Raw genomic sequence first — 57478 nt, forward strand, 5'->3', positions numbered from 1 at the left:
TCGTGGCGGGCTTTGCGGAAAGCGGGGCCGCATCGCTCTGCTCTCCGAAGCCGAGCCCCGTCGCGGCCGGGAGGCCTTGCGCGTAAGTAAAGGAGGAGGCCGTAGCCGCAGGCGCAGGCCGGGGGACATGGAGCGCAAGGCCTCCCGGCCGCGGCGGGGCCCATCAGGTCACGACGAGGTAAATCGAAGGAGCAGCCCCGGACCTTGGAGATGAGCCATAAAAAAAACCCGGCCGCTTTCGCGACCGGGTTTCCAGAAAACGACGCTGCCGGAGAGGTGACAGCAGATCGTTTGATCAGCTCTTGCGGGTGGCCTTGGCAGCCTTGGAGGCAACGTCCTTGGCCTGCTCGGTGGCGGATTCGATCTGACCCTTGGCGATCTGGCCGATGGCCTCGTTGGTCTTCAGCGTGCTGGCGAGGGCTTCCTGGCCGGCGTTGATGCTGCGCTCAACGTTCTCGCGGGCAACCTGCACGCCCTTCGGCCACAGGTTCTTGTAGCCGTCGTTGTCGCGGGCCTCGGCGGCCTGGCCGAAGAAGGCAAACGCCGCGTTGACGCTTTCTTCCAGGGTGCTCATCTGCAGCGCGAACACCTTCTCGGCATTCTGCAGGGCCAGCTGATTGACCTGGGCTGCGGTGTCGGCGAACTGGCGCGTGGCGGCGGCGAACTGTTCGTTGTACTGGTTGTACTGGTTGTACTGGTTCATGGCGGAACTCCTGCATTGGGCTTGAAGGGCCGGCAGGCTTTTGCCGGTTTGTGCGGTGCACCATAACCCAGCTTTTGCTGCGATGCAACATTTGCGATTTGGGTGTATTAAGGCCCGCGGTAGCGGCAGCCGGCGCTGCAGGTTTCGTGCACCACCACTTCGTCCAGCTCCGGCACCACCGGCTTCAGCCGGTCCCAGATCCACATCGCCAGGCGCTCGCTGGTGGGATTGTCCAGGCCCTCGATGTCATTGAGGTAGTTGTGGTCCAGCTGCTCGTACAGCGGCCGGAAGGCGGCCTTGAGATCCGCGAAATCCATGATCCAGCCGGTGTGTTCGCCAGGCTCGCCGGTCACATGCAGTTCGATCCGGAACGAATGCCCATGCAGGCGCGCGCACTTGTGGCCCTCGGGCACATTCGGCAGCCGGTGCGCGGCTTCAACGGTGAACACCTTGTAGATATGCATGGACATGGCGAATGTGGGAGCGCGAAGGGGGGGCAACAGGATACCGCGGCGGCTCAAGCGGTAAGGTTGCAGTTCCTTCCGGCCGTGGCTTTCCGTGAGCACCTATTCCCTCGACGCCGTCTTCCGTCCACGCTCGATTGCGCTGGTGGGCGCCAGCCCGCGGGAGCGTTCGCTGGGGCGGCTGGTGCTGCGCCAGCTGCTCGACGGCGGCTTCGCCGGACAGGTGGGCGTGGTCAATTCCCGCTATGCGCAGATCGAGGGCGTACGCACGGTCAAGCGCATGCCCGAACTGGGCTTCCAACCCGATCTGGTGCTGATCGCCGTACCGCCCAGGGCGGTGGCGAAGGTGGCCGCGGCGGCGGCTGACTGCGGTGCCCGCGCCGTGGTGGTGCTGACCCGCGGCATGGGGTCGGGGCCGGAGTCGTACAACGCCGCGCTGGAAGCGGTGGCGCGCCCGCGCGGACTGCGCATCGTGGGGCCCAACTGCCTGGGCGTGGTGGCGCCGCATTCAAAACTTTTCGCGAGCTTTGCCGCGCAGCGTCCAGAGCCGGGCGATCTGGCCCTGGTGTCGCAGTCCGGTGCCGTTGCCGCAGCCGTGCTGGAGTGGGCGCACACCCGTTCGATCGGGTTCTCGGCGGCGATCTCGCTCGGCGACGCCATCGATGTCGATTTCGCCGACATGCTCGACTGGTTCGCCACCGACTACCGGACCCGCGCGATCCTGCTCTACATCGAGCACGTGCGCGATGCGCGCAAGTTCATGTCCGCCGCCCGTGCGGCGGCCCGTGCCAAGCCGGTGGTGGTGGTCAAATCCGGCCGCCATGCGCCGCCGGCCGGCGTGGCGCAGACCCATGCCGCGGCGCTTGCCCTGCCCGATCACGTGTATGACAGTGCCTTCCGCCGCGCGGGCCTGCTGCGGGTGCACGCGCTGGATGAACTGTTTGCCGCGGCCGAAACGCTCTCGCACCTGGTGAGCCTGCCGGGCGACCGGATGGCGGTGCTGACCAACGGCATGGGCACCGGCATGCTTGCCCTGGACCGGCTGGTGGACGCGGGTGGCCGTCCGGCGCAGCTGTCAGGACAGACGGTGGAAACTCTCGACCAGCAGCTGCAGCGCGGCTGGTCGCGAACCAATCCGGTCGACGTACTGGGCGATGCGGACGGCGAGCGCTATGCGCAGGCTCTGGAGGCGTTGCTGCATGACGATGGCGCCGATGCGGTGCTCGCCATCCACGTGCCCACGGCGCTGTCGCCCCCGCAGGAGGCCGCGCAGGCTGTGGTCGACACGCTGCGCGCGCACCCGGCCAAGGCGCGGCGCAAGCCGACGCTGGCAGTGTGGATGGATGGCGATGACGAGGCCGAGCGCATCCTCGGCGGGGCGGGCGTGCCGACCTACGCCACCGAGGCCGAGGCGGTGCGCGGGTTCATGTATCTGGCCCGGCACCGCCAGGCGCAGATCGCGCTGCGGGAAACCCCGCCCAGCCTGCCCGACGACTTCAGTGTTGACCTGGCTGCCGCCCGGGCGGTGATGCAGCAGGTGCTGGAGGCGGGTCGGACCCTGCTGGATCCGCTGGAAGTGGCCACGCTGCTCGCGGCCTATGACATCCCGTATGCGCCCAGCGTGGTGGCCGCGGATCCCGAGGCGGCGGGGCAGGCTGCCGAAGCGCTGCTTGCGGCCGGTTCGGCGGTGGCGGTGAAGGTGCTCTCGGCGGATATTCCGCACAAGTCCGATGTGGACGGCGTGCGTCTGAACCTGGTCAGCGTGGAAGGCGTGCGCAAAGCCGCCGCGGAGATTCTGCAGCGGGCCGCTGAGCTGCGACCGGAGGCCCACCTTGAAGGCGTCAGCGTGCAGCCGATGATCCTGCGGCCCAAGGCGCGTGAGCTGATTGCCGGCATTGCCGACGATCCGGTGTTTGGCCCGGTGGTGGTGTTCGGGCGCGGCGGGGTGGCGGTGGAGCTGATCGACGACAAGACCCTGGCCTTGCCGCCGCTGGACCTGCGCCTGGCCCACGAGATGATCGGCCGCACCCGGGTATCGCGCACCCTCAAGGGCTACCGTGACGTGCCGGCGGCGGACGAGCGCGCGGTGGCGCTGGTGCTGGTCAAGCTGGCGCAGCTGGCGGCGGACCTGCCGGAAGTGCTGGAAGTGGACATCAATCCGCTACTGGCCGATCGCAGCGGGGTGATCGCGGTGGATGCGCGGGTAACCGTGGCGCCCTCGCGCCGGCTGCATCGCGGTCGCGGCCATCCGCGCTTCGCGATCCTGCCGTATCCGCGCGAATGGGAGCGCACGATCACCCTGGCCAACGGCAAGCAGGCGTTCGTGCGGCCGGTGCGGCCGGAGGACGAGGCGCTGTTCCGGGCGTTCTTCGACAAGGTGACGGCGGATGACCTGCGCCTGCGGTTTTTCCAGGCGGTGAAGGATTTCAGTCACGAGTTCATCGCCCGATTGACCCAGCTGGATTACGCCCGGCAGATGGCGCTGGCGGCGATCGATCCGGAGACGGGTGAGATGCTGGGGGCGGTGCGGCTGGTGTCGGACGCCAATTACGATCGCGGCGAGTACGGGATCATGGTGCGTTCGGATCTGAAGGGGGCGGGGCTGGGCTGGCAGTTGATGCAGGTGATGATCGAGCTGGCGGAGTGGCTGGGGCTGAAGATGATCGAGGGGCAGGTGCTGCGGGAGAACACGACGATGCTGTCGATGTGCCGCAACCTCGGTTTCAACGTCGCCCCCGACCCGGACGACATGACGGTCATGCTGGTCAGCCTGCCGGTGGAAGGATCCCCGTCGCCAAGTCCATCACGTTCCGTGTAAAGGCTTTTCCGGTAGGAGCGCGCCATGCGCGCGAAGCCGCGTGACCCATGCAATCCCGGCAATCGCCGCAACGGTCCCCATGGATGGGTTTACGGCGTGCCCCGCACTGGCCTGGCCCGGCCGGCCGCCCGCCGGTACAAAAACAATCGTTGTCACGCGGCTTCGCGCGCATGGCGCGCTCCTACTGGGGTTTTGTCGTCAGGGGTCCTGGTGGCCGCCGGCTACGGGCAGGCGCCAGCCGCGGCGCAGGGCCAGCCAGCGCAGGGTGAAGCACAGGGTTGCGCCTGCAATGGCGACCGGGGCGTGGGGCAGGTCGAGTTCGTGGCCCATCACCATCACCACCGAGGCGAGCAGGGCGGCGAGGGCGTAGAGCTCGTAGCGCAGGACGGTGGGCACCTGGGCGACGAGTACGTCGCGGACGATGCCGCCGCCGATGCCGGAGAGGATTCCCATCATGACTGCGCCCACGGGGCCGACGCCGGCGTGGAGGGCCTTGTCCGAGCCGATCACAGCGAACAAGGCCAGGCCGATGGCATCGGTGAGCTGGACCGGGTTGCGCAGCTGTTCCACCCGTTCGTGGCGGAAGAAGGTGAGCAGGCCGGCGGCGAGGGAGATGGCCAGGTAGCGCCAGTCGGCGACGGCGACGGGGGTGACGCCGAGGACGATGTCGCGGGTCATGCCGCCGGCGGTGGCGGCGGCAAAGGCGAGCACCAGTACGCCGAACAGGTCGAGGCGGTGGCGTACGGCGACCAGGCCGCCGCTGATGGCGAAGGCGAAGGTGCCGATGAAGTCGAGCAGGGTGACGAAAGCGAGAGTCATTGCTCCAGTAGACCCCGCCTGCGTTCAGGATGGAAGCCGAGGGAGGGGAGGACAAATCCGGCCGATTGGAGTACAAATGTACTCTATGAGCAAATCCCTGAGTCCCCGTCGTGCCGCCATCCTCTCGTTCATCCGTGACCGGGTGGCCAACCATGGCCAGCCGCCCACGCTGGCCGAGATTGCCCAGGCCAGCGGATTGGCCTCGCGCGGGGCGGCGCGCAAGCATGTGCTGGCGCTGGCCGAGGTGGGGCTGGTGGAGTTTGCGCCGGGCCAGGCGCGCGGGGTGAGACCGGCGGGGATGCGGGCGCGGGCGGATCTGCTGCGGGTGCCGGTGCTGGGCCGGGTGGCGGCGGGTGCGCCGATCGGGGCCGATGCCGGGCTGGTGGATACGCTGAGCCTGGATGCGCGGCTGTTCTCCTCCGTGCCCGATTACCTGCTGCGGGTGCAGGGCGATTCGATGATCGACGACGGCATCCTGGATGGCGATCTGGTGGGAGTGAAGCGCAGCCCCGATGCGCACGATGGGCAGACGGTGGTGGCGCGGCTGGATGGGGAGTTGACCATCAAGCGGCTGTCGCGCGGGGCCGATGCGCTGCGGCTGCTGCCGCGCAATCCCGCCTATGCGCCCATTGTGATCGAGCCCGGCCAGGACTTCGCCGTTGAAGGCGTGTTCTGCGGCCTGGTGCGGCGGGGCTGATATGGGCGCGGTGATCGCCATTGATGCGCTGGTCGAACAGCGCCGGATCTGGAAGGGACGGCCGCCTCCGCGCCCGGCCGAAGGCCAGCCCACGGGCCATGCGGCGCTGGATGCGGTATTGCCCGCGGGCGGCTGGCCCGAGGGGGCGTTGAGCGAGATCCTGGTGCCGGCTGACGGGGTGGGCGAGCTGCGGCTGCTGTGGCCGGTGCTGGCGCGGTTGAGCCGGACGGGGGAGCGGGTGGTGCTTGTGGCGCCGCCGTACGTGCCCTTTGCCCCGGCCTGGCAGGCGGCGGGCGTGGACCTGCGCCGGGTGGAGGTGGTGCAGGCTGCCACGGAGCGTGATGCGCTGTGGGCCACCGAGCAGTGCCTGCGTTCGGGCAGCTGCGGTGCGGTTCTGTGCTGGCCGCTGAAGGCCGACGACCGTGCCCTGCGCCGGCTGCAGGTGGCAGCCGAAGCCGGGCGCACCCTGGGCCTGGCGACCCGGCCGCTGGTCGCGGCGCGCAATCCTTCCCCGGCGGCGCTGCGGATCGCGATCGACGCGCACCCGGCGCAGCTGCGGGTGCTCAAGTGCCGCGGCGGGCTGGCGCCGCCGCAGCCTATTCCGTTCGGGGATGCTTCCTTCGGGGATGCTCCATTCGGCGATGCTTCATCCAATGGCGCGCCTGCCCGCACCGGGGCCGCGATCCACCGGATCGGACGCAAGGGCTGAGCCATGCGCTGGGTCTGCATCCTGCTGCCGCGGCTGGCGCTGGACGGCGCGCTGCGACGCTGTCCGGATCCGGGCGCCCCGCTGGCGCTGGTGTCCGGTGCGCGCCAGCGGCGGGTATTGCATGCGGTCAATCCTGCCGCACGGGCGCTGGGCCTGCGCCGGGGCATGGCGCTGACCGCGGCCCAGGCGCTGGCCCACGGTCTGGCCACCCTTGATCACGATCCCGATGAAGAGGCGCGCTGGCACCGCTTCCTGGCTGCGTGGGCCTACCGCTTCAGCTCCCAGGTCAGCACCCGCTGGCCGCATGCGCTGGTGGTGGAAATCCAGGGCAGCCTGGGGCTGTTTGGCCCTTGGCCACGGTTTGAGGCACGGCTGCGGGAAGAGCTGACCCAGCTCGGTTTCGCCCACCGGATCGTGGCCGCTCCTAATCCGGTCGCGGCGCGGGTCCTGGCCAATGCCCACGATGGACTGGCCATCGAGACCGGGACGCCGCTGCGGCGCGTGCTGGGCCAGCTCCCGGTCGAGCGCGCCGGCTTTGCGCCCGAGGCGGGGGCCGCGTTCGCGCGCATGGGCCTGCGCAGCCTGCGCGAAGTGATGGCGCTGCCGCGCAATGCCATCGCCCGACGGTTTCCGGCCCGGGTGCTGCAGCATCTGGATGAGCTGACGGGCGAACGTGAGGTGGTGCTGGACTGGTACCGGCCGCCGGACCGTTTCGACATGCGCATCGAACTGGGCCATGAAGTGATTTCCTCGCAGGCGCTGCTGTTTCCGCTGCGACGGCTGACCTCTGATCTGGCTGCCTACCTGGCCGGGCGTGATGGCGGAGTACAGCGCTTCAACCTGCTGCTTGAGCACGATGGGCGGGCCGATACCAAGGTGCCGGTAGGCCTGCTGGCGCCGGAACGTGAGGAGGCGATGCTGTTTGAACTGGCGCGCGGGCGGCTGGAGCAGGCAGCAGTGCCGGCGCCGGTGCGCGCGGTGGCGCTGGTGGCCGACGAGCTGCCCGCATTCGTGCCTGCACATCGCGAACTGTTCGATGAGCGTTCGCAGCAGGCGATGGCCTGGGAGCAGCTGCGCGAACGGCTGCGCGCGCGTCTGGGCGAAACCTCGGTGCACGGGCTGCGTGTGCATGCCGATCATCGTCCGGAAAAAGCCTGGACTCCGGAAGCGGGGGAGGTCACCGCCGCCGCCGCCACCACCACCGCCGTACAGGCATCGCGGCCGGGGTGGCTGTTGCCGCATCCCGTGCCTCTGCGCGGGCCGCCGCCGCAGGAGCTGGGTGCGTGCGAGCGCATCGAGACAGGCTGGTGGGACGGCGGTGACGTGCGCCGTGACTACCGCATTGCCCACCTGTCCACCGGGCAGAAGGCCTGGGTGTTCCAGCCGGTGCGCGGCGAGGGCGGCGGCTGGTGGCTGCACGGGTGGTTCGCATGAGTGCCGGTTACGCCGAACTGCACTGTCTGTCCAACTTCAGCTTCCAGCGCGGGGCCTCCAGCGCGGCGGAGCTGTTCGAGCGTGCGAAATGCCATGGCTATCAGGCCTTGGCAATCACCGACGAGTGCACGCTGGCCGGCATCGTCCGCGCCTGGCAGGCGGCGAAGAAAGCCGGGCTGCCGCTGGTGGTGGGCAGCGAAATGCGGGTGGAAGGCGGCCCGAAGCTGGTGTTGCTGGTCGAGGATCTGGCCGGCTATCAGGCGCTGTGCCGGATCATCACCACCGCGCGCAGACGCGCGCCAAAGGGCGAATACCGGCTGCTGCGCGAGGATCTTGATGCCGGCGTCGATGGGCTGCTGGCGCTGTGGGTCCCGGAGATGGAAGCGCTGGTGGGAGACAAGGCAGCTGACACCGCCTGCGGGGACCACACGAACTGGCTGAAGCAGCTGTTTCCCCAACGGCTGTGGATCGCGGTGGAGCTGCACCGCGGGCCGGGCGATGGCGTACAGCTGTCCGGGTTGCAGGCGCTGGGCGAGCGCCACGAAGTTCCGCTGGCGGCCGCCGGCGACGTTCACATGCACGCACGCGGGCGGCGCGCGCTGCAGGACGTGATGGCTGCGGTCCGCCATCGCGTCACCGTGGCCGAAGCCGGCTGGCGCCTGTTTCCCAATGGCGAACGCCACCTGCGGCCGCTGCCGGCATTGGCGGAGCTGTATCCGCCGGGGCTGCTCGAAGAAAGCGTGCGCATCGCGCGCCGCTGCCGCTTTGACCTGGGGCAGCTGCGCTATCAGTACCCGCACGAACTGGTCCCCGAGGGCCACACTGCCGCCTCCTGGTTGCGCTGCCTGACGGAAGAAGGGCTGCGCTGGCGCTGGCCGGGCGGCGTTTCCGACAAAGCGCTGGCGCTGGTGGAAAAGGAGCTGGGACTGATCACCGAGCTCGGTTACGAAAGCTACTTCCTCACCGTGCATGACATCGTGCGCTTCGCCCGCAGCCGCGACATCCTGTGCCAGGGGCGCGGCTCGGCGGCCAACTCGGTGGTCTGTTACGCGCTGGGCATCACCGCGATCGACCCGGACCGGATCGGCATGCTGTTCGAGCGCTTCATCTCGCGCGAGCGCGACGAGCCGCCGGACATCGACGTCGACTTCGAGCACGAACGGCGCGAAGAAGTGATCCAGTACGTGTTCCAGCGCTATGGTCGCCACCGCGCGGCGCTCACCGCGGTGGCCAGCAGCTACCGCGGCGCGGGTGCGGTGCGTGATGTGGCCAGGGTGCTGGGCATGCCTGCGGACCAGGTCGACGCGCTGGTGGGCTGCATCGGCCACTGGAGCGATGCCTTGCCCGCGCCGGAGCGACTGCGCGAGCACGGCTTCGATCCCGACAGCCCGCTGCTGCATCGGATCCTGGTGCTGGCTGGCGAGCTGATCGGCTTCCCCCGGCACCTGTCCCAGCATCCGGGCGGCTTCGTGATCAGCGAGCAGCCGCTGCACTCGCTGGTGCCTGTGGAAAACGCCGCCATGGACGGGCGTACCGTGGTGCAGTGGGACAAGGACGACCTGGATGCGCTGGGCCTGCTCAAGGTCGACATCCTGGCGCTGGGCATGCTCACCGCGCTGCGTCGCTGCTTCGACCTGGTGAAAGAGCACCACGGCCCCGCATGGAACCTTGCGAGCATCCCCGGCAGTGACGCCGACACCTGGGAGATGATCGGCCGGGCCGACACGATCGGCACCTTCCAGATCGAATCGCGCGCGCAGATGGCGATGCTGCCGCGGTTGCGACCGAAGGAGTTCTACGATCTGGTGATCCAGGTGGCGATCGTGCGGCCGGGGCCGATCCAGGGCGACATGGTTCATCCCTACCTGCGCCGGCGCAGCGGCGAGGAGCCGGTGACCTATCCCTCGCCCGAGCTGGAAAAGGTATTCAAGCGCACCCTCGGCGTGCCGTTGTTCCAGGAACAGGTGATGGAGCTGGCGGTGGTGGCCGCCGGCTACTCGCCGGGTCAGGCCGACGACCTGCGACGCTCCATGGCCGCCTGGAAGCGCCACGGCGGGCTGGAACACCACCGCGAAAAACTCACCGCGGGCATGCTCGAGCGCGGTTACAGCATGGAGTTCGCCGACCGCATCTTCGAACAGATCAAGGGCTTTGGCAGCTACGGCTTTCCAGAATCCCACGCGGCCAGCTTCGCCCTGCTGACCTGGGCCAGCTGCTGGCTCAAGCAGAAGTATCCGGTGGCCTTCGCCTGCGCGCTGGTCAACAGCCAGCCGATGGGTTTCTACAGTGCCGACCAGATCCTGCAGGACCTGCGCCGGCACGGCGGGCAGGTGCGGCCGGTGGATGTGCGCTGGAGCTGCTGGGATTGCACGCTGGAGGCGGATGGCAAGGCAGGGTTTGCCCTGCGCATGGGATTAAGGATGGTGCGCGGGTTTCGGGAAGAGGACGCGCGCAGGATCGAACAGGCGCGCGATGTGCAGTCATTTGGCGGAGTGGATGACCTGTGCGAACGCACCATGCTGGCAGCGCGTGCGCGCGAACTGCTGGCCGATGCCGGCGCCCTGCGCGGCCTGGCCGGGCACCGCCATCGCGCGCGCTGGGCGGTGGCCGGGGTGGAAGAGCGTCGCCCGCTGCTGGATGCGGCCACGCAGCCGCGCGAGCAGCAGGTGGCGCTGCCGCTGCCCACCGCCGGCCAGGACCTGTTTGCCGACTACGCCACCGTCGGCACCACCCTCGGCCGGCATCCGCTCGCACTGCTGCGTGCCCAGCTTCGTGCCCGCCGCTGCCGCAGTTCGCGTGAGCTGGCGAACATTCCCCATGGGCGCAACATCCGCGCTGCCGGCATTGTGGTGGGGCGCCAGCGCCCGCAGACCGCGAGCGGGGTCACCTTCGTCACCCTGGAAGACGAGCACGGCATGATCAACGTGGTGGTCTGGCGGCAGCTGGCCGAGCGCCAGCGCCGCCCGTTCCTGGAGGCCCGGCTGCTGATGGTGGAAGGGAAGCTGGAGGCCGAAAACGGCGTGCGGCACCTGGTGGCCCATCGCCTGCACGACCTCACCGCCATGCTGGGAAATCTCGATGTACGCAGCCGCGACTTCCACTGACTCCTACAGAAAGGGAATATCACCGGGGTTTCACCGGGGGTGGATCGCCTGTCCGGCCGCCGCCATCATGCCCATGGTGTCCTTGAGCGCCGACGGTGAGCTGCCCAGACGCTCCAGGCATCCCTCCAGCATCTTCTGCTGGCCACGCGTTTCTTCCAGATGCTGCTCGATGCGTGCCTTCATCTGCGGGTAGTTGTCGATACGCGAAGCCTGGGCCTTGAGCATCCGCTCGGCCTGCTGTTCCATGGCGTGGGCGTCGCGCAGCCAGTCGAGCAGGTTTTCCCGTGGATCAGTCATCATCGTTTCTCCGTGGGGTTGTGGAGCCCTGATGTTTGCGGATACGACGTGATTTCCACGCGATACGTCGGCAAGCGGGACTACGCGACAGGTGCTCCCGGCAATCCGCGGGAGGGCGGGCTGGCCACGCTGTTGGCGCGACCCTCCGCTTGCAGCCAATATGCCGCTTCTCCAACTGGCCATGGGAAACTGATGCGCGCGCCGAAAAAATGGACCATCGCGGTGGTTGCAGTGTTGGTGGTGGGGCTGGTTGCCTGGGGCATCGCGGCGCTGCGCGGGCCGGTGCTGCCCGGCTACGAAGTGCAGGCGGGGCCGATGGTCCAGAACGTGGTGGCCACCGGGCGGGTGGCTTCGCCTTCGCGCGTCCAGGTGGGCGCCGAGATTGCAGGCCTGGTGCTTGAGCGCAGGGTGATGGACGGCGACCGGGTGACCCCCGGCGATGTGCTGGTGATCCTGCGCGCCCGTGACCTTGAAGCGCGCCGCGATGAGGCGCGTGCCGCACTGGACGCGCTGCGCGAGGCGGACCGGCCCGACGCCGAAGCGCGTCTGCGCCAGGCCAGCGCCGACCTGGCCCAGGCCGAGCGCGCCCATGCGCGCCGGCGCGAGCTGGCCGAACGACAGCTGGTGGCCCGGGAGAGCGTGGAGCAGGCTGCCCAGGCGGAGGTGGCCGCCCGCGCTGGCGCCGAGCAGGCGCGCCTTGCCCTGCAAGCACTATCCGGAGGTGCCCGCGAAGCACAGTTGCGCGAACGCCTGCAGGCGACCGAGGCCGAGCTTTCGCGGGCGGAAATCCGCGCCACTGCCTCCGGCGTGGTGCTGACCAGGGCGGTGGAGCCGGGCGACACCGTGGTGCCGGGTGACGTGCTGCTGGAGATCGCGGTGGACGCACCGGGTGAAATCCTGCTGCCGCTGGATGAGAAAAACCTGTCGATGCTGGCCGTGGGACAGTCCGCCATCTGTATCGCCGACGCGTTCCCCGGCCGTCCGTTCCGCGCCACCGTGCATCACGTTGCGCCCGGCATCGATCCGGCACGCGGCACGGTGGACGTGCGACTGCGCCTGGATCCGGCTGCCGATTTCGTCCGCCAGGACATGACGGTCACCGCCACCATCCTCACCGGCAGCCGCGACCAGGCGCTGGCCGTTCCCAACGACGCGCTGATCGATGCCGACGCCGGCAGCGACCAGGCATCGGTGCTGGTGCTGCGCGGTGGCCGCCTGCAGCGCACGCCGGTGCGGCTGGGCCTGCGTGGTCTTGCCCTGAGCGAGGTGGTGGAAGGTCTGCAGGAAGGTGATCGCGTTGTTGCAGCCAGCGCCATCGACCGGGCGGCACTGCCGCAGGATGGCAGCCGCGCCCGGATCAGCATCGAGCCCCTGCCGGATCCGGGCAGCAGCGCCACCCGCGGTGAACTGCCGGTCCGGCTCGACTGAGCCATGTGGATCGAAACCACCATCGCCATGCGTTTCCTGCGCCAGGGCCGGGCGCAGACGCTGTTGATCCTGTTCGGCATCGCGGTGGGCGTGGCGGTGATCGTGTTCGTGACCGCGCTGATCGCTGGCCTGCAGGACAACATCATCGAGCGCACCCTGGGCACCCAGTCGCACGTGCGGGTGGAAGCGCCGCGTGAGGTGAACCGGGTTGCCCCGGCCGCTGCCGGAACCCTGCAGTTGGTGCTGGAGGATCCGCGCCCGCAGGCGTTGCGACCCATCAACAATTGGCTGCAGGTGGTGGGCGTACTGGATCGCCTGCCGGGGGTAATCGCCGTGTCCCCGATCGTGTCGGGGCCTGCGTTCGGGCGCCGCGGCGAAGCGGTGGAGTCCGTGGCCCTGGTCGGTGTTGATCTCGACCGCTATCTGCAGGTGATCCCGCTGCATGAAAGCATGGTGGAAGGGCGGCTGGATGTCGGTTCGGGCAATGCAGTGATCGGCAGCAAGCTGGCCGAGGATCTGGGCCTGCGGGTGGGTGGCAAGCTGCGGCTCCAGGCGGGCGACGGTGGCGATGTGGTGGTCAACGTGGCCGGCATCTTCGAGCTGGGCGTGCGTGAGCTGGATGCCCGTTATGTGTACGTGGACCTGAAGCAGGCGCAGTCGCTGCTCGGCCTGCCGGGCGGCGTGACCGTGATCGACATGACCGTAGAAGACCTCTTTGCCGCCGACCGCATGGCAGGCCGGGTGGATGGGCTGACCGGGCTGCAAGCCGAGAGCTGGATGGAAACCAACGCCCAGCTGATGAACGCGCTGCGCTCGCAAAGTATGTCCACGAACATGATCAGCTTCTTCGTGGCGATCTCGGTCGCGCTGGGCATTGCCAGCGTGTTGGCGGTGAGCGTGGCCCAGCGCACCCGAGAGATCGGCATCCTGCGTGCCATGGGCACCCGCCGGCGGCAGATGCTGCGCGTGTTCCTGGTGCAGGGCGCGGTGCTGGGCATGGCGGGTTCGGCCATCGGCGCGCTGTCCGGCTTCGGCCTGGTGTGGGCGTTCAACAATCTTGGCCCGGGCCTGTTCGACGTGCCGTTGCCACCCACCCTGGTGCCGGCGGCGATGGCGCTGGCCACCATCGCCGGGGTCGGCGCGGCCATGGTGCCGGCGTCACGTGCCTCACGGCTTGATCCGGTGGAGGCGATCCGTGGCTGACGCCGCCGAAGTGCTGCGGCTGGAGGGGCTGCGCAAGTCCTACAACATCGGCCGGCCGAACGAAGTCGAAGTGCTGCATGGCATCGACATGCGCCTGGACAGCGCCGACTTCTCCGCCCTGGTCGGCCCGTCGGGGTCCGGCAAGAGCACCCTGCTTAACCTGATCGGCCTGCTCGACAGTCCCACGGACGGCGAGCTTTACCTGCAGGGCCAGCCCACCCGCCAGATGGACGACGAGGCGCGCACTGCCCTGCGCGGTCGGCATATCGGCTTCGTGTTCCAGTTCCATCACCTGATCGGCGCATTCACCGCGCTGGAAAACGTGCTGATGCCGTGGATGGTGGCCAACGGCCGCCCTGACCGCGAAGTGACCGATATCGCCCGCGGCCTGCTGGCGGACGTGGGGCTGGAAAAGTACGTCGACCGCAAGCCCGACCAGCTGTCCGGCGGCCAGCAGCAGCGGGTGGCCATCGCCCGCGCCCTGGTCACCCGTCCCTCGCTGCTGCTGGCCGACGAGCCTACCGGCAACCTGGACACCAAGACCGCGGCCGACGTGTTCGCGCTGCTGCGCCGATTCAACGAACAGTTCGGCTGCGCGGTGCTGGTGGTCACCCACGATCCGCGCCTGTCGGAACAGTGCGACCGCACGCTCACCCTGGTCGACGGGCATATCGTTTCCGACGAGACCCGCGACCAGTAGGCGCGACCTGCGTCGCAAATCCCGCAGTGCACAATGCGCATCGTGTCAAGTAGTGCCACAGTGGGTCCCGCACAGGTCGGGGAGCAGTCGAATGAACGCGACAAGCCTTGAGTCGATCCTTCGCTGGACAGGGAAGGTTGTACTGCTGCTGATGGTGATGGCGGCCGTGTACGCCGGTTACACGGCGATTTCCTACTGGCCCGAGATCCGCGTCTGAGGAAGGACCCATGAACAAGCGGCAATCCCGAATGTTCGCCATCGTGGGCACGGCCCTGGCCGCCATCGCCTTCGTTGGCCTGACCATCCACAGCCACATGCGCTTTGGCGATCTCACCAATGCGGAGAACATCACTCCCGAGGTGACCCACGGCAAGGATGTCTGGCACAAGTACAACTGCATCAATTGCCACACCCTGTTTGGTGAAGGCGCCTACTACGCCCCCGACCTGACCAAGATCACCCAGCACCGCGGCGAGGCCTACCTCACGGCCTATATGCGCGATCCCTCGCAGTTCTACGACGAGCAGCGCCATCGCCGGCTCATGCCCACCCAGGACCTGAGCGAGAAGGAGATCCACGACCTCATCAAGTTCCTCGACTGGGTGGCCAACGTCGACAACCAGGGGTGGCCGCCGCGGCCGATCCTGGTGGCTGGTGGCAGCGTCAACGTGGCCACGCAGGGTGAAGGCGTGGGCGCGGCTATCGCCCAGGAGGTCCGGCCGGTGAGCGCGGACAGCGATCCGCGCGCGATCGGCGAGCACCTGTTCCGCTCCACGGTCCCGGTGTGCACCGCCTGTCATTCGCTGCAGCCGGGCGTGCAGCTGGCCGGCCCGTCGATGGCCCACATCGCGCGGACCGCCGAGCAGACCCTCGCCTCCGCCGAATACACCGGCAGTGCGACCGACGTTGAGGGTTATCTGCGCGAAGCGATCGTCAATCCGAGCGCCCACCTGGTGCCGGGGGCGATGTTCTCCGCGGAGGGAACCTCCTTCATGCCCAACACTTATCCGGACACGCTGACCGATGAGCAGATCGACCAGCTGGTGGCATTCCTTGCAACGTTGAACTGAGACAGCCGGCGCCCAGCGCCTGCACGGGGAGATTTCCATGCGTTACAGGTCCCAATCCGTTGCCTACTGGTACTTCGCCGTGGCCATGGTGCTGTTCGGGCTGCAGATCGTGTTCGGCCTGCTGTCTGCAACCAAGTACCTGGGGCCGGACCCGCTGCTCTACATCCTCCCGTTCGACGTCACCAAGACCATCCACACCAACCTGCTGATCGTGTGGGTGCTCACCGGTTTCATGGGCGCCACCTACTGGCTGGTGCCGGATGAATCGCGCACCGAGCTGTACAGCGTGAAGCTCGCCTACTGGCAGCTTGGCCTGTGGACGCTGATGGGCGTGACCGCGGTGATCGGCTACCTGTTCCGCTACGGCACTGGCAACAAGCTGCTCGAGCAGCCGCTGCCGCACAAGATCGTGATCGTCATCTGCATGGTGATGTTCCTCTACAACATCGGCATGACGATCAAGAAGGCGCGGCGGCTGACCACGACGGAAGGGGTGCTGCTGCTGGGCCTGGGGCTTTCGGCGGTGCTCTATATCCCGGCGCTGCTGTACTACGAAAACTACACCGTCTCGATTTTCTACCGCTGGTGGACCATCCACCTGTGGGTCGAGGGCGTGTGGATGATGATCATGGCCGGCTTCCTGGCCTACCTGCTGATCCGCCTGTCGGGCATTGATCGCGAGGTGATGGAGAAGTGGCTGTACGTGATCGTGGGCCTGGTGTTCATTGCCGGCATCCTCGGCACGGCGCACCACTACTACTGGGTGGGCGTGCCGCACATCTGGCTGCCGGTCGGCGGCTTCTTCAGCGCGCTGGAGCCGCTGGCGCTGGCGGCCATGGCGATCTACGCCTACGCGGCGATGCGACGAGGCGGGGTGAAGCACCCGAACACGCTGGCCCTGCACTGGACCATCGGCAGTGCGATCTTCGCCCTGTTCGGTGCCGGTCTGCTGGGCCTGGCCCACACTTGGCCCGCGGTCAACAAGTGGACCCATGGCACGCTGATCACCGCGATGCATGCCCACTCCGCGTTCTACGGCGCCTACGCGATGATCATCATGGCAATGATCACCTACGCCCTGCCGGGCCTGACCAACCGGCCCCAGGACAAGTACTCTCCGCTGGGCTACTGGGCGTTCTGGCTGCAGGTGTCGGGTATGTTCGGAATGACCCTGTCGTTCGGCACCGCGGGCATCGCCCAGGTGTATCTGGAGCGGATCATGGGGATGGGCTATCTGGATGCGCAGCTCAAGATCCAGGTGCACTTCCTGATGCTGATCCTGACCGCGACGATCTTCGCGACCGGCGTTGGCATGTTCATCTTCGACTTCTTCCGGTACCGGCCGCAGTTCGTGGTGATCGACGATGCGATTGAAGACCGGCCCGTTGTGCCAGGGGATCGATAACTGGTGGATGAGCGCCTGAGGCCGGCCGCGGCCGAGCCGTACTACCTGCCCTCGGGCAACGAGGTCGAGATCGTCGAACAGTGTCACGCCGGTGGCCTGGCGGTGATGCTCAAGGGGCCGACCGGCTGCGGCAAGACCCGGTTCGTGGAGCACATGGCGTGGCGACTCGGGCGGCCGCTGATCACCGTCTCGTGCCATGACGACCTGACCGCCAGCGACCTGATTGGCCGGTTCCTGATTCGTCACGACGAGACCGTGTGGCAGGACGGGCCGCTGACGCGGGCCGTGCGCGAGGGCGCGATCTGCTATCTGGATGAAGTGGTGGAAGCGCGCCAGGACACCATCGTGGTCCTGCACCCGCTGACCGACTACCGCCGCATCCTGCCGATCGACCGGACCGGCGAAACCCTGGAGGCCGCGCCGGGCTTCCAGCTGATCATTTCCTACAACCCCGGCTACCAGCGCATGCTCAAGGACCTCAAGCCGAGTACGCGCCAGCGCTTCGTCGCCATCGGCCTGGATTTCCCGGACGCACCGGCCGAAGCGGCGATCGTCGCGGCAGAAAGCGGCGTGGACAGCGGCACCGCGGTGGCACTGGTTGAACTGGCAGGCCGCGTGCGCTCACTGCGCGACCGCGGCCTGGCCGAAGTGCCCAGCACCCGGCTGCTGATTGCCGCCGGCCGACTGGTGGCCAGCGGCATCGGCATTCGTGAGGCATGCAACGCCGCGGTGATCTCACCGCTGAGCGATGACCCGACCCTGCTCGGCGCAATGCGGGAACTGGTCGACGCGATGTTTCCGTAGGCGGGTGCCGACGTGTCCGAGCCCGAAGACCTTGTCATTGACGTGGCGCGCCACGCCACGGTCTTCATGCGCGACACCTGGCGCCGGCACTACCCGCACGATCCCGACGAACCCGTAGCGCTCGCATCGCTGGTCCGGCGCCTGGACCTGCTGCTCTCTGCCGCCTGCGGCGACAGTCTGCCGATGCGGGTGGCATTGCCGCCGGCCCGGCCGACGATGCTGCACCGGCTGTTCCACCCGGCCAACTATCCGCGCCACCGGCAGCCGATCCCGGCGGCCAGCGCCGATACCATCTGGCTTCCTGCGCACCTGGGCACCTGCGACGCGGGCGAGGCATCCGAGCTGTACCGCGCGATGGCACTGCAGCAGGCTTTCCGCACGCGGCGCGGAAGCGCGCCGGCCATCCTGGCCCAGCCCCGGCCGCTGCTTCGCGATACTGCGCTGGTGCTGGAGGCACAGGCCGTGGAGGAGGAGGTGGCGCACCGCTTCCCGGGCCTGCTGCCCGCGCTGCGGCGGCTGCGCCGGCTGGCGTTGCAGGCGCGCCCGGCGCTGGACCAGCTGGCCCCTGCAAGGCAGCCGCTGGAGCGACTGGTATGCGGCATCCTGGGCGGCGATCTTCAGCGCCACACTGACCTGCCGGGTCCGGTGGAGGACTCGATCGCCAGCGCCCGCGAGCTGCTGCAGGAATGGAACATCGATCTGGTTGAATGCCGCCGCCTGGGGCCGATGCCGCTGTATCGCGACTGGTGGACGGGGGAACTGCGCGCGACCACCGTTGCCAGGGATCAAGTGCTGGAAGGCCGAGCGGCCGAGCCCGGGGAGGCGCCCGAGGAAGTGCGCAGCGCACGGATGGAGCGGCGTCCCGAGCAGCGCGAAGCACTTGAAGACGAGGACAAGCCCGGCGACCCCGGTGTGTGGATGATCCAGCAGGATGCCCCGCACGAAGTGGCCGAGGATCCGTTTGGCCTGCAGCGCCCGGTCGACCGCGATGATGAAACCGGCGCCGAAGAGTACGGCGACATGCTCTCCGAACTGGCCTCCACGCGGATGGTGGCTGCGCCCGACCCGCCGCGCGAAGTGCTGCTGTCCGACGACCCGCCCGACAGTCGCGCCATCATGGAGTTCAAGGATCAGGAAGAGGGGGAAACCCGCTTTCGCTATCCGGAGTGGAACCACGCGGACGGGTCCTACATCGAAGACGCCACCACGGTGCGGATGCTGTCGTCGCCGGCCGGTGACCCCCGTTGGGTCGATGCCACCCTGGCCCGCCACAGCGCGCATCTGGACGGCATCCGCCGCCAGTTCGAAGCCCTGCGGCCCGAGCGCGTGCGCCTTCGTCGGCAGACGGAGGGCGAGGACATCGATATCGATGCCTGCGTCGAGGGCCGTGCAGACCTGCGCGCCGGCGGCTTCCTGCGTGAAGGCCTGTACGAAGCGCGTCGCCCCGGCCGGCGCAGCATCGCGATCTCGCTGCTGGTCGATGCCAGCGGCTCAACCGACGGCTTCATCGGCGACGGCCGCCGGGTGATCGACGTCGAGCGCGAGGCGCTGCTGCTGGTCTGCGTGGCCCTGCAGGGGCTGGGCGAACCGTTTTCGGTCAATGCCTTCTCCGGCGAAGGCCCGCACGGGGTGTCGATGCGCATGCTCAAGGCGTTCGACGAACCCTATGGGCCGGAGGTTGCGCTGCGCATCGCCGGCCTGGAGCCGGAGCATTACACCCGCGCAGGCACCGCCATCCGCCACGCCAGCGCAATGCTGATGCGCCAGCCCGCCGAACACCGCCTGCTGCTCATGCTGTCGGACGGAAAGCCCAACGATGCCGACCGCTATGACGGCCGCTTCGGCGTCGAGGACATGCGCCAATCGGTGACCGAAGCGCGCCTGCAGGGCATCTTCCCGTTCTGCCTGACGGTGGACCTGCAGGCGCCGGCCTACCTGCCCAAGGTGTTCGGCCCGGACAACTACGCGGTGCTGTCGGCGCCCGAGCGGTTGCCGATGGTGCTGTTGGACTGGACGCGGAGGTTGTTGGCGCGGTGATGGGTGGTGAGTTCTACGATCCGTCCGCTAAATGCAACTACCACGGCCAAGGTAGATAACACGGCCGTGGTTTATACCTTGGCCGTGGTAGGAGCGGTTCCATGAGTAGCGCCTCGCGGCCCCATGAAAGTGTAGTGGCCGGCCCACTGATCGCCTTGATGGAGGCCGACGGCTGGGCGGTCGATATTGAGCCTGCAATAGAGCAGTTCCACCCCGATCTGGTTGCCCGCAAAGGGATGTTGCGGTACGCCGTGGGACTGAAATCTGTGGCTGAGGGGCGCCCGGATCGCGTGCTCGCACTGCTGGCGCAGGCCATCCTCCAGGCGAGCCGCTATGCCGCCGAGTTCAACATGCGTCCGCTGGCGGTAGTGGTGGTGGCGGGGCGCGCCTCCAACTCGCTGATGAAAAAGGTGGAACAGTTCCAGCGCGACTACGCACCGGATGCGTCCGTGGGCCTGGTCTCGGAGGCTGGTGAGCGGCGGGGAACTATCCCGCGCGGCGGTCTCAGGGGCTGCGATCACGTCGATCCCACAGCTGGTAGGTGAAGAGGTCTAGGCAGCCTAGTCCCTCAGGCCTCTCCTTGGAGTCGCCGGTGTGCAACTTCGAGACGGGCACATGTGTCGGGGTCATTTCGGCCGCCGGGAGTCCGGAGAGCCTGCATGACTCAGGCGCGGGACCGCCGGCACGAACTGGGCACGACCCATTTTTGGCCGATTGGAGGCTCATGGGTCAATGTTTCGTCGGCGGGTGACCCGAGCCGGTTCGTGCCCGCTGTTTGGGCACAAAAAAGCCCGCGTCAATGGCGGGCCTTTTCATCTAACACGTTGTTTTTAATGGAAGTCCTGGTGGCTATGGGTGGACTCGAACCACCGACCCCAGCATTATGAGTGCTGTGCTCTAACCGGCTGAGCTACATAGCCAGAATTCCAAAATTGTACGCCTTGACCCCGACATTATGAGTGCTGTGCTCTAACCGGCTGAGCTACATAGCCATCGGGCCTGCGCGCAGCGGCGCGGCGAACCCTCAATTTTCCATGCTTCTGGTGTCGGCGTCAATCCTTGCAGGTGCCGCTTGTCGACGGGCGCGGGGCGTGGCAGAGTCGATGACAGTATATTTTCGGAGTCCGTGTCGTGATTGATCCGGACGGCTACCGGCCCAACGTCGGCATTGTTTTGATGCATGCCGACGGCCGGGTGTTCTGGGCCCGACGCGTGCGTCGTGACGGTTGGCAGTTCCCGCAGGGCGGGATGAACACCGACGAGACGCCGCTGGAGGCGATGTACCGCGAGCTGCGCGAGGAAACCGGGCTGCTCCCCGACCATGTGGCCGTGCTTGGCGCAACGCCGGGCTGGCTGCGCTATCGGCTCCCGCAGCGGGCCATCCGCCGCAACGACAAGCTGGTGTGCATCGGCCAGAAGCAGGTGTGGTTCCTGTTGAAGTTCACCGGTCAGGAGGCCGACCTGCGCCTGGACCTGACCGACAAGCCGGAGTTCGACCACTGGCGCTGGGTGGATTTCTGGTACCCGATGGAAAACGTGGTGACCTTCAAGCGCGGGGTGTACGCCGGTGCGCTGCGCCACCTGGCGCCCTTTGCGCGGCAGGTGGCGGGGAGCGCGGCCGTCCCTCCGCGGAAGTTCGATCCGCCGCGTCGCCATGGGCTGCGCCGCAAGCGCCCGCAGCAGGACAGGGCGCCGGTGGGTGAGCGTGCGCGTGGCCGCAAGCCCGGCACGAACTGAGAACCGTTTGCGGTCGTAATTGACAATCATTCTCGACTGGGTTCCAATGGAGGCCGTTTCCCGGATCGGTCTTTGCACTGTGTATGTTTGCCTTTGCCACGGGGTGACTGACAGCGAAATCCGCGATGCGGCCACGGCCGGTTGCGAGGAGATGTCGGAACTGACGATGCGCACCGGATGCGGTTCGAGCTGCGGCTCCTGCATCGAAACCGCCAGCGGACTGCTGAATGAAGTTCACGGCCGCGGTGCACAGGACGCCCTTGAGGCAGCGCCACTCGCGCTGCCGATCATCGCTGAAGCCGCCTGAGCGGCAATCAGGCCAGGTCCGCTTGCGGGCCTAAATGATCACGATTCGCGTTCCGCCATGGGATTCGCCGTGGCGGTACAGTGGTGCCTGAAACCGCTGGCGGAGGTGCCCCCATGAAAGGCGACAAGAAGGTCATCGAGTTCCTCAATAAGGCGCTCTACAACGAACTGACCGCGATCAATCAATACTTCCTGCACGCCAAGATGCTCAAGCATTGGGGTCTGCTGCGCTGGGCGAAGCACGAGTACGAAGAGTCGATCGACGAGATGAAGCACGCCGACAAGCTGGCCGAGCGCATCCTGTTCCTGGAGGGGCTGCCCAACTTCCAGGCCCTGGGCAAGCTGAAGATCGGCGAGGGTCCGCGTGAGATCCTCGACTGCGACCTGGCCCTTGAGCTGGAAGGCATCCCGCTGCTGCGCGATGCCATCGCCTACTGCGAGGAAGTGAACGATTACGTCAGTCGCGAGCTGTTTGTCGACATCCTCGAGGATGAGGAGGAGCACGTGGACTGGCTCGAAACCCAGCTTGACCTGATTGAGCGGGTCGGCATGGAGAACTATCTGCAGGGGCAGATGGAAGACTGATTCGGGTCAGGTGACGGCGTCGCTGCGCGAACGCAGCTGGCGCCGGGCCCTGCCGAACTCGTTGACGACCACCGCCACGGCCACCGCCGGGCGCTCCAGCTTGCCTTCCCGTGCGCCCTGTTCAATCCGTCTGGCCGCAGCGGAAAGCAGCATGGCGCCCAGGTTGGCGCTGGACGATTTGAGCGAATGGGCGGCGTCACGCAGGGCGGTGTAGTCCGGCTTGGCGGCGGCAATCTCCAGCCGCGCCAACAGCTTGGGGGTGTCTTCCAGGAACAGGTCGATCAGGTGCTCGACCTCGTCTCCGAGCATGTTGCGCAGTTCATCCAGTACTTCTTCATCGATCACCGGTGGCGCCGGCGGCCTGGTGGGTGAGGCGGGGCTCGCAGTCGCCGCGAGGGGTTCCAGTTCCAGGGCAACGGGGCTGGCTGGTTCGGGGTGATCAAAGCGCGGCTTCGTGTCGGCTTCGACCTCCGTGTTGTCTGCGGCAGGTTCCTGGGCGTCCGCCTCCGCCTCTGCCTCGTCGACAGGAGCCGTATCCGGGTTCCACCAGTGATAGATGCAGCGCTCCAGCTCGCTGCGGGTGACCGGCTTGGGCAGATAGTCGTCCATGCCGGCGTCCAGGCATTTCTGCCGATCGCCGGCCATGGCGTTGGCGGTCATGGCGATGATCGGCAGGCGGCGCCCCGAGCCGGCCTCGCTCTCGCGCCATTGGCGGCTGGCGGTGTAGCCGTCCATCACCGGCATCTGGCAGTCCATCAGCACCAGGTCGTAGCGCGATGCGGACATGCGCATCAGGGCGGCCTCGCCGTTGCCGGCGGTGTCGCAGGTGATGCCGAGCATGCTCAGCAGGCGCTGGCCGACCATCAGGTTGACCGGGTTGTCTTCCACCAGCAGCACGCGCGGGGTGCGCGCGGGGCGGGTGACGGGCTCGGTTACCGTCACCTCCGCCGGGGCGGGTGCAGGAGGGGGCTCCACCGGCTCCTCGTAGTCCGCGTCCACGTCCACCGCCATCAGCGGCCGGTCTTCCGGCTCGCCCACCAGGGCGGCGCGCAGGTCCGCGTCGGGTGCCTGGCGGCTGAGCACGGTGGCGCTGCGGCGCAGCTCTTCGGGCACCTCATCGTCTCCATACAGGCAGACCAGCTGTAGATCGCCGTAGATGGCCTGGCGGCCGAGGTTGCGGTGCAGGGCCAGGGCCGTGTGGCGCATGCCGGCAAGATCGGCCAGCACGATCGAATAGGCCCACGGTGCGCCCTGGCTTGCTGCGGTACGCAGGCGGTTGAGTGCCTCCTGGGTCGTCTCCACCGCGCTGATTCGCAGGCCCCAGTTGGGCAGCAGCATGGACAGGCGCAGGCGTAGGCGCGGATCGGCGCTGAGCAGCAGCAGGCGCCCGCCATCGGCCAGCCGCTCATGGGAGGGCATGTCGCCCTGGACCTTGAGCATGGGCACTTCAAACCAGAAAGTGGCGCCCTGGCCGGCTTCCGAATCCACTCCGATCTGGCCGTTCATCAACTCCACGATGCGCTTGGAGATCGCCAGGCCCAGGCCGGTGCCGCCGTACAGGCGGGTCGTGGAGGCATCAGCCTGGTTGAAAGCCTGGAACAGGCGCGGCTGGGCGGCCTTGGAAATACCCACGCCGGTGTCGCGCACCTCGAACCGCAGCTGGTGCTGGGCGGTGCTTTCGCCGATGCGGCGCACGCTCACCGTGATCGATCCACGTTCGGTGAACTTGACCGCGTTGCTGAGCAGGTTGCCCAGCACCTGGCGCAGGCGGACCGGATCGCCGCGGACCGGCAGGCGCACGCTCGAGTCGATCTGCAGGTGCATGCGCAGGCCCTTGCTCTGCGCCGGGCGCTCCATCAGCTGGATCACTTCTTCCAGCAGCTCGCGCACGTTGAAGGCGGTGCTTTCCAGCTCGAGCTTGTCGGCTTCGAGCTTGGAGTAATCAAGGATGTCGTCAACGATGCGCAGCAGGTGCTGGGATGACGTGTGTGCTGTGCGCACCAGCTCGGCATGGTCCGCGGCCAGGCGCGCGTGCATCAGCAGGTCCAGCATCGGCACGATGCCATTGAGCGGGGTGCGGATCTCGTGGCTCATGGTGGCCAGGAACTCGCCCTTGGCCATCACCGCGGCTTCGGCGGTGCGCTTGGCATGGCGCAGCTGCTGTTCCAGCTCGGCATGGCGGGCGAGCTGTTCGCGCAGCTCCGTGCGCTCGGTCTCGCTGTGGCGCATCTGCTCCCGGGCTTCTTCGATTTCCCGGTCAGTGCGCTGCATGAGATACGTGGCAGCGCCGATGGCCAGCGCTGTCAGCAGCGCCAGCAGCAGTGTGATGCCCTGCCACGGGCCGGCCAGGCCGGTGAAATCCAGCAGCAGCATGATGGCCACCGCGCAAGCCGCTGCCGGGGCGAGCCAGCGGAGGATGAGGGCAGACGGGCGGGTCCTTGCCAACGTTTGCATAATCAGAGCACCGAATGGTGGAAGTCGAAGTCCAGGTCGCCTGCTGCCTGTTGCACCAGGTTGCCCTGGATGAAATCAATGCCGCTCATCCACAGCGTGGCCGCCGCCTGTGGGTCTTCCACCTGCTGGCCGATTACCAGCAGGCCCAGTCGATGCGCGCGTTCTACTGCTTCACGCATGCGGTCGCGCACTTCGGGCTCGCCCAGCCTGCTGGAAAAACCCGGGGCCAGGCGCACAAAGCTCAGCGGAAGCTGTGGCAGCAGGGCGTCGATATCACCGCCCGGTTGATAACGGCCCAGGCACAGCTGTACGCCGGCCGGCACCATCTTTGTGCTGAACTCCTGCAGCGCGACGGCCTGGATCAGGGCATCATCCTGCTGCACGTCTATCACCAGCGAGCCGGTGTCGACCCCGGCCGTGGTCAGCGCCTCCAGCAGCCACTCGGCATAGCCGATTCGACCGAGGCTGCCAGCGGACTGGGACACGAACAGCCGCACTCCGGCGCTTGAACGCTGCTGACGTTGCAGCACGGCGATCGCCTGTTCGAGCACCTGGCGGTCGATCTCGTGCACCAGGCCAGCGGCCTCTGCAATCGGCAGTACCTGCGCCGCCGTGAGCAGGTCACCATCGGCGTCGCGCAGCCGCATCAGCACCTGGTACTGGGCTTCGTCGCCGCCGGCCACCGCCACGATCGGCTGGAATGCCAGCTCGATCCGACGTTCGGTCACGGCGTTGGCCACCTGTCCGGCCAGGCCGGTCGCTTGCTGGTCCGGGGTGTCGGACGGCGCGTGCACAGCGATGCCATGCGCCTGGGTGCGGGCACTGCGAAGGGCCTGCTCGGCAGCGGTCAGGGCATCGCCGGCATTGGCGAACGCCCGGGTAATCGGTGCGCAGCCCACGCTGGCGCGCAGGCGCGGGGCCTGCCCGTCAGCGTCTTCCTGTCGCGCCATACCGTCGCGCAACTGGCGGGCGAATTCGTCGATATCCAGCGCCTGGGCCGCGTGGACCAGGAAGGTGTTGTCATTGATCCGCGCCGCGGCGTGCTCGCCGGCCAGGCCGGCAATCCGTCGGGCGGCCGCGTCCAGCAATTCCTCCAGGGCGCTGTAGCCGAGCCGTTCGCGCAGCGCGCCCATGCCTTCGATCTGCACCAGGTACAGGCTGCCGAAGTCGTTGGGGATGGCTGCAGCCAGGCGCTGGAACATGCGCGAACGGGTGACTAGGCCGGTGTCCAGGTTGCCGTTTGCGGCGGCACGCTGGGCCTGCTGCTGGCGGGCGCGCATGATGCGGTTTTCAACCGCGGCGATCAGGTGACGCGGGCGTACCGGCTTGGTCAGGAAATCGTCGGCGCCAATCTCAAGCGCCTCGAACTGGCGTTCGGGATCGGTGTCCCCGGTCAGGAATACGATCGGCGTATGCGCCAGGGTGGCATGGGCGCGGATCATGTCGGTCAGCTCGGCGCCGTCGATGGCCGGCATGTGCAGGTCCATCAGCACCAGGTCCGGGCGCATCGACTCAAGCGTGTGCATGACCTGGGCCGGATCCGAGATCGCCCGGGCCTGGATGCCGGCACCGGCCAGCACCGACTCGGCGAACAATCCCTGGCTGCGATCGTCTTCCACCACCAGGACGCGATACGGCGGCTGACCGCTTTCGGCCGCTGCCGCAGCCGGACCAGCAGCGGTAGCGGGCGCCACGGGATCGTTGTCGGGGTCGACTTCCAGCGCAGGCAGGCTGGGCGGGGCAGCATCCATGCCCCAGCGTCGCCAGTACCGCGCCGGTGGAAATTCGGCGCGGGGAATGTCTTTGGAAGTCCCCATCTTTTGACTGTGCCGTGATTGACCGGTACAGGCAACTGCCGGAAGCAGCGGCCTGTGACGGACGACTCAGGACGGAGTGGTGGCCTGCCGTGCGCGACGCCTGAAGATCCAGCGCCAGACCCACCACACCAGCAGTGCGCTGGAAATTCCGATGGCCAGCACCAGGGTCAGTGCGAGCCACGGATAGGCCAGGGCCAGAGCGAGTGCCCCGACTACCACGGCATCTTCTGAAATCGAAGCGGTCCAGTTGCTGACCGGCTCCGGTGAGGTGTTGAGCATGGCGCGCGAGCCCGACTTGAGCACGTGGCTGACCAGCGCCACGCCGCCGCCGGCGGCCAGCATGCCGGCCCCCAGTTCGCCATCCGGAGACAATGCCGCGGCGGCCAGAAAGGCGCCCGCCGGTACCCGGGCCAGGGTCTGCAGCAGATCCCAGGCCGAGTCCACGCCGGGAATCTTGTCGGCCAGGAACTCGGTCGCGGCCAGCGCGCCGGAGACGCCCAGCACCCAGGGCGAGGTGGTGGCCTGCAGCGCCTCGGGCAGATCCAGCCAGCCCAGCGCGCCCGCCAGGCCCACGCCAAATACGGTCAGGTAGGCGCGGATTCCCGCCAGCCAGGCCAGCAGGATGCCGATTGCGAACAGGTGTGCTTCGGACATGTGCGCCTCCGGCGACCGCGGAGCGGACCGCTTCCCGGCAAAGTATAGGCAACCGTGCATGTGGCGGTGCCGGATCGGCGCGGCTGAATGTTGTCCAACCCGGCTGGCCCGGGGCAGGGGTGCCGGGGCCGCCAGTGGGCGATACCATGGCTGGATGGACAACGGCCAGCATTCTGCAGGGGGGCGCGACATCCACGTGAACTGGATCTATGGGCTGTTCGCCCTGGTCCTGCTGTCACTGGGTTTTGGCATCTGGGGCCTGCTGACCGTGTTTGGCGGTGGCAGCGGGGACGATCCGCGGGTGCTGCAGGAACAGGTGGAAGGGTTGGAGCAGCGCGTGACCACCCTGTCGCGCTCCGACCAGATCAGCCGCGAGGCCAACCGCGAGCTGCAGCGAGCACTGGCCGAACGTGAGGAGCAGGTGGCCGGGCTCCGCGCCGAGGTGGCCTTTTATGAGCGTTTCGTTGGCTCGACCGCACAGCGCCGCGGACTGACCGTGCATGAGCTGCAGATCCGCTCCGGCGAGGGCCGGGTGTGGCACTTCGCCGCCACGCTGACCCAGAACCTGGATCGCGGCCAGGCCAGCGAAGGCGGCCTGACCCTGGCGATCGAAGGCAGTCGCAACGGCCGGCTGGAGCAGCTGGAGTGGTCTGATCTGCGCCAGCACGATGAGGCGCCGCCGGTGGAGTACTCGTTCAAATACTTCCAGCAGGTGGAAGGCGACATCGTGCTGCCGGATGGTTTTACTCCGGCCCGGGTCACGGTGCGCGCCAAGCCTGCCCGCGGCGACGCGGAGGAACAGTCGTTCCCGTGGGCGGATGCGACGGGCCGTTCCACTCCCGCACCTTGAACCGGGGCCTCCGGCCCCCCATCCTGAGCAGCATGGATATCGTAGGTCTCCCCGAAGCCGAACCCGGCTACCAGTCCCTGCAGCGCCCGATCGACTTTACCCCCGCCGCCGCGGCCAAGGTGAAGGAGCTGGTGGAAAGCGAGGGTAATCCCGAACTCAAACTGCGGGTCTACATCCAGGGCGGTGGCTGCTCCGGATTCCAGTACGGCTTCGAATTTGACGAAGAACAGGCCGAGGACGACCTGGCCGTGGATACCGACGGCGTGGTGATGGTGGTTGATCCGCTCAGCCTGCAGTACCTGATGGGCTCGGCGGTGGACTACGTGGAAAGCCTGCACGGCGCCCAGTTCACCATCCGCAACCCGAACGCCAAGACTACCTGCGGCTGCGGCTCAAGCTTCACCATGTAACCCCTTGCCGGCGGCGTACGCCGTGCGATGATGGCGACATGTCATTCGCCTTCGTCGGGGCGCCGCTCGACCGCGCCGAACACCTGCGCAACGCACCCTCCGCGCTTGCAGCCCTGTGGCCGCAGGCGCGTTTGCTGTTGCTTGATGCCGACGGCAATGCGCTGACCGCCGCCGACGATGCGCTGCTTGTGGTGGAGGGCGGCGCAGTGGCTGGGGCGCTGCCCGAGGATGCGGTGTTCCTGGGCCTGCACGGGGAGCGTGGCTGGTTCATGCTGCCGGCGGAGCGGGCGGAGGTGGAAGCCGAGGGCCGAATCAACCTGCGCGCCGCGGCAGCGCTGTGGCCGGTACGCGAAGCCACGGCCTTTGCCCAGGCGCGGGCGGTGTTGCACTGGCGCTCGCGGCACCGGTTCTGCGGCGCCTGCGGCGGCCCGCTGGCCTTCGCCCGAGCCGGCTGGCTCGGCCACTGCGCGGCCTGCAACATTGAGCACTATCCGCGTACTGATCCGGCGGTGATCGTTTCGGTGTCGGATGGCGAGCGGCTGCTGATGGGGCGCGAAGCCACCTGGCCCGCGCGGCGCTGGTCGGTGCTGGCCGGTTTCGTGGAGCCGGGCGAGACGCTGGAGCAGACTGTGGAGCGGGAGGTGTTCGAGGAATCGCAGGTGCGGGTGCGCGCGAGCCGCTACCTGGGCTCCCAGCCGTGGCCGTTCCCGTCCTCGCTCATGCTTGGTTTTGAAGCCGACGCGGAGCCGGACGAGCCGGTGCCCAATACCGATGAGCTGGAAGACGTGCGCTGGTTTACCCGCGAGGAAATCGGCGCCGCCCTGCGCGGCGAGACCGTGGACGAGGGCATCCTGCTGTCACCGTCCGTCTCGATCTCCCGCTGGCTGATCGAACGCTGGTACGGGTAGGTCGGGGCTACGCCCCCGACGCTTCGAACCAACCCACCCTGCGTCCGCCGCGAATCATGCCTCCCTCTTATCCCCCTGTAGGAGCGCGCCATGCGCGCGAAGCCGCGTGAATCCTGGCTTTCCTGATGGGGCGTAGCTTGCGTGGGCAGGGCAGGCCTCTCGATCTTCGCGGCCATCGCTCCATGATTGGGGTCCCGCGGCTTCGCGCGCATGGCGCGCTCCTACAGGAGGTCGCCGCGCAGCTGTTTTACCTGGGTTTCCAGGTACGCTGCGCTGGCTTCGGGGCCGGCGACCGGCGGGCCGGCGGCGACGCCGATGCGGGCCCGCAGGCGACGTGGCATCCGCATCCTTCCCAGGCGTCCGGCTTCTGCAGATGTGCTGCGCCGGCTCCACATGCTTGACCACATGTTGCGCAGGGCCATCGGCACCACCGGTACCTGTTGCCCGCGCGCGGCGGCGCGTTCGACGATGCGCTCGAGCCCGCGCCGGAACGGAGCGATCCTGCCATCCGCGGTCAGCCGGCCTTCGGGGAAGATCAGCACCAGCTCGCCTTCGGCCAGGGTCCGATCGACCTCGTCGAGCGCGCGCTGCATCAGTACCGGGTCTTCCTTCTCCGGCGCGATCGGGATCGCGCGCGCGGTGCGGAAGATCCAGCGCAGCACCGGGATGTCGAAGATGCGGTGATACATCACGAAGCGCACCGGCCGCGGCGTGCTGGCCGCCAGGATCAGCGCGTCCATATAGCTGACGTGGTTGCAGACCAGCAGCGCCGGTCCTTCGTCCGGCACGTGTTCCTCGATGCCTTCGATCCGCAGCCGGTACAGCGTGCGCACCAGCACCCAGCTCAGAAAGCGCATCAGGAACTCGGGCACGATGGTGATGATGTACGTCGCCACCACCAGGTTGGCGATGGCCAGGGCCAGAAACATCTGCGGGATGCTCCAGTCCAGGAAGCGCTGCACGGCGATGCCAACGATCGCGGCCGAGACGATGAATGCCGCATTCTGGATGTTCATCCCGGCGATCACCCGCGACAGCTCATTGCGCGGCGAGCGGCTCTGGATCAGCGCGAACAGCGGCACCACGTAAAAGCCCACAAATAGGCCGATGCCGGTCAGGTCCATCACGGTCCGCCAGCTGCCCGGGGCCTGCAGGAAGTCGGCCACGCCAAGTCCCGCTGCCAGCGCCTCGCCGGGCCGGGCGAAGTACAGGTCGAACATGAAGGCGCTGATGCCCAGCGCACCCAGCGGCACCAGGCCGATCTCCACCGTGCGCGCCGACAGCTTCTCGCATAGCAGCGAGCCCACCCCGACGCCGACTGAAAATAGTGCCAGGGCGAAGATATACAGTCCCTGCGCGCCGCCCAGGTTGACCTCGGCATAGGTGGGCAGTTGGGCGGTGAGCATGGTGCCGATGAACCAGAACCAGGAAACGCCCAGCACCGCGTTGCGGACCGCCGGCACCCGCCGGGTGAGCTTCCACACCGCGATGTTTTCCGGGATCGGGTTCCAGTTGACCGGCAGCGACGGATCGCCGGCATCCACCCTGGGGATGGTGCGCGCTACCAGGTTGCCGAACACCGCCAGGGCGATGACCGAGGCCGCCGCAGCCTCCGGCCCCCAGCTGCCGGCCACCTGGAACACCAGACCGCCGTAGATCATTCCGCACAGGATCGAAATGGAGGTGCCCATCTCCACCAGCCCGTTGCCCCCGGTCAGCTCCTCGGGTTTGAGCACCGAGGGCAGGATCGAATACTTCACCGGCCCGAACAGCGCCGACTGCAGGCCGGTGCCGAACAGGGCCACCAGCAGCACGGCCATGTTCGAGGTCATGAACCCGATCGCCGCGGTGGCCATGATGAAGATCTCCATCGTGGTGGTGACCACGATGAGCTTCTGCTTTTCCATCCGTTCGGCGATCTGCCCGGCGATCCCGGAAAACAGGAAGTAGGGCAGGATGAACAGCGCCGGGGCGAGGTTGGTGTAGAGCGTGCGCTCCTCGCTGCTCACGCCGAGGAAGAACAGCAGGCCGATGATTGCCTGCCGATACACGTTGTCATTGAATGCCCCCAGCGCCTGCACCGTGAAGTAGGGCAGGAAGCGGCGCTGGATCAGCAGGGAAAACTGGCTTTGACCGGCCATGCGGGGCTCCTTGGCAAGCGGCGCAGACTACCAGAGCACGGTTGCAGGCACCGCTGGAAGGGCCGGTTCCGGGGCGAATGTGGTGCGGCGCAATATTGCAGGCCGGGGCGCGGCTGTGTTAGACGGGAGTTGCGCCGGCAATGCTGCCGCGCCGCAACAGCTGACGGGAGAAGGCTGGATGTCCGAAGCATCAGTACCGCGTGCAAAGCCGCTGGTTGATGGCAGATCGGGGGGATGGATTGGGCCGGCTGCCTGGGCGGTGGCCGGGGCGGCAGCGCTGGCAATCCCTTTGCTGTGGGCCCGCGGACCTGCCCACACCTTGGGCGACACCCTCGCTTTCGCGGCCTGGGGCTGGGTATTGCTGGGAGTGCCGCTGATGGCGGTGCTGGTGATCGGCGGCGTGGGCGCCGCACGCAAGGGCAAGGAGCCGAAGCTGCTCGGCGCCCTGCAGTGGTTTGCAGTGGGCATGGCCGCCGCCGTGGTGCTGGTCGAGATTCCCTGCCTGCTGCGCGGCTAGCAGGCGACTTCAGCTTCGTTCGCGCTCGATCGCCCGCCAGCCGATGTCGTGGCGGTGGAATTCGCCGTGCCAGGAGATCCCGGCCACGGCCGAGTAGGCGCGCTGCTGCGCCGCTTCAACCGTGTCACCCAGCGCGCAGACGCACAGCACGCGGCCGCCGGCGGTGACCGCGTGTTCGCCTTCCATGCGGGTGCCGGCGTGGAAAATCTTGCTGTCTTCGGGCTCGGGCACGTCCCAGGCGTTGATCGTATCGCCGGTGCGCGGGGTGCCGGGATAGCCTTCGGCTGCCATCACCACGCCCACCGCCGGACGCGGATCCCACTGCGGCTTGGCTGAATCCAGGCGGGCCTCGATCCCGGCCTGCAGCAGCTCGGTGAAGTCGGACTGCAGGCGCATCATGATGGGCTGGGTTTCCGGGTCGCCAAAGCGCACGTTGAACTCGATCACCTTGGGCGTGCCGTCCGCGGTGATCATCAGGCCCGCATAGAGAAAGCCGGTGAACGGCGCGCCGTCGGCGGCCATGCCGCGCACGGTCGGCTCAATCACCTCGCGCATGATGCGCGCGTGCAGTTCCGGGGTGACCACCGGCGCCGGGGAATAGGCGCCCATGCCGCCGGTGTTGGGGCCGGTGTCGCCGTCACCGACGCGCTTGTGGTCCTGGCTGGTAGCCATTGGCAGCGCGGTGGTGCCATCGACCATGGCGATGAAGCTGGCTTCCTCGCCATCAAGAAATTCCTCGATCACCACCCGCGAGCCGGCCTCGCCGAAGGCGTTGTCGGACAGCATGTCGGTCACCGCCGCCTCGGCCTCGACCAGATCGGCGGCAACGATCACGCCCTTGCCCGCGGCCAGGCCGTCGGCCTTGACCACGATGGGCGCGTTCTCGCCATTGCGGGCGGCGTGGGCCTTCAGGTATTCGAGTGCTGCCACGGTGTCGGTGAACACCTCATGGCGGGCAGTGGGAATGCCGTGGCGGTCCAGGAACTCCTTGGCAAACGCCTTGCTGCCTTCGAGCCGGGCCGCCGTGGCGGTGGGGCCGAAAATCGCCACGCCGGCCTCGCGGAAGCGATCGACGATGCCGGCAACCAGCGGGGCTTCCGGGCCGACCACGGTGAATGCCACGCCTTCATCGCGGGCCAGGGCCAGCAGGCCGTCCAGATCGGTTGCGGCAACATCGACGTTGCGGCACCGGTCCTCGGTGGCGGTACCGGCGTTGCCCGGCGCCACCAGCACTTCGCTCACCCGCGGCGACTGCGCCAGCTTCCAGGCCAATGCATGCTCGCGGCCCCCGCCGCCGATGACAAGAATTTTCACGGTGCCGCTCCCGATGGCCAGGCGGACATTCTACCGCCGCACGGAAGACCGCTGCCGCTGGGTCACAGGTGTAGGAGCGCGCCATGCGCGCGAAGCCGCGTGACCTTCAATCACGGAGTGATGGCCGCGAAGGTTGAGGGGCCGGCGGGTCAGCCCTTGGCGGGACTGTCGGCGACATGGACGTCGCCGACAAGCGTACATGGACGTACTTGCCTGCGTGTCCCGCCAAGGGCTGACGCGTTGGCCCGCCCACGTAGGCTACGCCCATCAGGAAAGCCAGGATTCACGCGGCTTCGCGCGCATGGCGCGCTCCTACAGGGGCGACGCCGGCGCTGGGGGGCGGATCTCAGTGGCGGAAGTGGCGCACGCCGGTGAACACCATGGCGATGCCGTGCTCGTCGGCGGCGGCGATGACCTCGGCGTCGCGCATCGAACCGCCCGGCTGGATCACCGCCTTGATGCCGGCCTCGGCCGCGGCGTCGATGCCATCGCGAAACGGGAAGAACGCGTCGGACGCCATCACCGAGCCTTCGACCACCAGATCCGCGTCAACGGCCTTGATCCCGGCGATGCGCGCCGAATACACCCGGCTCATCTGCCCGGCACCCACGCCGATCGTGCGGTTGTCCTTCGCATAGACGATCGCGTTGGACTTGACGAACTTGGCCACCTTCCAGGCAAAAAGCAGGTCGGTGAACTGGGCCTCGGTGGGGGCAAGTTTTGACACCACCTGCAGCTCGTCGCGGGTGACCACGCGGTCGTCGGCGGTCTGCATCAGCAGGCCCGAGCCGATGCGCTTGGTATCCATGAAGCCGGGTGCCGCGGCAGCCATCGGGATGCGCAGCACGCGCACGTTGGCCTTCTTCGTGGCGTATTCCAGCGCGCCGTCCTCATAGTCCGGTGCGATCAGCACTTCGACGAACTGGCGGTCGAGAATGGCCTTGGCCGTCGCCGTGTCCACGGTGCGGTTGAAGGCGATGATTCCGCCGAAGGCGCTGGTCGGGTCGGTGCCGTAGGCCAGCTCGTAGGCCTCGCCTACGCCCGCGCCAACAGCCACGCCGCAGGGGTTGGCGTGCTTGACGATCACACAGGCCGGCGTGTCGAACTGGCGCACGCACTCCCACGCCGCGTCGGTGTCGGCGATGTTGTTGTAGCTCAGCGCCTTGCCCTGCAGCTGCTCGAAGGTGGCCAGCGAACCCGGCGCCGGATGCAGGTCGCGGTAGAACGCGGCCTGCTGGTGTGGGTTCTCGCCGTAGCGCAGGTCCATGACCTTGATGAAGCTGCCGTTGGCCTGGGCCGGGAACGCGCTGCGTGCCGGCACCGCGCTGGCGGTGTCGGTCACTGCCGACAGGTAGCTGCTGATCGCCGCGTCGTACTGGGCCACGCGGTTGAACGCGGTCACGGAGAGCGCAAAACGGGTGGCAGCCGAGAGCTGGCTGTCGTTGGCTTCCAGCTCGGCAAGCAGGTCGGCGTACTGGTCCGGCGAGGTGGCCACGGCCACGCGGGCGAAGTTCTTGGCCGCGCTGCGCAGCATTGCCGGGCCGCCGATGTCGATGTTCTCCACCGCGTCGGCCAGGGTGCAATCGGCCTTCGCCGTCACCTGCTCGAACGGGTACAGGTTCAGCACCAGCAGGTCGATCGCGCCGATGCCGTGTTCGGCCATCACCGCGTCGTCGGTGCCGGCGCGGCCGAGCAGGCCGCCGTGAACCACCGGGTGCAGGGTTTTGACCCGGCCGTCCATCATTTCCGGGAAACCGGTCACTTCGGACACATCGCGCACGGCCAGGCCCGCCTCGCGGATCGCCTTCGCGGTGCCGCCGGTGGACAGCAGTTCCACGTTGTGCGCGGCAAGCGCGCGGGCCAGTTCGATCAGTCCGGTCTTGTCGGACACGGACAGCAGTGCCCGGCGCACGGGCAGGCGGTCAGGGGTGGTCATGGGGTCAGCTCAGGCCGTATTCGCGCAGCTTCCTGCGCAGGGTGGCGCGGTGGATGCCGAGCATGCCGGCGGCACGGCTCTGGTTGCCATCGCAGTGATTGAGCACCTCTACAAACAGCGGGATCTCGAGCTCACGCAGCGCCGTCTGGTACAGGTCGTCGGTGCCGCTGCCGTTGAGATCACCCAGGTAGCGCCGTATCGATTTGGCCACGTGATCGCGCAGGGGCGTCCGCGGGCCGGAGAGATTGGCGGCTGTAGGGCGTTCAGAGGAGTCCAATGGTTCTTCCCGGTGATGCGTTGCAGCGCTTGCCGCCAGCGACGGCGGCCGCGAAGGCGGCCGGGGGTGCGGCAAGGGGCTGGCCAGTCTATCCCGCCGGGGCGGCAGGCGCCAATATGTGGGGCATCAGTGGAAGCTGAAGTTGAAGGCGACCGCGTGTGGTGAGGGCTCCACGATCTCCAGGCCGATCGCGGCGGCCTCACCGCTGGCCAGGGTGATGTTCGCCGGCGGCTGGAGCAGGTATTCGGCCGGCTCGAAAGTGCGCATGCCCAGCGCGCGGCCGTCGATGTCGGACAGGGTCAGGGTGATGCGCGGCCAAGCCTGTGCCCGACGCGATTCATTATTGATGGTGGCGCTGACCTGGAGCACGCCGGCACGGCCGTCCACCGGGCGCACATCGCGCTGCTGCACGGTGATGGCCGCCGGCTCGCGCCAGACGGGCAGCTGGCAGCGCAGCACGGTGCACAGTGCGGTGACCACCGGCCGCCATGCGGCATGGTTGGCCAGGCGCGTGCGCTCCGCCAGCAGCAACTGGATCACAAGCAGCAGGACCAGTCCGCCGGCGACGGCGATCAGGCGCCAGCCGGGTGCGGTCTTGTTGCCCCGGCGCGTCAGCGCGAAGCGCGGCGCGGATCGAACGTCCGGCGCGGCAACTGGAAGGACGGGATCTGAAGCTGGAAGCTCGGCGACCGGGATGGGGTCGGCGGATTCCGGCTGTACGGGTGCATCAAGGCTGTCGGGAGTTTTGGGGGTGTCTTGGTTGTCGTTGGTGTCAGGAGTTTCAGGCTCAGCTGCGACCACCTCAACAGGCGTGGAGGGTTGCTCCTCAGCGACCTCGGACGGGCGTGACGGCCGCAGTGGCACGAAAGCGGCAGGCGCCGGCCGGCCCGCGACTGGAGCGGGTGTGGTTGCTGCCGGGGCAGCCGCGATCCCGGCTTCAGCCGCTGTGCTGTCAGGCTGGGCCCGCAGTCCGAATCGGCAGCTCGGGCAGCGCTCGGGCGGCAGGTCGGTGGCCAGGTTGGTGGCCACCAGCGCGCCGCAGTTCGGACAGTTGATGAACATGGCGCCTATTCAATCACGACGGCGCACTGCATCGATGCGAACCCAGTCTCCTTCCCGGGCCAGGGCGAGGTGTTCGAACCACGGCCGGTAGCGGCGCAGCAGCGCTTCCTCCTGCCCGTCGAGGATGCCGGACAGGGCAATGCGTCCACCGGGCGCGGTGCGCTCGGCCAGGGTGTCCGCCAGCCCGTCCAGGGCCGAGGCAAGGATGTTGGCGACCACCACCGGGTAGGCGCGTTCGGGCGTTTGCTGCGGTGAATACAGCTCCAGCGCCGCGGACAGGCCATTGCGCTCGGCATTGTCACGACTGGCGGCCAGCGCCTGGGGGTCGTTGTCCACCCCCACCGCGCCGGCGGCGCCCAGTCGCAGCGCCGCCAGGGCGAGGATGCCGCTGCCGCAGCCGTAGTCGAGCACCTGGGCGCCGTCCAGCGCACCCGCGTCGGCCAGCGCATCCAGCCACTGCAGGCACAGCGAGGTGGTTGGGTGGGTGCCGGAACCAAAGGCCAGGCCCGGATCGAGCCGGATCACCGCAGCGTCGGCGTCCGCAGCGGCTTCGGGCAGTTCGTGGTTCCACGGCACGATCCAGGTGCGCCGGCCGAATTGCAGCGGCGCGTAGGTATCCATCCAGACCCGCTCCCAGTCCTGGTCCTCGATCACCTGGAACTGCACCCGGGACCAGTCCAGGCCCGGATCAAAGGCTTCCAGCGCCGCCAGCAGCAGCAGGCCGTCGGCGTCGTGGGGAAACAGCGCGCTCAGCGACAGCGAGTGCCACAGCGGCGTTTCGCCCACACCCGGCTCCAGGATTGCCGATTCGTTGGTGGTGTCGGCATCGGCATCGAGCAGGGTCACGGCCAGGGCGCCAACGTCTTCCAGCGCGCGCTCGTAGCGCGGTTGCTCGGATTCGCTGCAGCGCAGGGCCAGTTCCAGATAGGGCATGGAGCTTTTCCGCGAAAGAGGGGGAGGCGGGCATGGTGCGTTGCCCGGCGCACGGGGTAAAGCGGACGGTGGTGCGGCGCGGTCACGGGCGGCGTTCAAGTCAGACCGGCGGGTTTGTTTTACCATCCGGCTTTCCCGGAAACGCGACCAGAGCGGTCGCCGCGATTGCGATATCCGATGGACATGGCGCTCAACCGGCCGGCGGTGTTGTTCGCACTGCTGGCGTCGTTGCTGCTGGCACTGCTGTATGCCCTGTGGGGTGATGGCGGCGGCACCGTGCCTGGTGTCGAGCCGGTCGACGATCCCGCCGCAGTGATCACCGGACGTTCTGGCGGGTTGTCGTTGCAGGGGGCCGGTGCCGTGCGGCACCCGCAAGCCATCCCGGCTACCCCGACAGCTTTCGCGGTAGATCCGCTTGCTGCCGGGCCGCAGGGCCTGGCCAAGGCGTTTGAAAGCGCCGACGACCTGCATGCCTTCGTGCACCGGCTGCTGCCCGCAGCGCTGGCCGGAGGCGCCGAGGCTGCCTGGATGGTCAGCAGGGTCTATGACTACTGCGCCGCGCACGCCGCGGATCCGACCGGCTTCGCCCGCGACACCGACCAGCTGGGGCGCATGGGGTTCACGACGTCTGCATCGATGGCGGCGGCGCGCGAGCGGGTGGCACACCGCTGCCGGCAGTTCTCCCCGATCGACGGGATCGACCGTGAGCTGGTGCTCTGGTACCGCGTGGAGGCTGCCGAAGCGGGCAGCCTGGCGGCCGAGGCTGCGCTGCTGGCCATGGGCGAGCCGCTTGATGACGAGGCCGGGTACCGGCGCGATCTGGTGGACCGGGTCCAGGCTTCGGGCGATGCGCAGGCATTCTCCGCGCTGGCACCGGCCATGGGCCTGGCCGCGAATGGGGATCACGCCTATGCCGGCCAGTTGGCCGGTACGCCAATGGCCGAGCTGGCCTGGCAGCTGGGGGCCTGCGCGCTCGGCCTGGACTGCGCCGCGGATGGCGCGCTGATGACTTCCTACTGCGTGAACGGGGGCATCTGTTCCCGCGATGCGCGTCAGGATTTTCCCGCCTTCGTCCACGATTCCGCGGTCCCGCGGCGTGGCCGGAAGGCACTTGATGAAATGGTTGGCTCGCTGTTGGGCGAGGGAGTACCGCGATGAAACAAAACTGCGCGATGAAGAAGAACTATCTGCCGCGTCTGCGGTTCTGGCTGTGGGTGGCGCTGTTCGGGGCCTATTCGGTGACTGCGGTCGGGGTGATGGTGCATGCCCTGGTGGGCGAGGAGCACGACAGCCTGTCGCAGGTGGCGGTGACCAGCGTGGATTCGACGGCCGAGGCGCGCATCGGGGGCGCGGCCCAGCTGGCGGCGGTGTACCGGGCGCAGAGCGGCACGCCGTTCTCCGCGCTGCCGCCGGGCAGCACGTTCAAGGTCATCTGGCCGGACGGTTCCAGCGAATACGTGACCGTGGTCAGCCAGTCGTCCAAGGCGGGCGTGCAGCTGCTGCCCGACACGCAGCTGCGCGCCGGGGAAATGATGACCCCGGCGGGCGAGCTGCAGGCCGTACCCGCCATCCGTCGCGCGGATGGCGGGCCGTCAGCTGATCGACAGTGACTTGTCGCGGCGCTCGGACAGGCGCTTTTCCAGATAGTGGATGTTCTGTCCACCCTGCTGGAAGCCCACGTCGCGCATGATCCGCTGGTGCAGCGGGATATTGGTGCGGATCCCGTCGATGACCATCTCGCTCAGCGCCACGCGCATGCGGCAGATCGCCTGTTCGCGGTCCGAGCCGTGCACGATCAGCTTGCCGATCATCGAGTCGTAATCCGGCGGCACGCGATAGCCGGCGTAGATATGTGAGTCCACCCGCACGCCCGCGCCGCCGGCAGCGTGGTAATGCTGGATCATGCCCGGTGAGGGCAGGAAGCTGTCCGGATCCTCGGCGTTGATGCGGCACTCGATCGCGTGGCCGCGCAGCACCACGTCTTCCTGGCGGATCGACAGCGGACGCCCGGAGGCGATCAGCAGCTGTTCGCGGATCAGGTCGATGCCGGTGACCATCTCGGTGACAGGATGCTCAACCTGGATGCGGGTGTTCATTTCGATGAAGTAGAAGCGCCCCTTCTCGTACAGGAACTCGAAGGTGCCGGCGCCGCGGTAGCCGATGCGCAGGCACGCGTCCACGCACACCCGGCCGATCTCGGCGCGCTGCTCATCGGTGATGCCCGGGGCCGGCGCTTCTTCCACCACCTTCTGGTGGCGACGCTGCATGGAGCAGTCGCGCTCGCCCAGGTGGATGGCGTTGCCCTGGCCGTCGGCCAGCACCTGGATCTCGATGTGGCGCGGATCCTCGAGGAACTTCTCCATGTACACCACGTCGTTGCCGAACGCCGCTTTGGCTTCGGACTTGGTGGTGGAAATGGCGTTGGCCAGGGCCGCTTCGGTATTCACCACGCGCATGCCGCGCCCGCCGCCGCCGCCGGAGGCCTTGACGATCACCGGGTAGCCGATCTCGCGGGCGAGCTTGATGTTGACTGCCGCATCGTCGCCCAGCGGGCCGTCGGAGCCCGGCACGCACGGCACGCCGGCTTCCTTCATGGCCTTGATCGCGGCGACCTTGTCGCCCATCAGGCGGATGGTGTCGGCCTTGGGACCGATGAAGATGAAGCCGGACTGTTCGACCCGCTCGGCGAAGTCCGCGTTCTCGGCCAGAAAGCCGTAGCCGGGATGGATGGCCTGGGCGTCGGTGACCTCGGCCGCGGCAATGATGGCCGGCATGTCCAGGTAGCTGCGGTGGGAGGGCGCCGGGCCGATGCACACCGACTCGTCGGCCATGGCCACGTGCTTGAGGTTGCGGTCCACGGTGGAATGCAGCGCGACCGTGCGGATGCCCAGGGCATGGCAGGCGCGCAGGATCCGCAGGGCGATTTCGCCGCGGTTGGCAATAACGACTTTATCGAGCATGGGCGCGGCCTCAGCCGATCACGAACAGCGGCTGGTCGAACTCCACCGGCTGGCCGTTCTCACACAGGATCGCAACCACCGTGCCGGCCTGGTCGGCTTCGATCGGGTTGAACATCTTCATCGCCTCGACGATACCCAGCGTATCGCCCACGGCCACGGTCTGGCCGACGGTGACGAACGGCGGCTTGTCCGGCGATGGGGCGGTGTAATAGGTGCCCACCATCGGTGAGGTGACCACGTGCCCGTCGGGCAGCGCCGGCCCGGCATCGGCCGCTTCGGCTTCGGCTGCGCGGCCGCCGGTGGCAGCCTGCACCGGCGATTGCATCGGCATCACCGGCTCCTGGCGCGGCACCGCGATCATGGTCGGCGCGGCGTGGGCCGGAGCGGCCGGGGCGCGTGACAGGCGCACGGATTCCTCGCCCTCCTTGATTTCAATCTCGGTAAGGTTGCTCGCTTCGAGCAGGTCGATGAGCTTCTTGATCTTGCGAAGGTCCATGTCGGCCTCGTGAATATCTGTGGTGGATAGGGAGGTTGATTCGGATCTGGAATCAGCGGTCGATGCCGGCTTCAAGCCGGTCGAGCGCCGCAGTCAGCGCCAGGGTGTAGCTGGTCGGGCCGAAGCCACACACCACGCCCACTGCCAGGTCGCTGAAATAACTGGTGCGGCGGAACGGTTCGCGCGCATGGGGGTTGGACAGGTGCACCTCGATGAACGGGATGGCGACGGCGGCCAGCGCATCGCGGATCGCCACCGAGGTGTGGGTGAAGGCGGCAGGATTGATCAGGATGAAGTCGGTGCCGTCCGACGCCGCGGCCTGGATCCGTTCGACCAGCGCATGCTCGGCGTTGGACTGGAACGTCTGCAGCTGGTGGCCGGCCGCTGCCGCCTGATCCTGCAGACCGGCATCGATCTGCGCCAGCGTGGTGCGGCCATAGATCTCCGGCTCGCGGCTGCCGAGCAGGTTCAGATTGGGGCCGTGCAGGAGCAGGAGGTTCGCCATCGGGTGCCGGGTGCGGTGTCTTCGTCAAAACAGTCGCGCAGTCTGCGGCAAACCGGATATTCCTGTCCAGTTCGACGATGTTAGGGGATTTTAAGCGGTTGTTTGAGTTTGGCGGATTTCCGGCCGCCTGGGCGGGGCGTGGCCGGTCAGGACTCAGTGCCGCGCCCAGCCATCGATCTCGCCGTGCTCGAACGGCCCGATCCTCTGCTTGAGCACCTGCCCGTCGGCGGAGATCAGGACCGAATACGGCAGCACCCCGCGCGGGTTGCCCAGGCGCACGCCCGCGTCGGCGTTGCCGGGGCTGTCGATGCCCTGCGGATACTCCACCGGCACCTCGGCAAGAAAATCGCGCACGGCCTGGGCATCATCCAGCGCGATTCCGAGCACCTGCACGCCGTCGCTGCCCTGGGCCCGGGCGAAGCGGTCCAGCTCGGGCATCTCCTCGATGCACGGCGGGCACCAGCTGGCCCAGATGTTGACCAGCAGCGGCTGGCCGGAGAAGTCGTCGGGCAGGGTCCACTGGCCCTCGTCCAGCTGTGCCACCGAAAAATGCGGCACCGGGCCGCCACGCTTGGCCACCTCCACGCCTTCCGGTGCCGGCGGCGCGTTGGCCTGCAGCACCTGCTGGGCCAGGCGCTGGCCCGGTTCGGTGCGCAGCAGCGGGCCCGGTCCGCTCATCATCAGACTGGCGACGATGCCGAGCGTGCCCGCGGCCAGCGCCACCAGCAGGATCCGGGGAGTGGTCAGCTTCATCGGGCAGCCCGCTGCAGCGCGCCGATGGCGATGTCGTCGCTCAGCAGGGCGGGAAGCACCTCGCCCGGGCCGCCGTCGGCGGGATAGACCACATACAGCGGCACCCCGACGGCGTTGTGCTCCTGCAGGAATTCGCTGATCGCCGAATCCACGTTGGTCCAGTCGCCGACCAGATAGGCGGCGCCGGTGTCGGCAAGCGCGGTGCGGAACGGTTCGCGCGCCAGCACGCGCTGCTCATTGGCCTTGCAGGTCACGCACCAGTCGGCGGTCATGTTGACGAACACCGGGCGGCCTTCGGCGCGCAGGGCCGCCAGGCGCTCTGCCGACCAGGCAGCCGTGCCTGCGCTGTCCTGCACGGACGTGGCGGCAGGTTGCAGGCGGGCCACCGCAATCACCGGCACCAGCGCCATCAGCAGGACCGCCACGGCGAAGACCCGCCCGCCAATCGAACCGCTCCAGCGCTTGCGCTCGTACCACCACAGACCCAGTGCCAGCAGCACCAGGCCCGCGGCCACCAGCGCCATCGCGTCCACCCCGTGCTGACGACCCAGCACCCAGGCCAGCCAGATCGCGGTCAGGTACATGGGGAAGGCCATGAAGCGCTGCAGCGTTTCCATCCACGGCCCGGGTTTGGGCAGGCGTGAAGCCAGCGCCGGCACGAAGCCAATCAGCAGGAACGGCAGGGCCAGGCCCAGGCCCAGCGCCAGGAACACGGTCATTGCCACCGGCGCGGATGCGGTGAAGGCAAAGGCCAGCGCGCCGCCCATGAATGGCGCGATGCAGGGGCTGGCGACCACGCACGCCAGCACCCCGGTAAAGAAGTTGCCGGTGCGCCCGCCCTTCGCGGCCAGCTGCTGGCCGGCATTTCCCAGTCCGCCACCGATGCTGAAGACCCCGGACAGGCTGAGTCCCACCGCGAACATCAGGTACACCAGCAGGGCGACGAACCACGGCTGCTGCAGCTGGAACCCCCAGCCGAGCGCCGCGCCGGCCGAGCGCAGCGCCAGCACCAGCGCGCCGATCGCCGCAAATGCACTCAGCACGCCCAGCGTGTACCAGAGCGCATGGCTGCGCGCGGTCGCCCGGCTGCCGCCGCTCTGCGCCAGTCCCACCACTTTGAGCGACAGGATCGGCAGCACGCACGGCATCAGATTCAGGATCAATCCGCCCAGCAGTCCCAGTGCCAGAGCGCTCAGCAGGCCGCCCCGAGGCAGCGGCGGCGCGGTGCTGCGCACGGCGTTGTCGGCAGCGGCGCCCTCAGCTGCAACCGGTGTGGCGCTGGATGCGGGCGGCGGCGCTGCGGCGGCTTCCGGCCGGGCATCGGAGAAGGGGTCTGCGGGCGTGGCGGCCGGGTCCGGATGCTGCGTGGGTGCCGGCGTGGGTGTTGGCGGCGCCATTTCGGCAGCGGTCGCCGACGACGTCACGGTGCCGGCCGGCATTGCTACCTGCACGCTGCGGGTCATCGGCGGATAGCAGATGCCCTCGTCCTGGCAGCCCTGGAACGTCGCGGTGAGGGTGACCGTGGCGGCATCCGGGTGGCTGCGGCGCAGCGGCAGCGGCACGTCGATCTGGTCGAAGTACACCACCGTGTCGCCGAAATAGGGGTCGTTGTGGTCAACGCCTCCGGGCCAGTCCGGCTGGCCTGCCGCAATGCCGGCCGCGCCTTCGATGCTGAAGCTGCTGCGGTCCCGGTACAGGTAGTAGCCGCGTGCCGGGGTGAAGCGCATCAGGATGGTGTCGCCGTCGCCAACGATGGCTTCAAAACCGAATGCCTGCTCCTCGGGCAGGGGCAGCGGCTGGGCCGATCCATCCACTCCAGTGCCAATGGCGCCGCCACCCGCAGCGCTGCCCTGCAGTGCCCGGCCGAGCGCGGCCAGGCCGTCGCCGCCGCCCGGGGCCGGTGCGGCGGTCAGCGCAGAGGCCGCGGGCAGGTCCACCGTGATCGTGCGCGTGTCCGGCGGATAGCACACGCCCAGGTCGGCGCAGCCCTGGTAGCGGACCTTCAGCTGCAGGCGTTGGGTGCCGGGTGCGGCCTGGCCTTCCAGAACGCCGGTGACCTGCTGGCGGTAGGTCTCGACCTCGCCAAAGAATTCGTCCACATGGGCAATGCCGGCGGGCCAAATCGCTTCGCCGCTGTCGAAGCCTTCGGCGCTGGCGCCCATGCGATGCCGGTACAGATAGTAGCCATCGGCTACGTCGAAGCGGATCTCGACCCGGTCGCGGGCGGGCGCCACCGCGCTGAGGCGGAACGCATCTTCGATCGGCAGCAGCTCATCCGGATCAACGCCGGCCGCCTGGACCGCCGCCCCTCCCAGCAGGGTGACGCCCAGCAGCAGGGCCCGGAATCGGCGCATGAGCGGACTCAAGCCTGCCGGCCCAGGTTGACGCATGCGGCCAGGCGGCGCTGGACCAGATCGCGTGCGATCCGGGTGGCGCTGGCGCGGTCGGGGCAGTTGCAAAGACAGGGCAGGACGGGTGCCACGGACAGATTGGCTCGTACGTTGCGGTTGATCCCATAGGGTAGCGCGAGAGCGTGACGTTGGCCTGTATGGAACGGTACGTCCCGGGCGGGAACGCCGCCTATACAGGGTGCTGCAGCGAAGGAGCTATAAACTTGCGCATCCGGATGAACAGGGGCTGCACGCCGCCGCCCTCCCTTCAGCCGGCCCCAGTCCTCCTCAAGCACAAGTACCGCCACCATGCACAGACTGATCCGCTCCGCCTTTGCACTGATGCTGCTCGCCTGCGCCCCTCACGCCTTGGCCCAGGTGGAGGTGGGTGCCGCGGTGTCGGTCACCCGCGACTCGGAAACCACCGCCATCGGCGCGGTGGCCTGGCAGCCTTACTGGCGCGAGGCCTGGAGCGGCCAGCTGCTCTGGGATGTCGGCGCCATGTATGTCCACGGTCGCGACAACACCCGCCTGAACCTGGATGAGAACGCGGTGGTTGTGCATGGCGGGCTGCGCTGGGAGCACACCAGCGGGTTCACCGCAGGGTTCGGCGCCGGCCTGCAGATCGGCCATACCGATGCGCTGTCGGGCAATCCGCAGTTCATCAGCACCGTGGGCTGGCGCTGGGACCGCTTCGCCCTGCTGGCCCGGCATATTTCCAACGCCAGCATCAAGCAGCCCAACGACGGCGAAACCATGCTGATGGCCACCTGGCGGTTCTGACCGCTGCGCCGGCTAAGCTTCGGAGCGGTACACCCGCGGCACGCGCTTGAGTCCTGACAGCAGCCGGTAGGGGCTGGTGCCAGCGTGCGCGGCGACCTCGGCCACCGGCAGCTGGTTGCCCCAAAGCTCCACCTTCGTGCCCACCTGGGCCTGCGGATGATCGCCAAGGTCGATGGTGAGCATGTCCATTGAAACCCGGCCGATCAGCCGGCTGCGGCGTCCCTCCACCAGCACCGGCGTGCCGGCAGGGGCGTACTGGGCGTAGCCGTCGGCATAGCCCATCGCCACCACGCCGATCCGGGTGGGGCGGTCGGTCACGAAACCACCGCCGTAGCCGATCGGCTCGCCAGCGGGCAAGTCGCGCACGGAAATGATGGCCGATTCCAGTGTCATCGCCGGCTGCAGCGATTCAGCCGACGCGCACGGGGCGTCGAGCATGTGGGTGCCGTAGAGCATCAGGCCGGGCCGGCCCCAGCCACGACGCGCCTGGGGCCAGGCCATCAGGCCGGCGGAATTGGCCACGCTCACCATGGTGTCGGCGGGCAGGGTGGCCAGCGCCTGGTCAAAGCTGTGCAGCTGTTCCGCAGTGCGGTCCTGGCCAAGCTCGTCGGCGCGGGCGAAATGGGTCATCGCCACCATGGCTTGGACACCGTCCAGCGCACACACGCGCTGCCATGCAGCGGCGAATTCCTGCGGTGCGAGCCCCAGCCGGTGCATGCCGCTGTCCAGCTTCACCCACACCTGCTCCGGCTGCCGGCCCGCGTGGCGCTCCAGCGCCTCCACCTGCCAGGGCGAGGCCACCACCGTCCACAGGCGGTGGCGCTCGATCAGCGGCAGCTCGTCGGCGGTGAAGAAGCCTTCCAGCAGCAGGATCGGGGCGCGGATGCCGGCCTCGCGCAGCTCCAGCGCCTCTTCGATACAGGCCACGCCGAAGCCATCGGCCTCGCCGTCGAGCGCCTGTGCGCAGCGGGCGGCGCCGTGCCCGTAGGCATCGGCCTTGACCACCGCCAACGCGCGGCCGCCGGCCAGCTGCTGGGCGTGCCGGTAGTTGTGCCTTACAGCATCGAGATCAACCAGGGCGCGGGCTGGGCGCATATCCGAATCCCTCCGCCAGCTCAGCGTCCGCCGGCCGGAATGGCCGGCCAGGGACGCTCGTAGCGGGAAATATCCAGCCCTTCCGGATCGATCGCCGGGGTGCGGCCATCGACCAGGTCGGCCAGGTAGCGCGCCGAGCCACAGGACATGGTCCAGCCCAGCGTGCCGTGGCCGGTGTTGAGCAGCAGGTTGGAATAGCGGGTGGCCCCGATCACCGGCGGACCGTCCGGCGTGGAAGCGCGCAGGCCGGCCCAGAATTCGGACTGATCCAGATCGCCGCCCTCCGGATACAGGCTGCGCACCACCATTTCCAGGGTCTGGCGACGGCGCGCCGGCAGCGACAGGTTGTAGCCGGACACCTCGGCCATGCCGCCCACCCGGATGCGGTCGTCGAAGCGGGTGATCGCCACCTTGTAGCTCTCGTCCAGTACGGTCGAGACCGGTGCCATGTCGGGGTTGCTGATCGGGATGGTCAGCGAATAGCCCTTGAGCGGGTACACCGGCAGGCGGATGCCCAGCGGTGCCAGCAGGCGTGGTGACCAGCTGCCCAGTGCCAGTACGTAGCGATCGGCGGTTTCCAGCTTGCCGTCGATACGCACGCCGGTGATCCGGTTGCCGCCGGCCTGCAGCGATTCGATCTGCTGCCCAAGGCGGAATTCAACGCCCGCCTGGCGCGCCAGCTCCGCCAGGCGGGTGGTGAACAGGTGGCAATCGCCGGTTTCATCGCCCGGCAGGCGCAGTGCGCCGGCGAGGCTGTCGCGGACTTTTGCGAGCGCGGGTTCCACGCGGATGATGCCGTCCGCGTCCAGCAGCTCGTAGCGCACGCCGTACTGCTCGAGCACGGTGATGTCGCGGGCGGCGGCGTCGAGCTGTTCGCGGGTGCGGAACAGCTGGGTGGTGCCCAGGGTGCGCTGCTGGTATTCCAGTCCAAGCTCGCGGCGCAGCTCGTCCAGGCTGTCGCGGCTGTATTCGGCCAGGCGCACCATGCGCGCCTTGCTGACCGCATAGCGCGCGCTGGTGCAGTTGCGCAGCATCTGCCACATCCAGCGGTACTGGGCCGGATCGGCAGTGGGGCGGATGGCCAGCGGGGCGTGGCGGGACAGCAGCCAGCCGATCGCCTTGGCGGGAATGCCCGGAGCCGGCCACGGGGAGGCGTAGCCGGGCGACACCTGGCCGGCGTTGGCAAAGCTGGTTTCCAGCGCCGCGCCAGGCTGGCGGTCGACCACGACCACCTCGTGCCCGGCCTGACGCAGATACCAGGCGCTGGTGACGCCAACCACTCCGGAACCCAGGACCAGGATGCGCATACTCGAAGACTCGCGTGTAAAGGTGGTAAAGCAGGTTGACTGCCCAGTATATTTCCGGTTGGGCAGTGATATTCACTGATTGTGTTGAGTTAAGCGGGGCAAAAGCGCGACAACGTGTCTTTTGAAGGAGTCTTGCCATGGCCAAGCGCGGTCTGGACCGGATCGACCGCAGGATCCTGCGCATCCTGCAGCGCGAAGGGCGCATCCCTTTCACCGAGCTGGGCGAGCGCGTCGGCCTCTCGACCACTCCCTGCGCCGAACGCGTCCGGCGGCTGGAGCGCGACGGCGTCATCACCGGCTACCACGCCCGCGTGACCCCGCAGGCGGCGGAGGCGGCACTGCTGGTGTTCGTGCAGATCAGCCTGGCTTACAAGTCGGGCGACATCTTCGAAGAGTTCCGGCGCGCGGCGTTGAAGCTGCCGCATGTGCTGGAGTGCCACCTGGTTTCGGGTGATTTCGACTACCTGATCAAGGCGCGGATCTCGGAAATGGCCTCCTACCGCAAGCTGCTGGGCAGTACGTTGCTGACGCTTCCGTATGTGCGCGAGTCGCGCAGCTACATCGTGATGGAAGAGGTGAAGGAAACGCTGGAGCTGCCGCTGGCCGACTGAGTGCCCCGTTTCGTAGGTCGGGGCTACGCCCCCGACGCCCCCGTGTTTCCGCAGCCGAGCCCCGGCGTGGTCGGGAGGCCTTTGCGCGTAAGTAAAGGAGGAGGTCTTCGCCGCAGGCGGAGACCGGGGGACATGGAGCGCAAAGGCCTGCCGGCCGCGGCGGGGCCCGTCAGGTCACGGGAATCTCCAAAGAACGAAATTTCCACCCGAGCCCTTGAAAAGAAAACCCCCGGCCCCATCTCCTGACCACGCCCGGATCACCGGGTCTTTGCTGCCCACGGCGTTAGCACTCTGCCGGGCAGAGTGCTAACATCGCCGCCCAAATTCCAACCCGATCAATCACTTGAAGAGGATCGACATGAGCAATATCAAGCCGCTTTACGACCGTGTGGTCATCAAGCGTACCGAAGAAGAGAAGATGTCGGCCGGCGGGATCGTGATCCCCGATTCCGCGACCGAAAAGCCGATCAAGGGCGAAGTGGTCGCCGTTGGTGACGGCAAGGCCCTGGACAACGGCGACGTGCGCGCGCCCAAGGTCAAGATCGGCGACCAGGTGCTGTTCGGCAAGTACAGCGGCACCGAAGTGAAGCTCGAGGGCACCGAATACCTGGTAGTCCGCGAAGACGACATCCTGGCGATCCTGGGCTGATCCAGCCCGCGATTCCGACATCCCCCAATCACAAGAATCTATTCCGGAGTTAGCAAATGGCTGCCAAGGAAATCCGTTTCGGTGAAGATGCGCGCTCGAAGATGGTGCGCGGCGTCAACACTCTCGCAAATGCCGTCAAGGCAACCCTCGGCCCGAAGGGCCGCAACGTCGTGCTCGACAAGAGCTTCGGCGCCCCGACCATCACCAAGGATGGCGTGTCCGTAGCGAAGGAAATCGAGCTGCAGGACAAGTTCGAGAACATGGGCGCGCAGATGGTCAAGGAAGTTGCTTCCAAGACCTCCGACAACGCCGGTGACGGCACCACCACCGCGACCGTGCTGGCCCAGGCGTTCATCCGCGAAGGCTCCAAGGCCGTCGCTGCCGGCATGAACCCGATGGACCTCAAGCGCGGTATCGACCAGGCCGTCAAGGCCGCTGTGGAAGAGCTGAAGAACATCAGCAAGCCCACCGCGGACGACAAGGCCATTGCCCAGGTTGGCACCATCTCCGCCAACTCCGACGAGTCGATCGGCACCATCATCGCCGACGCGATGAAGAAGGTCGGCAAGGAAGGCGTGATCACCGTTGAAGAAGGCTCCGGCCTGGACAACGAGCTGGACGTGGTCGAGGGCATGCAGTTCGACCGCGGCTACCTGTCGCCATACTTCATCAACAACCAGCAGTCGATGGCGGCCGACCTGGATGATCCGTTCATCCTGCTGCACGACAAGAAGATCTCCAACGTGCGTGACCTGCTGCCCGTGCTGGAAGGCGTGGCCAAGGCCGGCAAGCCGCTGCTGATCGTGGCCGAGGAAGTCGAGGGCGAAGCCCTGGCGACCCTGGTGGTCAACACCATCCGCGGCATCGTCAAGGTCGTGGCAGTGAAGGCCCCGGGCTTCGGCGATCGTCGCAAGGCGATGCTGGAAGACATGGCCGTGCTGACCGGCGGCACCGTGATCTCCGAGGAAGTGGGCCTGCAGCTTGAGAAGGCCACCATCCAGGACCTGGGCCGCGCCAAGAAGGTGCAGGTGACCAAGGAGAACACCACCATCATCGACGGCGCGGGCGACAGCCCCTCCATCGAGGCGCGCATCAAGCAGATCAAGGCGCAGATCGAAGAGACCTCTTCGGACTACGACCGCGAGAAGCTGCAGGAGCGCGTGGCCAAGCTGGCCGGTGGCGTGGCGGTGATCAAGGTCGGTGCTTCGACCGAGATCGAAATGAAGGAAAAGAAGGCCCGCGTTGAAGACGCCCTGCACGCGACCCGTGCTGCGGTGGAAGAAGGCGTGGTCCCGGGTGGCGGCGTTGCGCTGATCCGCGCGCTGCAGGCCATCGGTGAGCTCAAGGGCGCCAACGAAGACCAGAACCACGGCATCGTCATCGCCCTGCGTGCGATGGAAGCCCCGCTGCGCGAGATCGTCGCCAACGCGGGCGAAGAGCCGTCGGTCATCGTCAACCAGGTCAAGGAAGGCAGCGGCAACTACGGCTACAACGCTGCCAATGGCGAATTCGGCGACATGATCGAGTTCGGCATCCTGGACCCGACCAAGGTGACCCGTTCGGCGCTGCAGAACGCCGCTTCCATTGCCGGTCTGATGATCACGACCGAAGCGATGGTCGCTGACCTGCCGCAGAAGGACGAGCCGGCCATGCCGGGCGGTGGTGACATGGGTGGAATGGGCGGCATGGGCGGCATGGGCTTCTGATCCCGTCTGTCTGACGTTCCATTGCAACACCAGAGGCCCCGCAGCGATGCGGGGCCTTTTTTGTCAGCGAAGGCGGCTTTGCACCGCCCGGCGGGCGCTGCCCCTGACTGATCAGCCCGGAAGCATCGAGCCGGTGTCCAGCCAGCGCTGGTGCCAGCTCAGCGCTTCGCCGAGCAGGTGCGGGGTGTGCTTGCCGTAGCTCTCCCGGCTGGCGCGGTCGAAATAGTCCTGCAGCGCATCGCGGTAGTCGGGGTGCGCACAGTTGGCGATCAGGGTCCGCGCGCGCTGCTTGGGCGAGAGTCCGCGCAGGTCGGCCACGCCCTGCTCGGTGACGATGATCGACACATCGTGCTCGGTGTGGTCCACGTGACTGGCCATTGGCACGATCGAGGAGATGCTGCCGCCCTTGACGGTGCTGGGCGAGAGGAAGATCGACAGGAACGCGTTGCGGGTGAAATCGCCCGAGCCGCCAATCCCGTTCATGATCCGGCTGCCCATGATGTGGGTGGAGTTGACGTTGCCGTACAGGTCCACCTCGACCATGCCGTTCATGCCGATGCAGCCCAGCCGCCGCACCAGCTCCGGATGGTTGGAGATCTCCTGCGGGCGCATGATGATGCGCTCGCGGAAGAAGTCGATATCACGGGTGAATTCGGCGTGGGCGTCGGGGCTCAGCGCAAAGCCGGTGCACGAGGCCACCCGCAACACGCCGCTGCGCAGCAGGTCGAGCATGCCGTCCTGGATGACCTCGGTGAACGCGGTCAGATCCCGAAAGCCGCTGCTGGCAAGGCCGGCCAGCACCGCGTTGGGAATGTTGCCCACGCCCGATTGCAGCGGCAGCAGATCGGCGGGCATGCGCTTTTTGGCGATCTGGTGCTGCAGGAATTCGATCAGGTGCCCGGCAATGCGTTCACTGGTGGCATCGACCGGATTGAACGGGCTGTTGCGGTCCGGCGCGTTGGTGCGCACCACTGCCACCACGCGGTCCGGGTCCACCCTCAGCGCGGTGTCGCCGATGCGGTCGTCCACGTGTTCGAGCGGGATTGGCCTGCGCTGCGGCGGCCGCGCGGTGCCGTAATAGATGTCGTGCATGCCCTCCAGTCCGGCGGGCTGCCACTCGTTGACTTCGACGATCACCTTCTTGGCCAGGTCGAGCCAGGTCTTGCTGTTGCCGACCGAAGTGGAGGGCACGATGCTGCCGTCCTCGCGGATTGCCACGGCCTCGATCACCGCCACGTCGATGTCGCCGTAGAAGCCGAACCACGCGTTTGGAGCCACATGGCTCAGGTGTGCGTCGATATAGGCCAGGGAGCCGTCGTTGATGCGCTCACGGGTCTGGGGATCGCTCTGGTAGGGAAGGCGCAGGGCAATGCCGTCCACTTCCGCCAGCACGCCGTCCAGTTCGGGCGCGGTGGAGGCGCCGGTCAGCAGGTTGATCTGGAACTTGCCGCCGCCGTTGCCATTGTGCTGGCGGATGCGCTCGGCCAGCGCGCCCGGTACTGCCTTGGGATAGCCGGAGCCGGTGAAGCCGCTCATGGCCACCGTGTTGCCGGGCTGGATGTGGGCGGCGGCGGTGGCGGCGTCGACGACGCGCTGGCGCAGGATCGGGCTGTGGATGCGTTGTTCGGGCATGGGCGACGACGTGGGCAGTGGAGGGGCCCCTATTGTCGCCCGCCGGCGTGACAGGGGCTCCCCTGTGATGGAACGGGGTGTTTCCAGTCCCGCCGACGGGGAGCTTTCCAGATCAGCGGCTGGCCGCCTCCGCCGCCGGCTGGCGCACGAAGCGGGCGCGCAGCCGGGTCAGGGCCAGGTAGATCGCCGGCGTGGTGTACAGGGTCAGCACCTGGCTGACCAGCAGGCCGCCAACCACGGCGATGCCCAGCGGACGGCGCATTTCCCAGCCTTCGCCGGTGGCCAGCATCAGCGGCAGCATGCCCAGCAGCGCGGCCAGGCTGGTCATCAGGATCGGGCGGAAACGCAGGCGCGCGGCTTCCACGATCGCCGCCTCCGGCGTCATGCCGTGATCGCGCTGTGCGGCCAGGGCGAAATCGATCATCAGGATGGTGTTCTTCATCACCACTCCCACCAGCAGGAACAGGCCCAGCAGGGAGATCAGATCCAGCTCGGTATCAAACAGCATCAGCGCCAGCAGCGCGCCGACGCCGGCCGAGGGCAGGATCGACAGGATTGCGATTGGCAGCACGAAGCTTTCGTACAGCATGCCCAGCAACAGATAGACCGCCAGTACTGCACCCAGGATCAGCCACAGCTGGCGCTGCTGCATTTCCTGCAGGCTGCCGGCTTCCTCGCCCAGCACGGCCTGTACTTCATTGGGCAGCATGATCCGGGCCATGGCCTGGTCGATTGCTTCCACCGCCTCGCCCAGGGTCACCCCGGGAGCCAGGGCAAAGCTGACCCGCGAAGCCACGAACTGCTGGCGGTGCTGGATGCGGTCCGGCGCCATGCCGTAGGACCAGCTGGCAAACGCCGACAGCGGTACCCGTCGGCCGCCTTCGCCGATCGCATACACCTGATCCAGCGTGGCCGGGGTCTGGGTATAGCGCTGGTCCAGCTCCATCACCACCCGGTACTGGTTGAGGCTGTCGTAAAGGGTGGCTACCTGGCGCTGGCTGAAGGAGTTGTTGAGCACGGTGGCGACCATGCGCATGTCCACGCCCAGCTGCGCCGCCGCGGTGCGGTCGATATCCAGCACCACCTGGCGGCTGCCCTCGTCGCCGCTGGAGTCCACATCGGCCAGTTCCGGCAGCGCCGCCAGCGCCTCGCGGATGTGCGGGGTCCACTCGCGCAGCGGGGCGAGATCGCCGGACATCAGTTCCAGGCTGTAGGTGCCTTCATCACCGCCACCGCCGCCGATACGGATGTCCTGGTCCACCCACAGGCCCATGCGTCCGCCGGGGATGGAGGGCATCTGCATACGCAGCCGGTCGATCACTTCGCGGCTGGACACGCCGCGCTCTTCCAGCGGCTTCATCTGGATCATGATGAAGGCGTTGTTGACCCCGCTGTTGCCGCCGATATAGCCGGAAATATGCTCGATCGCCGGGTCGGCCATCAGCAGCTGCCGGTAGGCGTCGATCTTGGGCTGCATGACCTGGAAGGAGAGACCGTCATCGCCGCGGGCGAAGCCGCGCAGCTGGCCGGTGTCCTGCTGCGGCACGGTGCCGCGCGGCACCTGTCCCGACAGCCAGACGCTGAGGCCGATCGCACCGGCCAGTACCAGCAGCATCACCGGTACATTGCGCACCACGCCGCCGAGCGAGCGCAGATACAGCCCGCGCGTGCCTTCGAACGCCACGCCGCCCAACCGCTGCCACGGCGTGACCACCCGGTCCGGATCCTTGCGGCCAAGCAGGCGTGCGGCCAGCGTGGGAGTGAGGCTCAGCGAGACCAGCAGCGACACGCCCATCGCCGCGACCAGGGTCAGCGAGAACTCGCGGAACAGGCGTTCGACGAAGTCGTCCAGGAACAGGATCGACACGAACACCACCGCCAGCGCCAGGTTCATCGACAGCAGGGTGGTGCCGACCTCGCCGGCGCCGCGCATGGCCGCCTTCCATGGGCTGAGTCCAGCCTCGATGTGGCGGGAGATGTTCTCCAGCACCACGATCGCATCGTCCACCACCAGCACCGCGGCCACGATCAGCGCCATCAGCGACATGGTGTTGAGCGAGAAGCCCAGCATCCAGATGATCGCCAGCGCGCCGAAAAGCGATACCGGGATCGCCAGCGTGGGCACCAGCGCTGCGCGCCAGCTGCCCAGGAACGCCAATACCACCAGCACCACCAGGCCAACCGCCAGCAGCAGGGTGTGCTCGGCTTCGCTGAGGGTGGCGCGGATGACCGGCGAGCGGTCCATCACCACTTCCATGTCCACGCCGGCCGGCAGCAGCGCACGCAGCTGGTCCATCTGCGCGTGGATCGCGTCCACGGTCTCGATGATATTGGCGTTGGGCTGGCGGCTGATCACCAGCAGCACCGCATCGCGGGTGTTGTGGAAACCGGCGGCGTAGCGGTTTTCGGTGCCTTCGGCCACCTGGGCCACATCGCGCAGGTGCACCGGGCGGCCGTCGCGCCAGGCCACGATCAGGTCGCGGTATTCGGGGGCGGTGCGCAGCTGCAGGTTCGCCTCCACCTGCCACTGGCGCTCGCCCTCGGCCACGTGGCCGAGCGGGCGCAGGGCATTCGCGCTGCGGATCGCGCCGGCCACTTCGTCCAGCGCAATGCCGTACTGGTTGAGGGCGGAAGGATTCAGCGACACGCGCACCGCGGGCAATGAGGCCCCGCCGGCTTCCACCTGGCCCACGCCCGGGATCTGGGCGATCTTCTGCGCCAGGATGGTCGAGCCGACGTCGTACAGCTCGCCCGGGCTGAGCGTTTCCGAGCTCAGCGCCAGCGACATGATCGGCGCCTGGGACGGGTTGATCTTGCGGTACTGCGGCATGCCCGGCATGCCGGATGGCAGCTGGGCGCGGGCCGCGTTGATCGCCGCCTGCACCTCGCGGGCGGCCTCGTCCACGTTGCGGTCCAGCGAGAACTGCAGGTGGATGCGGGCCGAGCCCTGGCTGCTGGAGGAGGTGATGCGGGTGATGCCCGGAATGGTGCCCAGCGCCCGCTCCAGCGGCGTGGCCACGGTGGCCGCCATCGACTCCGGGCTGGCGCCCGGCATGCTGGCGGTCACCTGGATGGCCGGGTAATCCACCTGCGGCAGCGGCGCCACCGGCAGCATCCGGTAGGCCAGCATGCCCGCCAGCACGATCGCCACGGCCAGCAATATCGTGGCTACCGGGCGCTCGATAAACGGGCGCGACAGGTTGGCGCGCTTGGCTTCGACGCGCTTGGCCTCCATCAGCGTGCCGGCTCTGCTTCAGCGGCCGCGGCGCGACCACGGCGGGTCAGCCGGTCGAAGAACAGGTAGATCACCGGCGTGGTGAACAGGGTCAGCACCTGGCTCACCATCAGCCCGCCCACCATCACCAGACCCAGCGGCTGGCGCAGCTCGGCGCCGGAGCCGGAGGCCAGCATCATCGGGATGGCGGCAAACAGCGCCGCCAGGGTGGTCATCAGGATCGGCCGGAAGCGCAGCAGCGCCGCGCGGTGGATCGCCTGCTGCGGGGCCATGCCCTGGTCGCGTTCGGCCTCCAGGGCGAAGTCGACCATCATGATCCCGTTCTTCTTCACCAGCCCGATCAACAGGATGATGCCGATGATCGCGATCAGGTCCAGGCTGCGCCCGGTCACCAGCAGTGCGGCCAGCGCGCCGACGGTGGCCGAGGGCAGGGTGGACAGGATGGTGATCGGATGGATGAAGCTCTCGTAGAGCACGCCCAGCACGATGTACATCACCAGCACCGCGGCCAAAATCAGCCACAGGGTGCTGGACAGCGAATTGCGGAACGCCTGAGCCGCCCCTTGCAGGCGCAGCTCCACTGCTGCCGGCAGGCCAAGTTCGGCGCGTGCGGCTTCGATCTGGTCGACCGCTTCGCCCAGCGATGCGCCCGGCGCGAGGTTGAACGACACCGTAGCCGCCGGGAACTGGCCGATATGGCTGACCATCAGCGGCGCGGCGCGGGTCTCGATCCGGGCGATGCCGGCCAGCGGCGTCTGCTGGCCGTCGCCAGTGGCCACGTGGATGCGTCCGATCGCCTCCGGTCCCAGCTGGAAACGCCCGTCCACTTCAAGCACCACGCGGTACTGGTTGGCGTGGGTGAAGATGGTCGAGATCTGGCGCTGGCCGAAGGCGTCGTACAGCGCGTCGGCCACGTTGGACACGCTGATGCCCAGGCGCGCGGCGGCGTCGCGGTCGATATCCACCCAGGCCTGCAGCCCGCGGTCCTGCAGGTCGCCGGCCACGGCTGCCATTGCCGGGGCGTCCTGCAGGCGCTCGATCAGGCGGTCGGCCCACAGGGCGAGCTCGGTGCTGTCGGGACTGGTGAGCGCGAACTGGTACTGGCCGCGGCTGACCCGGTCCTCGATCGACAGCTCCTGCACCGGCTGCATGAACAGCGCGATCCCCGGCACCTGGCCCGCGCGCTGCTGCAGGCGTTCGATGATGGCGTGCGCGCCGTCGGCGCGGTCGGCGTGCGGCTTGAGCTCGATCAGCAGGCGGCCGGTGTTGAGCGTGGCATTGGTGCCGTCCACGCCGATGAACGAGGACAGCGAAGCCACGTCGGGGTCTTCCAGGATCGCGGTGGCCAGCGCCTGCTGGCGCTCGGCCATGGCCTGGAACGAGACCTGCGCCGGCGCTTCGCTGATGCCCTGGATCAGGCCCGAGTCCTGCGAGGGAAAGAAGCCCTTGGGCACGGCCACGTACAGCAGCGCGGTCAGAGCCAGGGTGCCCACGGTGATGCCGAGCATCAGCGGCTGGCGGGCGAGGGTCCAATGCAGGGCGCGGTCGTAGAGCGCGATGATCCGGTCGAACATGTCGCCTTCGGCGCCGGCTTCGTCGTCACCGGCAACGGTGCCGGGCTCGGCCACGCCGTGATCGCGCCCGGCCTTGAGAAAGCGCGCGCACAGCATCGGCGTCAGCGTGAGCGAGACCACCAGCGAGACCGCAATCGCCACCGCCAGGGTCATCGCGAATTCGTGGAACAGCCGCCCCACCACGTCGCC

The 57478-nt window shown here is 67.9% G+C and carries 50 protein-coding genes, 1 tRNA gene and 1 pseudogene (1 of these 52 cut by a window edge); 27 read left to right on the top strand and 25 right to left on the bottom strand.

The features are described 5' to 3' along the window. Positions 1-295: 295 nt before the first annotated feature. Positions 296-703 (bottom strand): phasin family protein, encoded by a 408-nt coding sequence (locus tag WCE59_RS08635; protein WP_343258351.1) that lies wholly within the window; start codon positions 701-703, stop codon positions 296-298. 107 nt (positions 704-810) lie between these two features. Next, the gene (gene queD / locus WCE59_RS08640; protein WP_343258534.1) at positions 811-1167 is read right to left on the bottom strand and encodes a 6-carboxytetrahydropterin synthase QueD; all 357 of its coding nucleotides are present in this window, start codon (positions 1165-1167) and stop codon (positions 811-813) included. A 94-nt stretch (positions 1168-1261) separates the two neighbouring features. Between queD and WCE59_RS08645 the strand changes: the two genes are divergently transcribed. Beyond that, on the top strand, positions 1262-3985 hold the full coding sequence (locus tag WCE59_RS08645) for a bifunctional acetate--CoA ligase family protein/GNAT family N-acetyltransferase (protein ID WP_343258352.1): 2724 nt from the start codon (positions 1262-1264) through the stop codon (positions 3983-3985). Positions 3986-4183: 198 nt separating this feature from the next. On the opposite strand, the gene WCE59_RS08650 is transcribed toward WCE59_RS08645, so the two are convergent. Next, positions 4184-4804, bottom strand: coding sequence for a trimeric intracellular cation channel family protein (locus WCE59_RS08650; RefSeq protein WP_343258353.1), 621 nt, complete (start codon positions 4802-4804; stop codon positions 4184-4186). A 76-nt stretch (positions 4805-4880) separates the two neighbouring features. Between WCE59_RS08650 and lexA the strand changes: the two genes are divergently transcribed. From lexA to WCE59_RS08670, 4 genes are read left to right on the top strand one after another with little or no spacing between them, the layout of a single operon-like run. Then, positions 4881-5501 carry a transcriptional repressor LexA gene (lexA, locus tag WCE59_RS08655; RefSeq protein WP_343258354.1) on the top strand — a complete coding sequence of 207 codons (621 nt, stop codon included), beginning with the start codon at positions 4881-4883 and terminating at the stop codon, positions 5499-5501. 1 nt (position 5502) lies between these two features. Next, a complete protein-coding gene (imuA, locus tag WCE59_RS08660) occupies positions 5503-6210 on the top strand; it encodes a translesion DNA synthesis-associated protein ImuA (protein WP_343258355.1) in 708 nt (235 codons plus the stop codon). Positions 6211-6213: 3 nt separating this feature from the next. Next, positions 6214-7644, top strand: a complete 1431-nt coding sequence (locus tag WCE59_RS08665) for a Y-family DNA polymerase (protein ID WP_343258356.1) — start codon at positions 6214-6216, stop codon at positions 7642-7644. Continuing rightward, a complete protein-coding gene (locus WCE59_RS08670) occupies positions 7641-10748 on the top strand; it encodes an error-prone DNA polymerase (RefSeq protein ID WP_343258357.1) in 3108 nt (1035 codons plus the stop codon). The genes WCE59_RS08665 and WCE59_RS08670 overlap by 4 nt, the downstream gene beginning before the upstream one ends. A 42-nt stretch (positions 10749-10790) precedes the next feature. Here the strand turns inward: WCE59_RS08670 and WCE59_RS08675 are convergent. Further along, a pseudogene (locus tag WCE59_RS08675) lies at positions 10791-11045 on the bottom strand (DUF892 family protein); the annotation flags it as partial. 192 nt (positions 11046-11237) lie between these two features. Here WCE59_RS08675 and WCE59_RS08680 point away from each other — a divergent pair. From WCE59_RS08680 to WCE59_RS08720, 9 genes are all read left to right on the top strand, one after another. After that, on the top strand, positions 11238-12473 hold the full coding sequence (locus tag WCE59_RS08680) for an efflux RND transporter periplasmic adaptor subunit (protein ID WP_343258358.1): 1236 nt from the start codon (positions 11238-11240) through the stop codon (positions 12471-12473). Positions 12474-12476: 3 nt separating this feature from the next. After that, positions 12477-13676: an ABC transporter permease gene (locus WCE59_RS08685; protein WP_343258359.1), complete on the top strand. Its 1200-nt coding sequence runs from the start codon at positions 12477-12479 to the stop codon at positions 13674-13676. After that, positions 13669-14376: an ABC transporter ATP-binding protein gene (locus tag WCE59_RS08690; protein ID WP_343258360.1), complete on the top strand. Its 708-nt coding sequence runs from the start codon at positions 13669-13671 to the stop codon at positions 14374-14376. The genes WCE59_RS08685 and WCE59_RS08690 overlap by 8 nt, the downstream gene beginning before the upstream one ends. A gap of 91 nt (positions 14377-14467) precedes the next feature. Further along, positions 14468-14593 (top strand): hypothetical protein, encoded by a 126-nt coding sequence (locus WCE59_RS08695; protein ID WP_343258361.1) that lies wholly within the window; start codon positions 14468-14470, stop codon positions 14591-14593. A gap of 10 nt (positions 14594-14603) precedes the next feature. After that, positions 14604-15446 (top strand): c-type cytochrome, encoded by an 843-nt coding sequence (locus WCE59_RS08700; protein ID WP_343258362.1) that lies wholly within the window; start codon positions 14604-14606, stop codon positions 15444-15446. 37 nt (positions 15447-15483) lie between these two features. Continuing rightward, positions 15484-16851 (top strand): cbb3-type cytochrome c oxidase subunit I, encoded by a 1368-nt coding sequence (locus tag WCE59_RS08705; RefSeq protein ID WP_343258364.1) that lies wholly within the window; start codon positions 15484-15486, stop codon positions 16849-16851. A gap of 3 nt (positions 16852-16854) precedes the next feature. Next, entirely contained in the window at positions 16855-17655 is an 801-nt protein-coding gene (locus tag WCE59_RS08710; protein WP_343258365.1) for a CbbQ/NirQ/NorQ/GpvN family protein, read from the top strand. A 12-nt stretch (positions 17656-17667) separates the two neighbouring features. Then, positions 17668-19692 carry a nitric oxide reductase activation protein NorD gene (locus tag WCE59_RS08715; RefSeq protein ID WP_343258366.1) on the top strand — a complete coding sequence of 675 codons (2025 nt, stop codon included), beginning with the start codon at positions 17668-17670 and terminating at the stop codon, positions 19690-19692. 101 nt (positions 19693-19793) lie between these two features. Further along, entirely contained in the window at positions 19794-20237 is a 444-nt protein-coding gene (locus WCE59_RS08720) for a hypothetical protein (protein ID WP_343258367.1), read from the top strand. A 298-nt stretch (positions 20238-20535) separates the two neighbouring features. On the opposite strand, the gene WCE59_RS08725 is transcribed toward WCE59_RS08720, so the two are convergent. Further along, positions 20536-20612: transfer RNA gene (locus WCE59_RS08725), tRNA-Met, on the bottom strand. A 211-nt stretch (positions 20613-20823) separates the two neighbouring features. Here WCE59_RS08725 and WCE59_RS08730 point away from each other — a divergent pair. The 3 genes from WCE59_RS08730 (at position 20824) to bfr (ending at position 22320) form a co-directional block, all read left to right on the top strand. Then, positions 20824-21429 carry an RNA pyrophosphohydrolase gene (locus WCE59_RS08730; protein ID WP_343258368.1) on the top strand — a complete coding sequence of 202 codons (606 nt, stop codon included), beginning with the start codon at positions 20824-20826 and terminating at the stop codon, positions 21427-21429. Between the two features lie 79 nt (positions 21430-21508). Next, a complete protein-coding gene (locus WCE59_RS08735) occupies positions 21509-21736 on the top strand; it encodes a (2Fe-2S)-binding protein (RefSeq protein WP_343258535.1) in 228 nt (75 codons plus the stop codon). Positions 21737-21849: 113 nt separating this feature from the next. Next, positions 21850-22320, top strand: coding sequence for a bacterioferritin (gene bfr / locus WCE59_RS08740; protein ID WP_343258369.1), 471 nt, complete (start codon positions 21850-21852; stop codon positions 22318-22320). A gap of 6 nt (positions 22321-22326) precedes the next feature. Here bfr and WCE59_RS08745 read toward each other — a convergent pair whose 3' ends face one another. From WCE59_RS08745 to WCE59_RS08755, 3 genes are all read right to left on the bottom strand, one after another. After that, positions 22327-24693: a hybrid sensor histidine kinase/response regulator gene (locus WCE59_RS08745; protein WP_343258370.1), complete on the bottom strand. Its 2367-nt coding sequence runs from the start codon at positions 24691-24693 to the stop codon at positions 22327-22329. A gap of 83 nt (positions 24694-24776) precedes the next feature. After that, positions 24777-26591, bottom strand: coding sequence for an EAL domain-containing protein (locus WCE59_RS08750; RefSeq protein WP_343258371.1), 1815 nt, complete (start codon positions 26589-26591; stop codon positions 24777-24779). A 66-nt stretch (positions 26592-26657) separates the two neighbouring features. Beyond that, complete coding sequence (locus tag WCE59_RS08755; RefSeq protein WP_343258372.1) at positions 26658-27245, bottom strand: DUF4126 domain-containing protein; 588 nt, start codon at positions 27243-27245, stop codon at positions 26658-26660. Between the two features lie 154 nt (positions 27246-27399). On the opposite strand from WCE59_RS08755, the gene WCE59_RS08760 reads away from it, so the two are divergent. The 3 genes from WCE59_RS08760 to nudC are packed head-to-tail and all read left to right on the top strand — an operon-like array spanning position 27400 to position 29413. Continuing rightward, a complete protein-coding gene (locus tag WCE59_RS08760; RefSeq protein ID WP_343258373.1) occupies positions 27400-28095 on the top strand; it encodes a DUF6776 family protein in 696 nt (231 codons plus the stop codon). Between the two features lie 32 nt (positions 28096-28127). Then, a complete protein-coding gene (erpA, locus tag WCE59_RS08765) occupies positions 28128-28505 on the top strand; it encodes an iron-sulfur cluster insertion protein ErpA (protein WP_343258374.1) in 378 nt (125 codons plus the stop codon). 38 nt (positions 28506-28543) lie between these two features. Then, on the top strand, positions 28544-29413 hold the full coding sequence (gene nudC / locus WCE59_RS08770) for an NAD(+) diphosphatase (RefSeq protein ID WP_343258375.1): 870 nt from the start codon (positions 28544-28546) through the stop codon (positions 29411-29413). A 221-nt stretch (positions 29414-29634) separates the two neighbouring features. Here the strand turns inward: nudC and WCE59_RS08775 are convergent, their stop codons facing one another. After that, complete coding sequence (locus WCE59_RS08775) at positions 29635-31554, bottom strand: MFS transporter (protein ID WP_343258376.1); 1920 nt, start codon at positions 31552-31554, stop codon at positions 29635-29637. Positions 31555-31732: 178 nt separating this feature from the next. Between WCE59_RS08775 and WCE59_RS08780 the strand changes: the two genes are divergently transcribed. Then, positions 31733-32071 (top strand): hypothetical protein, encoded by a 339-nt coding sequence (locus WCE59_RS08780; RefSeq protein WP_343258377.1) that lies wholly within the window; start codon positions 31733-31735, stop codon positions 32069-32071. Positions 32072-32080: 9 nt separating this feature from the next. Here WCE59_RS08780 and purD read toward each other — a convergent pair whose 3' ends face one another. The 5 genes from purD to prmA form a co-directional block, all read right to left on the bottom strand. After that, positions 32081-33385 carry a phosphoribosylamine--glycine ligase gene (purD, locus tag WCE59_RS08785; RefSeq protein ID WP_343258378.1) on the bottom strand — a complete coding sequence of 435 codons (1305 nt, stop codon included), beginning with the start codon at positions 33383-33385 and terminating at the stop codon, positions 32081-32083. 346 nt (positions 33386-33731) lie between these two features. Next, positions 33732-35321 carry a bifunctional phosphoribosylaminoimidazolecarboxamide formyltransferase/IMP cyclohydrolase gene (gene purH / locus WCE59_RS08790; RefSeq protein ID WP_343258379.1) on the bottom strand — a complete coding sequence of 530 codons (1590 nt, stop codon included), beginning with the start codon at positions 35319-35321 and terminating at the stop codon, positions 33732-33734. 4 nt (positions 35322-35325) lie between these two features. Next, positions 35326-35598 (bottom strand): DNA-binding transcriptional regulator Fis, encoded by a 273-nt coding sequence (fis, locus tag WCE59_RS08795; protein WP_343258380.1) that lies wholly within the window; start codon positions 35596-35598, stop codon positions 35326-35328. A gap of 126 nt (positions 35599-35724) precedes the next feature. Further along, positions 35725-36660, bottom strand: coding sequence for a DUF3426 domain-containing protein (locus WCE59_RS08800; protein WP_343258381.1), 936 nt, complete (start codon positions 36658-36660; stop codon positions 35725-35727). A 9-nt stretch (positions 36661-36669) separates the two neighbouring features. Next, complete coding sequence (prmA, locus tag WCE59_RS08805; protein ID WP_343258382.1) at positions 36670-37593, bottom strand: 50S ribosomal protein L11 methyltransferase; 924 nt, start codon at positions 37591-37593, stop codon at positions 36670-36672. 183 nt (positions 37594-37776) lie between these two features. Between prmA and WCE59_RS08810 the strand changes: the two genes are divergently transcribed. Together WCE59_RS08810 and WCE59_RS08815 are read left to right on the top strand one after the other, a co-directional pair. Further along, on the top strand, positions 37777-38751 hold the full coding sequence (locus WCE59_RS08810; RefSeq protein ID WP_343258383.1) for a hypothetical protein: 975 nt from the start codon (positions 37777-37779) through the stop codon (positions 38749-38751). After that, a complete protein-coding gene (locus WCE59_RS08815) occupies positions 38748-39203 on the top strand; it encodes a hypothetical protein (RefSeq protein WP_343258384.1) in 456 nt (151 codons plus the stop codon). The genes WCE59_RS08810 and WCE59_RS08815 overlap by 4 nt, the downstream gene beginning before the upstream one ends. On the opposite strand, the gene accC is transcribed toward WCE59_RS08815, so the two are convergent. From accC to cutA, 6 genes are all read right to left on the bottom strand, one after another. Then, positions 39186-40553: an acetyl-CoA carboxylase biotin carboxylase subunit gene (gene accC / locus WCE59_RS08820; RefSeq protein ID WP_343258385.1), complete on the bottom strand. Its 1368-nt coding sequence runs from the start codon at positions 40551-40553 to the stop codon at positions 39186-39188. The genes WCE59_RS08815 and accC overlap by 18 nt on opposite strands. 10 nt (positions 40554-40563) lie before the next feature. Continuing rightward, entirely contained in the window at positions 40564-41049 is a 486-nt protein-coding gene (accB, locus tag WCE59_RS08825; protein ID WP_343258386.1) for an acetyl-CoA carboxylase biotin carboxyl carrier protein, read from the bottom strand. Between the two features lie 52 nt (positions 41050-41101). Then, positions 41102-41554, bottom strand: a complete 453-nt coding sequence (aroQ, locus tag WCE59_RS08830; RefSeq protein WP_343258387.1) for a type II 3-dehydroquinate dehydratase — start codon at positions 41552-41554, stop codon at positions 41102-41104. A 153-nt stretch (positions 41555-41707) separates the two neighbouring features. Beyond that, positions 41708-42307 (bottom strand): TlpA disulfide reductase family protein, encoded by a 600-nt coding sequence (locus tag WCE59_RS08835; RefSeq protein ID WP_343258388.1) that lies wholly within the window; start codon positions 42305-42307, stop codon positions 41708-41710. After that, positions 42304-44661 (bottom strand): protein-disulfide reductase DsbD family protein, encoded by a 2358-nt coding sequence (locus WCE59_RS08840; RefSeq protein WP_343258389.1) that lies wholly within the window; start codon positions 44659-44661, stop codon positions 42304-42306. The genes WCE59_RS08835 and WCE59_RS08840 overlap by 4 nt, the downstream gene beginning before the upstream one ends. Before the next feature lie 8 nt (positions 44662-44669). Beyond that, positions 44670-45008, bottom strand: a complete 339-nt coding sequence (gene cutA, locus WCE59_RS13790) for a divalent cation tolerance protein CutA (protein ID WP_449284135.1) — start codon at positions 45006-45008, stop codon at positions 44670-44672. On the opposite strand from cutA, the gene WCE59_RS08850 reads away from it, so the two are divergent. Beyond that, on the top strand, positions 45007-45480 hold the full coding sequence (locus WCE59_RS08850) for an acyloxyacyl hydrolase (protein ID WP_343258390.1): 474 nt from the start codon (positions 45007-45009) through the stop codon (positions 45478-45480). The genes cutA and WCE59_RS08850 overlap by 2 nt on opposite strands. Positions 45481-45492: 12 nt before the next feature. Here the strand turns inward: WCE59_RS08850 and alr are convergent, their stop codons facing one another. Next, on the bottom strand, positions 45493-46575 hold the full coding sequence (alr, locus tag WCE59_RS08855) for an alanine racemase (protein WP_343258391.1): 1083 nt from the start codon (positions 46573-46575) through the stop codon (positions 45493-45495). A gap of 20 nt (positions 46576-46595) precedes the next feature. Continuing rightward, a complete protein-coding gene (locus WCE59_RS08860; protein ID WP_343258392.1) occupies positions 46596-47882 on the bottom strand; it encodes a D-amino acid dehydrogenase in 1287 nt (428 codons plus the stop codon). Positions 47883-48019: 137 nt separating this feature from the next. Between WCE59_RS08860 and WCE59_RS08865 the strand changes: the two genes are divergently transcribed. From WCE59_RS08865 to groL, 3 genes are all read left to right on the top strand, one after another. Next, the gene (locus WCE59_RS08865) at positions 48020-48493 is read left to right on the top strand and encodes an AsnC family transcriptional regulator (protein ID WP_343258393.1); all 474 of its coding nucleotides are present in this window, start codon (positions 48020-48022) and stop codon (positions 48491-48493) included. Positions 48494-48851: 358 nt separating this feature from the next. Further along, the gene (gene groES / locus WCE59_RS08870) at positions 48852-49142 is read left to right on the top strand and encodes a co-chaperone GroES (RefSeq protein ID WP_343258394.1); all 291 of its coding nucleotides are present in this window, start codon (positions 48852-48854) and stop codon (positions 49140-49142) included. Positions 49143-49198: 56 nt separating this feature from the next. After that, a complete protein-coding gene (groL, locus tag WCE59_RS08875; protein ID WP_343258395.1) occupies positions 49199-50848 on the top strand; it encodes a chaperonin GroEL in 1650 nt (549 codons plus the stop codon). A gap of 111 nt (positions 50849-50959) precedes the next feature. Here the strand turns inward: groL and WCE59_RS08880 are convergent, their stop codons facing one another. From WCE59_RS08880 to WCE59_RS08890, 3 genes are all read right to left on the bottom strand, one after another. Next, on the bottom strand, positions 50960-52480 hold the full coding sequence (locus WCE59_RS08880) for an acetyl-CoA hydrolase/transferase family protein (protein ID WP_343258396.1): 1521 nt from the start codon (positions 52478-52480) through the stop codon (positions 50960-50962). 112 nt (positions 52481-52592) lie between these two features. Then, the gene (locus WCE59_RS08885; protein WP_343258397.1) at positions 52593-55715 is read right to left on the bottom strand and encodes an efflux RND transporter permease subunit; all 3123 of its coding nucleotides are present in this window, start codon (positions 55713-55715) and stop codon (positions 52593-52595) included. Further along, positions 55715-57478, bottom strand: the 3' portion of a protein-coding gene (locus WCE59_RS08890; protein WP_343258398.1) for a multidrug efflux RND transporter permease subunit. 1356 nt of this gene lie beyond the right edge of the window; only the last 1764 of its 3120 coding nucleotides appear in the window; its start codon lies off the right edge, out of view; the stop codon is at positions 55715-55717. The genes WCE59_RS08885 and WCE59_RS08890 overlap by 1 nt, the downstream gene beginning before the upstream one ends.

This window comes from Luteimonas qiangzhengi (genome assembly GCF_039548515.1).
Classification (GTDB): domain Bacteria; phylum Pseudomonadota; class Gammaproteobacteria; order Xanthomonadales; family Xanthomonadaceae; genus Luteimonas.

Coding starts and splice junctions, on each gene's coding strand:
- WCE59_RS08635 (WP_343258351.1), bottom strand. CDS start 703: ATGAACCAGTACAACCAGTACAACCAGTACAACGAACAGTTCGCCGCC.
- queD (WP_343258534.1), bottom strand. CDS start 1,167: ATGCATATCTACAAGGTGTTCACCGTTGAAGCCGCGCACCGGCTGCCG.
- WCE59_RS08650 (WP_343258353.1), bottom strand. CDS start 4,804: ATGACTCTCGCTTTCGTCACCCTGCTCGACTTCATCGGCACCTTCGCC.
- lexA (WP_343258354.1), top strand. CDS start 4,881: ATGTACTCTATGAGCAAATCCCTGAGTCCCCGTCGTGCCGCCATCCTC.
- imuA (WP_343258355.1), top strand. CDS start 5,503: ATGGGCGCGGTGATCGCCATTGATGCGCTGGTCGAACAGCGCCGGATC.
- WCE59_RS08665 (WP_343258356.1), top strand. CDS start 6,214: ATGCGCTGGGTCTGCATCCTGCTGCCGCGGCTGGCGCTGGACGGCGCG.
- WCE59_RS08670 (WP_343258357.1), top strand. CDS start 7,641: ATGAGTGCCGGTTACGCCGAACTGCACTGTCTGTCCAACTTCAGCTTC.
- WCE59_RS08680 (WP_343258358.1), top strand. CDS start 11,238: ATGCGCGCGCCGAAAAAATGGACCATCGCGGTGGTTGCAGTGTTGGTG.
- WCE59_RS08685 (WP_343258359.1), top strand. CDS start 12,477: ATGTGGATCGAAACCACCATCGCCATGCGTTTCCTGCGCCAGGGCCGG.
- WCE59_RS08695 (WP_343258361.1), top strand. CDS start 14,468: ATGAACGCGACAAGCCTTGAGTCGATCCTTCGCTGGACAGGGAAGGTT.
- WCE59_RS08700 (WP_343258362.1), top strand. CDS start 14,604: ATGAACAAGCGGCAATCCCGAATGTTCGCCATCGTGGGCACGGCCCTG.
- WCE59_RS08705 (WP_343258364.1), top strand. CDS start 15,484: ATGCGTTACAGGTCCCAATCCGTTGCCTACTGGTACTTCGCCGTGGCC.
- WCE59_RS08720 (WP_343258367.1), top strand. CDS start 19,794: ATGAGTAGCGCCTCGCGGCCCCATGAAAGTGTAGTGGCCGGCCCACTG.
- bfr (WP_343258369.1), top strand. CDS start 21,850: ATGAAAGGCGACAAGAAGGTCATCGAGTTCCTCAATAAGGCGCTCTAC.
- WCE59_RS08745 (WP_343258370.1), bottom strand. CDS start 24,693: ATGCTGCTGCTGGATTTCACCGGCCTGGCCGGCCCGTGGCAGGGCATC.
- WCE59_RS08750 (WP_343258371.1), bottom strand. CDS start 26,591: ATGGGGACTTCCAAAGACATTCCCCGCGCCGAATTTCCACCGGCGCGG.
- WCE59_RS08755 (WP_343258372.1), bottom strand. CDS start 27,245: ATGTCCGAAGCACACCTGTTCGCAATCGGCATCCTGCTGGCCTGGCTG.
- WCE59_RS08760 (WP_343258373.1), top strand. CDS start 27,400: ATGGACAACGGCCAGCATTCTGCAGGGGGGCGCGACATCCACGTGAAC.
- erpA (WP_343258374.1), top strand. CDS start 28,128: ATGGATATCGTAGGTCTCCCCGAAGCCGAACCCGGCTACCAGTCCCTG.
- nudC (WP_343258375.1), top strand. CDS start 28,544: ATGTCATTCGCCTTCGTCGGGGCGCCGCTCGACCGCGCCGAACACCTG.
- WCE59_RS08775 (WP_343258376.1), bottom strand. CDS start 31,554: ATGGCCGGTCAAAGCCAGTTTTCCCTGCTGATCCAGCGCCGCTTCCTG.
- WCE59_RS08780 (WP_343258377.1), top strand. CDS start 31,733: ATGTCCGAAGCATCAGTACCGCGTGCAAAGCCGCTGGTTGATGGCAGA.
- purH (WP_343258379.1), bottom strand. CDS start 35,321: ATGACCACCCCTGACCGCCTGCCCGTGCGCCGGGCACTGCTGTCCGTG.
- WCE59_RS08800 (WP_343258381.1), bottom strand. CDS start 36,660: ATGTTCATCAACTGTCCGAACTGCGGCGCGCTGGTGGCCACCAACCTG.
- prmA (WP_343258382.1), bottom strand. CDS start 37,593: ATGCCCTATCTGGAACTGGCCCTGCGCTGCAGCGAATCCGAGCAACCG.
- WCE59_RS08810 (WP_343258383.1), top strand. CDS start 37,777: ATGGCGCTCAACCGGCCGGCGGTGTTGTTCGCACTGCTGGCGTCGTTG.
- WCE59_RS08815 (WP_343258384.1), top strand. CDS start 38,748: ATGAAACAAAACTGCGCGATGAAGAAGAACTATCTGCCGCGTCTGCGG.
- accC (WP_343258385.1), bottom strand. CDS start 40,553: ATGCTCGATAAAGTCGTTATTGCCAACCGCGGCGAAATCGCCCTGCGG.
- accB (WP_343258386.1), bottom strand. CDS start 41,049: ATGGACCTTCGCAAGATCAAGAAGCTCATCGACCTGCTCGAAGCGAGC.
- aroQ (WP_343258387.1), bottom strand. CDS start 41,554: ATGGCGAACCTCCTGCTCCTGCACGGCCCCAATCTGAACCTGCTCGGC.
- WCE59_RS08835 (WP_343258388.1), bottom strand. CDS start 42,307: ATGAAGCTGACCACTCCCCGGATCCTGCTGGTGGCGCTGGCCGCGGGC.
- WCE59_RS08840 (WP_343258389.1), bottom strand. CDS start 44,661: ATGCGCCGATTCCGGGCCCTGCTGCTGGGCGTCACCCTGCTGGGAGGG.
- WCE59_RS08850 (WP_343258390.1), top strand. CDS start 45,007: ATGCACAGACTGATCCGCTCCGCCTTTGCACTGATGCTGCTCGCCTGC.
- cutA (WP_449284135.1), bottom strand. CDS start 45,008: ATGGTGGCGGTACTTGTGCTTGAGGAGGACTGGGGCCGGCTGAAGGGA.
- alr (WP_343258391.1), bottom strand. CDS start 46,575: ATGCGCCCAGCCCGCGCCCTGGTTGATCTCGATGCTGTAAGGCACAAC.
- WCE59_RS08860 (WP_343258392.1), bottom strand. CDS start 47,882: ATGCGCATCCTGGTCCTGGGTTCCGGAGTGGTTGGCGTCACCAGCGCC.
- WCE59_RS08865 (WP_343258393.1), top strand. CDS start 48,020: ATGGCCAAGCGCGGTCTGGACCGGATCGACCGCAGGATCCTGCGCATC.
- groES (WP_343258394.1), top strand. CDS start 48,852: ATGAGCAATATCAAGCCGCTTTACGACCGTGTGGTCATCAAGCGTACC.
- groL (WP_343258395.1), top strand. CDS start 49,199: ATGGCTGCCAAGGAAATCCGTTTCGGTGAAGATGCGCGCTCGAAGATG.
- WCE59_RS08880 (WP_343258396.1), bottom strand. CDS start 52,480: ATGCCCGAACAACGCATCCACAGCCCGATCCTGCGCCAGCGCGTCGTC.
- WCE59_RS08885 (WP_343258397.1), bottom strand. CDS start 55,715: ATGGAGGCCAAGCGCGTCGAAGCCAAGCGCGCCAACCTGTCGCGCCCG.